Source organism: Mycobacterium zoologicum, assembly GCF_020181635.2.
GTDB classification, from domain to species: domain Bacteria; phylum Actinomycetota; class Actinomycetes; order Mycobacteriales; family Mycobacteriaceae; genus Mycobacterium; species Mycobacterium zoologicum.
In genome coordinates this window covers 1-56,526 of record NZ_JAYJJS010000003.1, presented here as the reverse complement: position 1 = coordinate 56,526, position 56,526 = coordinate 1, and the positions used below count along the sequence as shown (strand labels likewise).

55 protein-coding genes and 1 tRNA gene (1 of these 56 only partly in view) are annotated in these 56,526 nt (G+C 68.1%); 22 read left to right on the top strand and 34 right to left on the bottom strand.

What is annotated here, in order from left to right; genetic code table 11:
- The 11 genes from K6T84_RS03170 to K6T84_RS03120 all read right to left on the bottom strand — a co-directional run.
- Positions 1–969, bottom strand: the 5' portion of a protein-coding gene (locus K6T84_RS03170) for an aromatic ring-hydroxylating dioxygenase subunit alpha (protein WP_225400741.1). 261 nt of this gene lie to the left of the window's left edge; only the first 969 of its 1,230 coding nucleotides appear in the window; its start codon is at positions 967–969; its stop codon lies off the left edge, out of view.
- Positions 966–1,724 (bottom strand): SDR family NAD(P)-dependent oxidoreductase, encoded by a 759-nt coding sequence (locus tag K6T84_RS03165; protein WP_225400742.1) that lies wholly within the window; start codon positions 1,722–1,724, stop codon positions 966–968. The genes K6T84_RS03170 and K6T84_RS03165 overlap by 4 nt, the downstream gene beginning before the upstream one ends.
- Before the next feature lie 86 nt (positions 1,725–1,810).
- A complete protein-coding gene (locus K6T84_RS03160; protein ID WP_225400743.1) occupies positions 1,811–2,263 on the bottom strand; it encodes a MarR family winged helix-turn-helix transcriptional regulator in 453 nt (150 codons plus the stop codon).
- A 14-nt stretch (positions 2,264–2,277) separates the two neighbouring features.
- Positions 2,278–3,525 carry a metal-dependent hydrolase family protein gene (locus tag K6T84_RS03155; protein WP_225400744.1) on the bottom strand — a complete coding sequence of 416 codons (1,248 nt, stop codon included), beginning with the start codon at positions 3,523–3,525 and terminating at the stop codon, positions 2,278–2,280.
- Positions 3,526–3,533: 8 nt separating this feature from the next.
- The gene (locus tag K6T84_RS03150) at positions 3,534–3,854 is read right to left on the bottom strand and encodes a hypothetical protein (protein ID WP_224865989.1); all 321 of its coding nucleotides are present in this window, start codon (positions 3,852–3,854) and stop codon (positions 3,534–3,536) included.
- 15 nt (positions 3,855–3,869) lie between these two features.
- Positions 3,870–5,135, bottom strand: coding sequence for an aromatic ring-hydroxylating oxygenase subunit alpha (locus K6T84_RS03145; protein ID WP_225400745.1), 1,266 nt, complete (start codon positions 5,133–5,135; stop codon positions 3,870–3,872).
- Positions 5,136–5,252: 117 nt separating this feature from the next.
- Positions 5,253–6,770 carry an amidophosphoribosyltransferase gene (gene purF, locus K6T84_RS03140; protein WP_225400746.1) on the bottom strand — a complete coding sequence of 506 codons (1,518 nt, stop codon included), beginning with the start codon at positions 6,768–6,770 and terminating at the stop codon, positions 5,253–5,255.
- A 51-nt stretch (positions 6,771–6,821) separates the two neighbouring features.
- Complete coding sequence (locus tag K6T84_RS03135) at positions 6,822–7,202, bottom strand: sterol carrier family protein (RefSeq protein ID WP_224862811.1); 381 nt, start codon at positions 7,200–7,202, stop codon at positions 6,822–6,824.
- On the bottom strand, positions 7,199–8,923 hold the full coding sequence (locus tag K6T84_RS03130; protein WP_225400747.1) for an alpha/beta hydrolase: 1,725 nt from the start codon (positions 8,921–8,923) through the stop codon (positions 7,199–7,201). Before K6T84_RS03130 ends, K6T84_RS03135 begins: the two co-directional genes overlap by 4 nt.
- 10 nt (positions 8,924–8,933) lie before the next feature.
- Positions 8,934–11,228, bottom strand: a complete 2,295-nt coding sequence (purL, locus tag K6T84_RS03125) for a phosphoribosylformylglycinamidine synthase subunit PurL (RefSeq protein WP_225400748.1) — start codon at positions 11,226–11,228, stop codon at positions 8,934–8,936.
- Positions 11,229–11,293: 65 nt separating this feature from the next.
- Entirely contained in the window at positions 11,294–12,556 is a 1,263-nt protein-coding gene (locus K6T84_RS03120; protein WP_224862814.1) for a M18 family aminopeptidase, read from the bottom strand.
- A gap of 51 nt (positions 12,557–12,607) precedes the next feature.
- Here K6T84_RS03120 and K6T84_RS03115 point away from each other — a divergent pair, with 51 nt between their 5' ends.
- Both K6T84_RS03115 and K6T84_RS03110 read left to right on the top strand, forming a co-directional pair.
- Complete coding sequence (locus tag K6T84_RS03115) at positions 12,608–13,630, top strand: Dyp-type peroxidase (RefSeq protein ID WP_225400749.1); 1,023 nt, start codon at positions 12,608–12,610, stop codon at positions 13,628–13,630.
- The gene (locus K6T84_RS03110) at positions 13,630–14,427 is read left to right on the top strand and encodes a family 1 encapsulin nanocompartment shell protein (RefSeq protein WP_225400750.1); all 798 of its coding nucleotides are present in this window, start codon (positions 13,630–13,632) and stop codon (positions 14,425–14,427) included. The genes K6T84_RS03115 and K6T84_RS03110 overlap by 1 nt, the downstream gene beginning before the upstream one ends.
- A 1-nt stretch (position 14,428) precedes the next feature.
- Here K6T84_RS03110 and purQ read toward each other — a convergent pair whose 3' ends face one another.
- Together purQ and purS are read right to left on the bottom strand one after the other, a co-directional pair.
- A complete protein-coding gene (gene purQ, locus K6T84_RS03105; RefSeq protein WP_225400751.1) occupies positions 14,429–15,103 on the bottom strand; it encodes a phosphoribosylformylglycinamidine synthase subunit PurQ in 675 nt (224 codons plus the stop codon).
- On the bottom strand, positions 15,100–15,339 hold the full coding sequence (gene purS, locus K6T84_RS03100; protein WP_225400752.1) for a phosphoribosylformylglycinamidine synthase subunit PurS: 240 nt from the start codon (positions 15,337–15,339) through the stop codon (positions 15,100–15,102). Before purS ends, purQ begins: the two co-directional genes overlap by 4 nt.
- An 85-nt stretch (positions 15,340–15,424) precedes the next feature.
- Between purS and K6T84_RS03095 the strand changes: the two genes are divergently transcribed.
- Positions 15,425–16,063, top strand: a complete 639-nt coding sequence (locus K6T84_RS03095) for an MBL fold metallo-hydrolase (RefSeq protein WP_225400753.1) — start codon at positions 15,425–15,427, stop codon at positions 16,061–16,063.
- A 97-nt stretch (positions 16,064–16,160) separates the two neighbouring features.
- Here K6T84_RS03095 and K6T84_RS03090 read toward each other — a convergent pair whose 3' ends face one another.
- The 6 genes from K6T84_RS03090 to K6T84_RS03065 all read right to left on the bottom strand — a co-directional run bounded on the left by K6T84_RS03090 (position 16,161) and on the right by K6T84_RS03065 (position 23,454).
- Positions 16,161–17,816, bottom strand: coding sequence for an FAD-binding dehydrogenase (locus K6T84_RS03090; RefSeq protein WP_225400754.1), 1,656 nt, complete (start codon positions 17,814–17,816; stop codon positions 16,161–16,163).
- Between the two features lie 19 nt (positions 17,817–17,835).
- Complete coding sequence (locus K6T84_RS03085; RefSeq protein WP_225400755.1) at positions 17,836–18,549, bottom strand: DUF2334 domain-containing protein; 714 nt, start codon at positions 18,547–18,549, stop codon at positions 17,836–17,838.
- Positions 18,550–18,610: 61 nt separating this feature from the next.
- Positions 18,611–19,957 (bottom strand): DUF2254 domain-containing protein, encoded by a 1,347-nt coding sequence (locus tag K6T84_RS03080; protein ID WP_224862822.1) that lies wholly within the window; start codon positions 19,955–19,957, stop codon positions 18,611–18,613.
- Entirely contained in the window at positions 19,957–20,445 is a 489-nt protein-coding gene (locus tag K6T84_RS03075; RefSeq protein ID WP_224862823.1) for a glutathione peroxidase, read from the bottom strand. Before K6T84_RS03075 ends, K6T84_RS03080 begins: the two co-directional genes overlap by 1 nt.
- Positions 20,446–20,455: 10 nt before the next feature.
- A complete protein-coding gene (locus K6T84_RS03070) occupies positions 20,456–22,561 on the bottom strand; it encodes a S9 family peptidase (RefSeq protein ID WP_225400756.1) in 2,106 nt (701 codons plus the stop codon).
- A complete protein-coding gene (locus tag K6T84_RS03065) occupies positions 22,558–23,454 on the bottom strand; it encodes a phosphoribosylaminoimidazolesuccinocarboxamide synthase (RefSeq protein ID WP_225400757.1) in 897 nt (298 codons plus the stop codon). The genes K6T84_RS03070 and K6T84_RS03065 overlap by 4 nt, the downstream gene beginning before the upstream one ends.
- A gap of 52 nt (positions 23,455–23,506) precedes the next feature.
- Between K6T84_RS03065 and K6T84_RS03060 the strand changes: the two genes are divergently transcribed.
- The 4 genes from K6T84_RS03060 to K6T84_RS03045 all read left to right on the top strand — a co-directional run bounded on the left by K6T84_RS03060 (position 23,507) and on the right by K6T84_RS03045 (position 27,225).
- Positions 23,507–24,145 carry a hypothetical protein gene (locus K6T84_RS03060; RefSeq protein ID WP_225400758.1) on the top strand — a complete coding sequence of 213 codons (639 nt, stop codon included), beginning with the start codon at positions 23,507–23,509 and terminating at the stop codon, positions 24,143–24,145.
- Positions 24,146–24,154: 9 nt separating this feature from the next.
- On the top strand, positions 24,155–24,541 hold the full coding sequence (locus K6T84_RS03055; protein ID WP_224862827.1) for a DUF6394 family protein: 387 nt from the start codon (positions 24,155–24,157) through the stop codon (positions 24,539–24,541).
- A 23-nt stretch (positions 24,542–24,564) separates the two neighbouring features.
- Complete coding sequence (locus tag K6T84_RS03050; RefSeq protein ID WP_225400759.1) at positions 24,565–26,304, top strand: NAD-binding protein; 1,740 nt, start codon at positions 24,565–24,567, stop codon at positions 26,302–26,304.
- 63 nt (positions 26,305–26,367) lie between these two features.
- Positions 26,368–27,225, top strand: a complete 858-nt coding sequence (locus tag K6T84_RS03045; protein ID WP_225400760.1) for a DUF559 domain-containing protein — start codon at positions 26,368–26,370, stop codon at positions 27,223–27,225.
- 7 nt (positions 27,226–27,232) lie between these two features.
- Here K6T84_RS03045 and K6T84_RS03040 read toward each other — a convergent pair whose 3' ends face one another.
- The 5 genes from K6T84_RS03040 to K6T84_RS03020 form a co-directional block, all read right to left on the bottom strand.
- Entirely contained in the window at positions 27,233–28,468 is a 1,236-nt protein-coding gene (locus K6T84_RS03040) for a cytochrome P450 (RefSeq protein WP_225400761.1), read from the bottom strand.
- A 2-nt stretch (positions 28,469–28,470) separates the two neighbouring features.
- Positions 28,471–29,889 (bottom strand): adenylosuccinate lyase, encoded by a 1,419-nt coding sequence (gene purB / locus K6T84_RS03035; RefSeq protein WP_225400762.1) that lies wholly within the window; start codon positions 29,887–29,889, stop codon positions 28,471–28,473.
- A gap of 11 nt (positions 29,890–29,900) precedes the next feature.
- The gene (gene pntB / locus K6T84_RS03030) at positions 29,901–31,322 is read right to left on the bottom strand and encodes a Re/Si-specific NAD(P)(+) transhydrogenase subunit beta (protein WP_224862837.1); all 1,422 of its coding nucleotides are present in this window, start codon (positions 31,320–31,322) and stop codon (positions 29,901–29,903) included.
- A gap of 32 nt (positions 31,323–31,354) precedes the next feature.
- Positions 31,355–32,878, bottom strand: coding sequence for a Re/Si-specific NAD(P)(+) transhydrogenase subunit alpha (locus tag K6T84_RS03025; RefSeq protein ID WP_224862839.1), 1,524 nt, complete (start codon positions 32,876–32,878; stop codon positions 31,355–31,357).
- Between the two features lie 115 nt (positions 32,879–32,993).
- The gene (locus tag K6T84_RS03020) at positions 32,994–33,611 is read right to left on the bottom strand and encodes a TetR/AcrR family transcriptional regulator (RefSeq protein WP_224865990.1); all 618 of its coding nucleotides are present in this window, start codon (positions 33,609–33,611) and stop codon (positions 32,994–32,996) included.
- Between the two features lie 80 nt (positions 33,612–33,691).
- Here K6T84_RS03020 and K6T84_RS03015 point away from each other — a divergent pair, with 80 nt between their 5' ends.
- Positions 33,692–34,516 carry an alpha/beta hydrolase-fold protein gene (locus K6T84_RS03015; RefSeq protein WP_224862841.1) on the top strand — a complete coding sequence of 275 codons (825 nt, stop codon included), beginning with the start codon at positions 33,692–33,694 and terminating at the stop codon, positions 34,514–34,516.
- Positions 34,517–34,781: 265 nt separating this feature from the next.
- Entirely contained in the window at positions 34,782–36,485 is a 1,704-nt protein-coding gene (locus K6T84_RS03010) for an autotransporter outer membrane beta-barrel domain-containing protein (RefSeq protein WP_224862843.1), read from the top strand.
- A gap of 18 nt (positions 36,486–36,503) precedes the next feature.
- Here K6T84_RS03010 and K6T84_RS03005 read toward each other — a convergent pair whose 3' ends face one another.
- The 7 genes from K6T84_RS03005 to K6T84_RS02975 all read right to left on the bottom strand — a co-directional run bounded on the left by K6T84_RS03005 (position 36,504) and on the right by K6T84_RS02975 (position 42,845).
- Positions 36,504–37,085, bottom strand: a complete 582-nt coding sequence (locus tag K6T84_RS03005; RefSeq protein ID WP_225400763.1) for a hypothetical protein — start codon at positions 37,083–37,085, stop codon at positions 36,504–36,506.
- Between the two features lie 20 nt (positions 37,086–37,105).
- Entirely contained in the window at positions 37,106–38,374 is a 1,269-nt protein-coding gene (gene purD / locus K6T84_RS03000) for a phosphoribosylamine--glycine ligase (RefSeq protein ID WP_225400764.1), read from the bottom strand.
- Positions 38,375–38,451: 77 nt separating this feature from the next.
- Positions 38,452–39,321 carry an SDR family NAD(P)-dependent oxidoreductase gene (locus tag K6T84_RS02995; protein WP_224862849.1) on the bottom strand — a complete coding sequence of 290 codons (870 nt, stop codon included), beginning with the start codon at positions 39,319–39,321 and terminating at the stop codon, positions 38,452–38,454.
- Entirely contained in the window at positions 39,318–39,746 is a 429-nt protein-coding gene (locus tag K6T84_RS02990) for a carboxymuconolactone decarboxylase family protein (protein WP_224862851.1), read from the bottom strand. The genes K6T84_RS02995 and K6T84_RS02990 overlap by 4 nt, the downstream gene beginning before the upstream one ends.
- A gap of 10 nt (positions 39,747–39,756) precedes the next feature.
- The gene (locus K6T84_RS02985) at positions 39,757–40,617 is read right to left on the bottom strand and encodes an NAD(P)-dependent oxidoreductase (RefSeq protein WP_224862853.1); all 861 of its coding nucleotides are present in this window, start codon (positions 40,615–40,617) and stop codon (positions 39,757–39,759) included.
- Positions 40,614–41,366, bottom strand: coding sequence for an SDR family oxidoreductase (locus K6T84_RS02980; RefSeq protein ID WP_224862855.1), 753 nt, complete (start codon positions 41,364–41,366; stop codon positions 40,614–40,616). Before K6T84_RS02980 ends, K6T84_RS02985 begins: the two co-directional genes overlap by 4 nt.
- Positions 41,367–41,378: 12 nt before the next feature.
- Positions 41,379–42,845: an aldehyde dehydrogenase gene (locus K6T84_RS02975; protein WP_224862857.1), complete on the bottom strand. Its 1,467-nt coding sequence runs from the start codon at positions 42,843–42,845 to the stop codon at positions 41,379–41,381.
- 148 nt (positions 42,846–42,993) lie between these two features.
- Between K6T84_RS02975 and K6T84_RS02970 the strand changes: the two genes are divergently transcribed.
- The 10 genes from K6T84_RS02970 to K6T84_RS02925 all read left to right on the top strand — a co-directional run bounded on the left by K6T84_RS02970 (position 42,994) and on the right by K6T84_RS02925 (position 52,252).
- Positions 42,994–43,596 carry a TetR family transcriptional regulator gene (locus K6T84_RS02970; RefSeq protein WP_224862859.1) on the top strand — a complete coding sequence of 201 codons (603 nt, stop codon included), beginning with the start codon at positions 42,994–42,996 and terminating at the stop codon, positions 43,594–43,596.
- Positions 43,593–44,810: a cytochrome P450 gene (locus K6T84_RS02965; protein ID WP_225400765.1), complete on the top strand. Its 1,218-nt coding sequence runs from the start codon at positions 43,593–43,595 to the stop codon at positions 44,808–44,810. Before K6T84_RS02970 ends, K6T84_RS02965 begins: the two co-directional genes overlap by 4 nt.
- Complete coding sequence (locus tag K6T84_RS02960) at positions 44,811–45,635, top strand: SDR family oxidoreductase (RefSeq protein ID WP_225400766.1); 825 nt, start codon at positions 44,811–44,813, stop codon at positions 45,633–45,635.
- On the top strand, positions 45,632–46,987 hold the full coding sequence (gene cyp51, locus K6T84_RS02955; protein WP_225400767.1) for a lanosterol 14-alpha demethylase: 1,356 nt from the start codon (positions 45,632–45,634) through the stop codon (positions 46,985–46,987). The genes K6T84_RS02960 and cyp51 overlap by 4 nt, the downstream gene beginning before the upstream one ends.
- An 18-nt stretch (positions 46,988–47,005) precedes the next feature.
- The gene (gene fdx / locus K6T84_RS02950; protein WP_225400768.1) at positions 47,006–47,215 is read left to right on the top strand and encodes a ferredoxin Fdx; all 210 of its coding nucleotides are present in this window, start codon (positions 47,006–47,008) and stop codon (positions 47,213–47,215) included.
- 3 nt (positions 47,216–47,218) lie between these two features.
- On the top strand, positions 47,219–47,764 hold the full coding sequence (locus tag K6T84_RS02945; protein ID WP_224862868.1) for a nuclear transport factor 2-like protein: 546 nt from the start codon (positions 47,219–47,221) through the stop codon (positions 47,762–47,764).
- Between the two features lie 25 nt (positions 47,765–47,789).
- A complete protein-coding gene (locus K6T84_RS02940) occupies positions 47,790–48,872 on the top strand; it encodes an NAD(P)H-dependent amine dehydrogenase family protein (RefSeq protein ID WP_224862870.1) in 1,083 nt (360 codons plus the stop codon).
- 41 nt (positions 48,873–48,913) lie between these two features.
- Positions 48,914–49,654 (top strand): glucose 1-dehydrogenase, encoded by a 741-nt coding sequence (locus K6T84_RS02935; protein ID WP_224862872.1) that lies wholly within the window; start codon positions 48,914–48,916, stop codon positions 49,652–49,654.
- Positions 49,655–49,712: 58 nt separating this feature from the next.
- Positions 49,713–50,954, top strand: a complete 1,242-nt coding sequence (locus tag K6T84_RS02930; protein WP_224862874.1) for a cytochrome P450 — start codon at positions 49,713–49,715, stop codon at positions 50,952–50,954.
- Between the two features lie 170 nt (positions 50,955–51,124).
- Positions 51,125–52,252 (top strand): NDMA-dependent alcohol dehydrogenase, encoded by a 1,128-nt coding sequence (locus tag K6T84_RS02925; protein ID WP_224862876.1) that lies wholly within the window; start codon positions 51,125–51,127, stop codon positions 52,250–52,252.
- Positions 52,253–52,261: 9 nt separating this feature from the next.
- Here K6T84_RS02925 and K6T84_RS02920 read toward each other — a convergent pair whose 3' ends face one another.
- Positions 52,262–52,792 (bottom strand): YceI family protein, encoded by a 531-nt coding sequence (locus tag K6T84_RS02920; protein WP_225400769.1) that lies wholly within the window; start codon positions 52,790–52,792, stop codon positions 52,262–52,264.
- A gap of 112 nt (positions 52,793–52,904) precedes the next feature.
- On the opposite strand from K6T84_RS02920, the gene K6T84_RS02915 reads away from it, so the two are divergent.
- Positions 52,905–53,309, top strand: a complete 405-nt coding sequence (locus K6T84_RS02915) for an HIT family protein (RefSeq protein ID WP_224862880.1) — start codon at positions 52,905–52,907, stop codon at positions 53,307–53,309.
- 3 nt (positions 53,310–53,312) lie between these two features.
- Here the strand turns inward: K6T84_RS02915 and K6T84_RS02910 are convergent, their stop codons facing one another.
- Complete coding sequence (locus K6T84_RS02910) at positions 53,313–54,770, bottom strand: sensor histidine kinase (RefSeq protein ID WP_224865992.1); 1,458 nt, start codon at positions 54,768–54,770, stop codon at positions 53,313–53,315.
- A 13-nt stretch (positions 54,771–54,783) separates the two neighbouring features.
- Complete coding sequence (locus K6T84_RS02905; protein ID WP_224862882.1) at positions 54,784–55,503, bottom strand: response regulator transcription factor; 720 nt, start codon at positions 55,501–55,503, stop codon at positions 54,784–54,786.
- A gap of 108 nt (positions 55,504–55,611) precedes the next feature.
- Here K6T84_RS02905 and K6T84_RS02900 point away from each other — a divergent pair, with 108 nt between their 5' ends.
- Both K6T84_RS02900 and K6T84_RS02895 read left to right on the top strand, forming a co-directional pair.
- Positions 55,612–56,355, top strand: coding sequence for a hypothetical protein (locus K6T84_RS02900; protein WP_225400770.1), 744 nt, complete (start codon positions 55,612–55,614; stop codon positions 56,353–56,355).
- 31 nt (positions 56,356–56,386) lie between these two features.
- Positions 56,387–56,461, top strand: a tRNA-Thr gene (locus K6T84_RS02895).
- The last annotated feature ends 65 nt before the right edge of the window (positions 56,462–56,526 follow it).

The following is a 56,526-nucleotide window of genomic DNA, read 5'->3' as shown; positions in this document are numbered from 1 at the left end:
CCGGTGGGTGTTGTGCGAGGTGGGCCAGTACCGGTAGAGCAGGTACCAGCCGCCGTAGATGAGGATCTCGGTGTTGGGGAAGATCTGGAAGTTGCTGATCCCCCACGGTTCGATGCCGCCCGGATTCACCCCGGCCGGCAGCTCGCCGATGTCGGGCGTCTCCCACGGGCCGACCAGCCCGCTGCGGGTGGCCCGCTCGATGGGGTACATGTACTCCGGGGGCAGCAGCCATCGGCGTCGGCCGGCGGTCGAGACCAGTCGGTGCGGCCCGTCGAGTTGGAAATGGCCGCAGGTGAATCCGGCGTCGGGCACCCGGACTTGGGCCGGCACCTGTTGGGAATGCAATGCCGGAACGTGGTAGTACTCCTGAAACGCGTCGGCGAAGATCTTCCAGTTGCTGTTGTTGTGGGCCACCCAGTCGTAGCGTTCGGTCAGCTTCTCGAAGGGGTACCCGTCGAGGCCGGTGATCATCGGCCCGAGGAATTCGCGCAGCCCCTGCCGCGGTTCGGCCGCGAAGTTGATGAAGACGAAGCCGTTCCAGTCCTCGCAGTGCACCCCGATCAGGTCCGGGTCGGCGCCGTCGAAGCCGTGACTGCGGCGGCAGCGTTTGCAGCTGAACTCCTGACATTGCCCGGCGGTCTCGCGGTCCGGGAAATCGTGCCAGACCAGCTTCGTGGCGCACCGCGGGCAGACGTTGTGGAACGCGCGAATCCCCCCGTCGGTGCAGACCACGATGACCGATGCGTGGGCCGCTTCGATCTCCTTGGTGACATAACTGCCGTGGTCAGGTGTTTCCTCGACGCGGCCGATGTTGAGCCAGGCGCGCTTGAACACGGCTTCGCGCTCGAGTTCGAAGAACTCACGCGACGTGGAGTCGGCGAAGGAGACCGGGCCGGTTCCCAATTCATAGTGCTCGGTCCACGAGCCCTCGGCGGGCCGGCCGGATCGCTTCGAAGGTTGTTCTGTCACAACACCGCCCCTCCGTTGACACCGAGTACCTGACCGGTGATGAAACCGGCTTCCTCCGAGCACAAGAACCCGACTGCCGCGGCGATGTCCGCGCCGGTGCCCAGCCGCCCCATCGGGATGTTGGCCGCGATCTGCTCGTTCGGTGGCAGGTATCCGGCCGCTTGGCCCTGGTGCTGCATGGGCGTCTCGATGCCCGACGGCGGGATGTTGTTAACCGTGATGCCTTGGGTGGCGTATTCGCGAGCCAGCGATTTCGTCAGGGTGATGACCGCTCCCTTGGACGCGGCGTAGTGCGCGGCGAACGGCGATCCGCGCTGGGCACTGGACGAGGAGATCATCACGATGCGCCCCCACCCGGCGGCGACCATGTCCGGCAGCGCGGCCTGGCAGCAGTGAAACGTCCCGGTCAGGTTGACGTCGATGATCCGGGCCCAGTCCTCGGCAGTGATATCGGCGAAGGCGCAGTAGCCGAAGAGTCCGGCGCTGGTGACCAGCGCGGCGACCGGGCCGAGATCGCGGCGCACGTGCTCGAAGGCCTCGTCGACGGCGGCCCGATCGGTGACGTCGACCTCGACGCCCAGCGCGGTGCCGCCCCGGCTCCGCACGTCGTCGGCAACCCGCTGCGCGGCTTGGCCATTGACGTCGAGAACGGCGACGCAATAGCCGCGCCGGCCCAGTTCGTGGCAGGTGGCCTCGCCCATGCCCGAGCCTCCACCGGTGACCACGGCGATCCGCTGCGGCACCTCTGCGGTCATTGCATCCCCTTCGTCCTCGTCGAGGATATTATCAAGTACTTGTTATTGATCTCAAGTACTGGATGTCCGGGCCCGCCGGAACGGCGTCAGGGCTCCACGTGGTCGGCGAACAGGGTGTGCCCGGTGCCCTGCTCGACGACCCGGGCCAGCAGCGCTCGCAGCGTGTCCTGCTCCTGCGGGCTCAACACACCGAACACCTGCTCGTGGACGGTGATCGCGTCGGTGACGACCGCCGACGTCACCGCACGCCCCTCGTCGGTCAGATAGGCCCGCAGGATTCGGCCGTGGTGGGGATCAGGTTTGCGTTCCACCAGTCCGCGGCGCTCCAGCGCACTCAGGGCCAGTTGCACGCCCTGCGGAGTGATGAGCAGCCGACGTGCCAGTTCGGCGCCGGAAAGCCCCGGCTCTCCGGCGAGTTGGCGCAACAGACCGATCTGGGCGGTACTCACCCCGTGCTCGCTGATCGCCTCGTTGACGGTGGTCAGCGAATAGTAGAAGGCCTGCTTGAGCAGCCACAGGATGTTGTTGGTGAGATCCATGTCCCGCCTCCCGGTCAACTGCGTTTGTAGACTCGGCCGTCCTTCATGACGAATCGCACGTCACAGGTGGTACCGATGTCCCGGGTCGGGTCACCCGGTACGGCGATGATATCGGCGCAGTAGCCCGGCGCCAGGCGTCCGAGTTCATGGCCGGCGTCGATGAGATCGGCACTGACGACGGTGGCCGCCCGCAGCGCCTGCACCGGTGTCATACCGCGCTCCACCAGGGCGCACAACTCCTTGGCGTTCTGCCCGTGCGGGATCGCCGGCGCGTCGGTGCCGCACGCGATGCGCACCCCGGCCTCGATCGCCCTGGGCAACATGGCTTTGGCCCGCGGAAACACCTCGGCCGCCTTCTTGCGCAGCTCCGGAGCGATCCGGTCGACGGCCAGGGCGTCCGTCAGGTAGGTGGTGGAGACAAGGAAGGTGCCGTGGTCGACCATCATCGCCAGCGTCTCGTCGGTGGCCAGGAAACCGTGCTCGATGCAGTCGATGCCCGCGCGGATGCACGCCCGAATCGCGTTGTCGCCGATGGCATGTGCAGCCACCCGCACCCCGGCGCGATGCGCTTCGTCGGCGATTGCGGCCAGTTCGGCGTCGGAGTACTGCTGGGCGCCCGGGGCGGTGCTGTGCGACATCACTCCGCCGGAGGCCGACACCTTGATCAGCTTGGCGCCGTGCCGGATCTGGTAGCGCACGCAGGCGGTCACATCCGGCACCCCGTTGGCGATGCCCTCGGCGACCGACAGCGGCATCACGCCGGGCGCGAGCCGTTGGAAGACCGTCGGATCCAGGTGGCCGCCGTAGGGCGTGACGGCATGGCCGGCGGGGTAGATCCGCGGACCCGCGTGCCAGCCCTGATCGACGGCGCGCTGCAGTGCGACATCAAGCAGGTAACCGCCGGTCTTGACCATCAGCCCCAAGTTGCGGACGGTGGTGAAGCCGGCTTCCAGTGTGGTGCGTGCGTTGACCGCGGCCCGCAACGTGCGGTAGGCGGGGTCGTCCTGCACACCGTGCAGCGGCGTGGGAAGCCCTTCGGGACTTCCCGGCCCGCCGATGAGCAGGTTGAGCTCCATGTCCATCAGCCCGGGCAGCAGCGTGACGTCGCCGAGGTCGATGTCGTCAGACGAAACCGGAAGGGGCGCATCGGGGTTGACGGCGGTGATGCGGCCGTCCTCGATCACCACGACGGCGGGTGACCGCACCACACCGGCATCGATGTCGAGCCACCGATCGGCGCGCAGCACCGAGATCTGACTCACCTGGCGCCTCACGGGAACGGCTCGGCGATGCACTCGATGACGGCCCCGCCGGAGTCGGGAACGCGCGGCTGCTTCCAGGCTTCGGCCGGGAAGGCCACCGTGATCATGGAGTACAGCAAGTGCATCAGGTTCAGCACGTCCTCGGGCATGTCGTCGAGGCTGAACTTGTCGCAGTAGGCCAGCGCATCTTCGGCGCGCGCCGTGATGGCGTCGTAGAACGCCTGCATCTCCGACATCGAACTGCTCAGGCGCTTGGCGTAGCGCTCCGGTTCAGACGGCAGGCACCACTGGCCGAACGGCTCGAGGTCGGCGAATTCCTTTGGCAGCATGGCGGTCACGATCCGTCAGACCTCTGCCGTAGCGCGCTCGTGTTCGGCTATCCACGCGGCGGTCTCGGCGTGAAAGTGCCGGATCAGCACCTCTTGGTCGTTGAGCAGGAAGTTGTCCACCACGCCCGTGCCGATCATCGTGTGGGTGGCCTCCAAGGTGCTGGCGTCCTGCAGCCCGTACTCCTTGAACGACACCGCCGCCAGTTCCTGGGCGACCCGCTCGCGGGGAGTCCGCGGCTGCGGAAAGTACAGCGTGCCTTCGAAAATGTGCGAGTCGTGCGCGGTCGGCCAGTAGTGGTAGGTCAGATACCAGCCCTGGCCCCAGAACAGGATGGTGAAGTTGGGGAAGATCTGAAACGAGTCCAGTCCCCACGGAACGCATTTCGCGGGATTGAGGCCGGCTGGCATCGGGCCGATATCCGGCGGGTCCCACGGCCCGAAAAGCCCGCTCCGGCAGATGTCCTCGATCGGCTTGCGCATCTCCGACGCCATCTCCCAGGCCCGCACGCCCGAGGTGCTGACCAGGCGATGCGGGCCCTCGATCCGGTAGTGCGGCGCCTCGAAGCCGGCCTGTTCGGCCGCCACCCGAAAGGCCGTCGGCGTCTGGTTCCCGTGCAGTACCGGCGCGTGATAGAACTCCTGGAAGGCGTCCAAGAAGAGCTTCCAGTTGGAATTGACCGACGAGCGGTACTGCCACCGCGACGTCAGCTGCCCGAATGGGTAGCCCTCCAACGCCGTGACCATCGGCCCGAGGAATTCGCGCAGAGACTGCTCGGGAGTGGCGGAGAAGTTGACGAAGATGAACCCTTCCCAGACTTCACAGTGCACGGCGACCAACCCGTAGCGGCTCTTGTCCAAGTCGAAGAACTCTTCCTGCTGCGGGACAAAATCCAGATTGCCATCCAGGTCGTAGCGCCAGGCGTGGTACTTGCAGGTGAACTGGCGACAGTTCCCGCTCGCCTCCTCCAATGGCATGGTGTCCCACACCAACTTGTTCCCGCGGTGCCGACAGACATTGTGATAGGCCTTGATCTCGCCGGATCCGGTTCGCACCAGGATGATCGAGGTGTTGACCACCTTGAGTTCCCGGGTCAAGTAGCTGCCCTTCCGCGGAATCTGCTCTACCCGACCGACATTCAGCCAGGCACGCCGGAAGATCGCCGCGCGCTCCTTCTCGTAGACATCCGGGCTGACGGAATCGCGGTACGACACCGGTTCGGTACCGAGCTCGGGGTAGTGCTGGGTCCAACTACCCTCGGGCGGCTTCGGAAAACGCGCCACAACCACTCCTGTCCTCACGCCGGGTCACTGGCGCCGACGCTATCGAGCGGCACCTTTAGTGTCAAGTAGTTGACACTTGGGCGGGATGTCGGCTTCAGGACTCTCTGACGAACTGGGTCAGGACTGCGTCAGCGCGGGGTCGTTGTCGCTCTCCGCTTTGCGCGCGGTGTTGCTCAGCATCTGCTCGACGACGTTCTTGCCCAGGACGCTGTCGCCGGGCAACTCGATCGGATAGTTGCCGTCGAAGCAGGCGCTGCACAGCCGCGACTTGGGCTGCTCGGTGGCCGCGATCATGTCCTCCAGGCCGACGTAGCCCAGGCTGTCGGCGCCGATGGTGCGGCGCACCGCCTCGAGCATCTCCTCCTGGTCCTCGACGGCGTTGGCGATCAGCTCGGCGGGCGAGGCGAAGTCGATGCCGTAGAAACACGGCCAGCGCACCGGCGGCGAGGCGATCCGCACGTGCACCTCCACGGCGCCGGCCTCCCGCAGCATCCGCACCAGCGCCCGCTGCGTGTTGCCCCGCACGATCGAGTCGTCGACGACGATCAGCCGCTTGCCGCGGATGATCTCCTTGAGCGGATTGAGCTTGAGCCGGATGCCCAGCTGCCGGATGGTCTGCGACGGCTGGATGAAGGTCCGCCCGACGTAGGCGTTCTTGGTCAGGCCCTGCCCGTAGTCGATGCCGGACTCCTGGGCGTAGCCCACGGCGGCGGGTGTGCCCGACTCCGGAACCCCGATGACCAGGTCTGCCTCGACGGGATGCCGGCGAGCCAGCCGACGGCCGATCTCCACCCGGGTGGCGTGCACCGACCGCCCGCCGATGGTGCTGTCGGGCCGGGCCAGGTAGACGTACTCGAACACGCAGCCCTTGGGCGTCGGGTTGGCGAACCGGGTGGAGCGCACCCCGTCGGCGTCGATGGCCAACAGCTCACCGGGTTCGATGTCGCGGACGAACGAGGCGCCGACGATGTCGAGCGCGGCGGTCTCCGAGGCCACCACCCAGCCGCGATCGAGCCGCCCCAGCGACAGCGGCCGCACTCCCCACGGGTCGCGGGCCGCATACAGGGTGTTCTCGTCCATGAAGGTCAGGCAGAACGCGCCGCGTGCGGTCGGCAGCAGTTCCAGCGCGGCCTGCTCCAGGGTGGTGTCGGCCGCGCCGTGTGCCAGCAGGGCGCCGAGGATGTCGGAGTCGGTGGTGGCCACACCGGGCCGGCGGGTGTCGATCAGGCCCAGCTCGCGGGCGCGGCCGGCCAGTTCGGCGGTGTTGACCAGGTTGCCGTTGTGGCCCAGGGCCAGCCCGGTGCCCGCAGCGGTGTTGCGGAACACCGGCTGGGCGTTCTCCCAGGTGGTGTCGCCGGTGGTGGAGTAGCGGCAGTGCCCGACCGCCACATGGCCGGGCATGGCCGCCAGCGTCTGCTCATCGAACACCTGGCTGACCAGACCCAGGTCTTTGAAGACCAGCACCTGCGAGCCGTCGCCGACGGCGATACCGGCCGCTTCCTGGCCGCGGTGTTGCAGCGCATACAGGCCGTAATAAGTGAGCTTCGCTACTTCTTCACCGGGAGCCCATACACCGAATACACCGCATTCCTCGCGAGGCGAGTTCTCAAGATCTTCAACCTGCTGGTCAAGCACGTTTTGTCTGCTCCCGGGGGGCGGGTGAAGGTGACGGGGATCAGTCTACGGTCAAATCGCGTCAAGTTTGACCAACGGCAGCCATCCGGCGATCTCGGCGGCCCGCGAACCGGACATCCGCAGCTTCGCGGTCGCCGTCGCGTCGGTGGTGCGCAGCAACCCGGTCGCCAGCAGCAGCCAGGTGCGCGGGTCGGTCTCGACGACGTTCGGCGGGGTCCCGCGGGTATGTCGCGGCCCGGCGATGCACTGCACGGCCACGAACGGCGGCACCCGCACCTCGACGCTGGCCCCCGGAGCCAGCTCGGCCAGCGTCCGGGCGGTCAGGCGGACGGCCGCGGCCAACGCGGTGCGATCCGGCGCGGGCAGGTGCTCGTCGCGCAGCCAGCCGGCGAGTGCAAGCACGGCCTGACGCGTCTGCGCCGGGTCGATCACCGGCTCTGCTCTCGGTGCTGCTGCATTGCGGCCCGGATCCGCTCGGTCTCCCCCGGCGTCCAGCCGGACGGCGGCAGCACCGCCACCCAGCCGTCCAGAACGGCGTTCGAGTAGTTGTGACCGTGCCCGGCCGGCATCGACTCACCGTGCGCCAGGTCGGCACTGACCTGCCAGAACGTCACCATCGGATACCAGCGCATGGACGCGGTGCGGTCCTCACCGGGTGGCTCGGTCAGCCAGGCCGGCCGGGCGAACAGCAACTCCGGCGACCACCACACCACCGGGTCGGACGCGTGCTGCAGGAACAGCACCCGGGTTCCGGCCCACGGCGGCGCGGCGATGCGGGCGATCTCGGCAGGCTCGGTTCCCTGGGCGAATCGCACCGTGCGTCCGTTGTCGTAGCGCGGTCGCACCTCGGGGGTCCCCGGGTCACGCCGAGCCACCAGCGCTTGCCACAGTGAGCTGGCATGGGGCGGACCCACCCACAGCACCGCCTCGAATCCCTGTTCGGCGATGTCGGGCAGCCAATCGAACGCGGCCTGACCGGCCATCGCACCCAGGCTCTCGCCGTAGAGCACCAGCTTGGGGCGATGATCCGGTGACAACTCCCGCCAGCGGGCACCGATGGTGTCGATCAGCATCCGCCCGGAGTCCGCCGATTTCTGCCTGTCGGCCAGAAACGAGACCCAGCTCGGCAGGTAGGAGTACTGCACCCCGACCATGGCGGTGTCACCGTTGTAGACCATCTCCAGCGACCGTGCCGCGACCGGGTTGATCCAGCCGGTTCCGGTGGTCGGGACGATCACCAACACTTGGCGCTCAAAGGCTTTGGTGCGCTCCAGTTCGTCGAGCAGCAGCTCCATCCGGGCCTGATCGTCACCGGCGCTGTGCAAACCGGCGTACACCCGGATGGGTTCCTTGGCCGGCCGGCCGTTGACCTGTTGCAGTTCTTCGGCACGCGGCCCGCCGGCGACAAAGTTGCGTCCCTGGAAGCCAAGAGTGTCCCAGGGAACCAAAGATGCTGTGCTGCCTGATCTTTCCGGTTGCAGTGGTTGCGACACCCCGGTCTTGGTGGCAGAGTTCTGCGGCTCGGACAGCGCGTTGGCTCCGATGAAGAACCCGCGGATCAGCACGCCGTTGATCAAGGTCACCAGCAGCACGACCACGATCGCCGTCCCGATGAACATGGCGACTTCGCTGTGCAGGTGCCAGCGCTGGATCAGCCTGCGGGCCAGCAGCTTGATCGCATCGAACACCACCCGCACGGCGGCCACCGACAGAGCCGCCGTCCCGATCGCCACGATCAGGGTCCGTAGGTAGCCCGGCGTCTCGGGACCGTCGACACCCAGCAGTTCCGAGACCTGCCGTTGCCAGCCGGCGGCCGGGATTAGCATCAGCAGGCACGCGGCCGGTGAGACCACCACGACGGCCGCCTTCAGCGCGAACAGCACCCGGGACGACGGCGGCCACCAGCGGGCGCCGTGCAGCACGAAACGGTCCAGCGCCGCACCGACTCCCACGCCCAGGCCGTAGCCGAAAGCCGCGTTGAGCCCGCCGATCAGGCCCTGGAACAACCAGTCCCGCGGCAGCAGCGACGGGGTCAGCGACAGGCAGAAGAGCAGTGCCCCGAAGGCCACCCCGACGAATTTCAGCCGCAGCAGGCCCCACGCCCACACCAGCAGCGGATGTCTCCCCCTGGGTGCGACGGCGGTGGTCCCCATGCCGGTCCGGCTATCCGAACAGCCCCGGCAGCACCGACTCGGAGGTGGCGCGCAGCTCTGCCAGCGAGATGGAGAACCGGCCCTGCACCTCCACCTCTTGCGAGGCCTGGTCCACCACGCCGATGCGCTCGACGGGCAGTCCGCGCGCCTCGCACATGGACCGGAATCGACTCTCCTCGGTGCGCGGCACCGCGACCACCGCCCGGCCCGCCGACTCGGAGAACAGCCAGACGAACGGGTCGGCCGCTTCGGGCAGCAGTATGCGGCAACCTGTTTCGCCCGCGAGGGCCGATTCGATCACGGCCTGGATCAGACCGCCTTCGCTCAGGTCGTGGGCCGCGGAGACCAGGCCGTCCCGCGAGGCCGAACGCAGCACCTCGGCGAGCAGTTGCTCGCGCGCCAGGTCGACCATGGGCGGGAGGCCGCCGAGGTGATTGCCGGTCACCTGCGCCCAGATGGAGCCGTCGAACTCGTCGCGGGTGTCGCCCAGCAGCATCAGCGTCTCGCCCGGCTCGACGCCGAACGCGGTGGGCAGTCGCCGTTTCACGTCGTCGATCACGCCGAGCACCCCGACCACCGGGGTCGGGTGGATCGGTGTGGCGCCGGTCTGGTTGTAGAAGCTGACGTTGCCGCCGGTCACCGGAATCCCCAGTGCCGCACAGCCGTCCGCCAAACCACGAACCGCCTCGGCGAATTGCCACATCACCCCGGGGTCTTCCGGCGAGCCGAAGTTCAGGCAGTTGGTGACGGCGACGGGCGTGGCGCCGGTGACCGCCACATTGCGGTACGCCTCGGCCAGTGCCAGCTGCGCGCCGGTGTAGGGGTCCAGTTTGGTGTAGCGGCCCGAGGCGTCGGTGGAGACGGCGATACCGCGCCCGGATGCCTCGTCGATGCGCAGCATCCCGCCGTCGGCGTGCTCGGCGAGCACGGTGTTGCCCCGCACGTAGCGGTCGTACTGCTCGGTGATGAACGCCCGGCTGCACAGGTGCGGGCTGCCCAGCATCGCGAGCACGGTCGCGCGCAGTTCGTCGTCGGTGGTCGGCCGCGGCAGCTTGTCGCTGCGGTCGGCGTTGAGCGCGTCCTGGGTGTCCGGGCGCACGACGGACCGCTGGTAGATCGGACCTTCGTGGGCCACGGTGCGCGGCGGCACGTCGACGACGGTCTGACCGTGCCAGGTGATCTGCAGCCGGTCGCCATCGGTGACCTCGCCGATCACGGTGGCCAGCACATCCCATTTGCGGCACACCGCCATGAATGCGTCGACGTTCTCCGGGGTGACGACGGCGCACATGCGCTCCTGCGATTCGCTGGAGAGCACCTCGGCCGGGGTCATACCCTCGGCCCGCAATGGCACCTGCTCCAGTCGAATCGCCATACCGCCGTCGCCGGCAGACGCCAATTCGGATGTGGCGCAGGACAGTCCGGCGCCGCCCAAGTCCTGGATGCCGACCACCAGCTTGGCGGCGTAGAGCTCCAGGCAGCACTCGATGAGCACCTTCTCGGTGAACGGGTCGCCGACCTGCACCGCCGGCAGTTTCTTTCGCCCGGCGCCGGATTCGTCCCCGCCGAAGGTCTCCGATGCCAGCACCGACACCCCGCCGATGCCGTCCAGGCCGGTGCGCGCCCCGAACAGGATGATCTTGTTGCCGGTACCGGAGGCGAACGCCAGGTGCAGGTCTTCTTTCTTGAGCACGCCAACGCACAACGCATTCACCAGCGGGTTGCTCGCGTAGCACTCGTCGAAGATGGTCTCGCCGCCGATGTTGGGCAGGCCCAACGAGTTTCCGTAGCCGCCGATGCCGCGCACCACCCCGTCGACCACCCGGCGGGTGTCGGGGGCGTCGGCGGCACCGAAGCGCAGCTGGTCCATTACCGCGACCGGGCGAGCACCCATCGCCATGATGTCGCGCACGATGCCGCCCACTCCGGTGGCCGCACCCTGGTACGGCTCGACGTAGGAGGGGTGGTTGTGGGATTCGACCTTGAAGGTGACCGCCCAGCCGTCACCGATGTCGACCACGCCGGCGTTCTCGCCGATACCGGCCAGCATCGATGCCCGCATCTCTTCGGTGGTTGTCTCACCGAAGTAGCGCAGGTGCACCTTGGAGGACTTGTAGGAGCAGTGCTCGCTCCACATCACCGAGTACATGGCCAGCTCGGCGTCAGTGGGGCGGCGGCCCAGGATGTCGCGGATGCGCTGGTACTCGTCGTCCTTGAGACCCAACTCGGCGAACGGTTGCGGGTGATCAGGCGTTGCAGCGGCGTGCTCGACGGTGTCCAGCGCGGTCGGGGGCGTCACGGGCACAGTCTATGGCACCCGAATTCGGCGCGATTGTCGTCGCTGGGCGCAGACAATCGCGCCGAGATCGCTCAGTCCGGCGCCAGGAACGCGGTCAGTGCTGCCGCGTAGGCGGCGACGTCGCGCGCACCCATCAGCTCCCGCGCCGAATGCATGGCCAGCTGCGGGGCGCCGATGTCGACGGTGGGGATTCCGGTGCGCGCCGCGCTCATCGGGCCGATGGTCGACCCGCACGGCAGGTCGGCACGGTGCTCGTAGCGCTGCAGCGCAACCCCGGCCTGCGCGCAGGCCAGCGCGAACGTAGCGGCGGTGCGCCCGTCGGTGGCGTAGCGCAGGTTCGGCTGCACCTTGAGCACCGGACCGCCGTTGATCGCGATCTGATGGGCCGGCTCGTGGCGGTCCGGGTAGTTGGGGTGGGTGGCATGCGCCATGTCGGCCGAGGCCAGCGTGGAGCCGGCCAGCCGGCGCAGGAAGTCCTCCCGGTCCCCACCGGCGGCCAGCGTGATCCGTTCCAGCGCGGTGGCCAGCAGGTCCGATCCGGCACCGTGGTCCGAGGTCGACCCGACCTCCTCGTGGTCGAACAGCGCCAGCACCGGCACATACCGGCCGATTCCGGCCGCCAACAGCGCCTCCAGCCCGGCGTAGCAGCTGGCCTGGTTGTCCAGTCGCGGCGCGCTGACGAGCACCTCCCCGACACCGGTCACCCTCGACGGCGCCAAGTCGTGGGTCATCAGATCGAAGCCCAGCATGTCGCGGGGCTCCACGCCGGCGCGTTCGGCGACGTAGCCCAGGAAGTCCGGCGAACCGCCAGCACCCCACACCGCGTTGAGGTGGCGTTGCGGGTCCAGCGCGACGGCTTTGCGGTCGTCGGCGAGGTGGATGGCCAGTTGCGGCACCCGCAGAATCGGTTCGTCGATGCGGACCAGGTGGTGCTTGATGCCGGCACCGCTGCGTACGGACAGCCGCCCGCTGATGCCCAGGTCGCGGTCCAGCCAGGAGTTCAGCCAGGCACCGCCATAGGGCTCCAGCGCTACCATCTGCCAACCGGCCGCCTCGCGGGCGGGATGCTGCTTGACGCGCAGGTTCGGGCTGTCGGTGTGCGCGCCGATGATCCGGAACGGCGCCGGATCACCACCGTGCCGCGAGCTGTCCCAGGCCACCACCGAGCCGGCGCGGACCACGAAGTACCGCCCGGGCGCCTGCGGCCAGCGGTCGGATTCGGCCAGCTCGGTGTAGCCGGCGGCCGCCAGTCGCTGCGCGACGGTGACGCAGGCGTGAAACGGTGACGGTGAGGCGTCGATGAACTCGCATAACCCGATTGCGGTAGCGGCCATGTCCACCAGTGTTTCCTACCCGAGCCCGACGGGGACGCTAGGGTCAGTATCGTGCCGTCCGCTCAGCCTGTGACCGCTCCACTGACCTGCGCGGCCATTTTCCTGGTCGCAACCATCGATGAGGGCGGCGAGGCAGCCGTGCACGACGCGTTGCCGGAGCTGGCGGGTTTCGCCCGGGCGATCGGTTTCCGCGACTCGACCAAGCAGCTGTCGCTGGTGACCTCGATCGGCTCGGAGGCCTGGGACAGGTTGTTCAGCGGGCCCCGGCCGGCGCAGCTGCATCCGTTCGTGGAGCTGACCGGGCCGCGGCACACCGCGCCGGCCACCCCGGGGGATCTGTTGTTCCACATCAAGGGCGAGACCATGGACGTCTGCTTCGAGTTGGCGGGACGCATCGTCAAGGCGATGGCCGGGTCGATCACCGTGGTCGATGAGGTGCACGGCTTCCGATTCTTCGACAATCGCGACCTGCTCGGCTTTGTCGACGGCACCGAGAACCCGGTCGGCGACGAAGCGGTGGACGCCACCGCGGTGGGCGATGAGGACCCGGAGTTCGCCGGCGGGTCCTATGTGCATATTCAGAAGTACCTGCACGACATGGCCGCCTGGGAGGCGCTGGGCGTCACCGAGCAGGAGCGGGTGATCGGGCGCACCAAGGCCGATGACATCGAGTACGACGACGCGGTGAAGCCGGCCAACTCGCATGTCGCGTTGAACGTGATCACCGACGAGGACGGCAACGAACTGGACATCGTGCGGCACAACATGCCGTTCGGCACGGTGGGTTCCGGCGAGTCCGGGACGTACTACATCGCTTACGCGCGCAGCCCGGAGATCACCGAGCGGATGCTGCGCAACATGTTCTTCGGCGACCCGCCGGGCAACACTGACCGCATCCTGGATTTCTCCACCGCGATCACCGGCGGGATGTTCTTCACCCCCACCGCCGACTTCCTCGACGATCCGCCACCGCTGGCGGGATTGGCGGTCCCGGCCCGCACCGGGCCCGTCGAGTCCGCCGGTGACGGCGTTGACGGCTCACTGAACATAGGCAGCCTGAAAGGAATTTCGTAATGAACAACCTGTATCGCGATCTGGCCCCGGTCACCGAAGCGGCCTGGGCCGACATCGAGCAGGAGGCGGCCCGGACGTTCAAGCGGCACATCGCCGGCCGTCGCGTGGTCGACGTCAGCGAACCGGCCGGGCCGACGGCGGCCGCGGTGGGCACCGGCCGGCTGACCGATGTCGGTGCGCCGGCAGACGGCGTGGTCGCACACCTGCGTGACAGCAAACCCCTGGTGCGCCTGCGTGTTCCGTTCACCCTGTCGCGCGCGGAGATCGACGACGTCGAGCGCGGTTCGCAGGACCCGGACTGGGACCCGGTCAAGGAGGCGGCCAAGAAGCTGGCGTTCGCCGAGGACCGGATGATCTTCCAGGGTTATCCGGCCGCATCCGTCGACGGCATTCGCGACGCCAGCTCGAATCCGGCGCTGACGCTGCCCGACGACCCGCGTGACATCCCAGACGTGATCAGCCAGGCACTCTCGGCGCTGCGGCTGGCCGGGGTGGACGGCCCCTATTCGGTGCTGCTGTCGGCCGACGCCTACACCAAGGTCTCCGAGACCTCCGACCACGGCTATCCGATCCGCGAGCACCTGCACCGGCTGGTCGACGGCGACATCATCTGGGCGCCGGCGATCGACGGCGCATTCGTGCTGACCACCCGGGGCGGGGATTTCGATCTGCAGTTGGGCACCGACGTGTCGATCGGATATACCTCGCATGATGCCGACAGCGTGCAGCTCTACCTGCAGGAGACGCTCACGTTCCTGTGCTACACCGCCGAAGCCGCGGTCGCGCTGAACTGCTGACTCAGACTGAGAGCACCGCGTCCAGCGCGGAGTAGAACAGCCCCAGCCCGTCGTCGCTCGGCCCGGTCAGCGCCTCGATGGCGTGCTCGGGGTGCGGCATCAGGCCCACCACCCGGCCGTTGGCCGAGCTCACCCCGGCGATGTCACGCATCGAACCGTTGATGTTGTCCAGGTAGCGGAAGACCACCCGGCCCTCGCCCTCCAGCTCGTCGAGCACGGCTTCGGAAGCCACGTAGCGGCCCTCGCCGGATTTGAGCGGCACCAGGATGTCGGCGTCCGCGTCGAACCGGGAGGTCCACGCGGTGCCGGTGGCGGCCACCCGCAGCCAGACGTCGCGGCAGACGAAGTGCAGGCCGGCGTTGCGGGTCAGCACGCCCGGCAAAAGGCCCGCCTCGCACAGCACCTGGAAGCCGTTGCAGATGCCCAGCACCGGCATGCCCGCACCGGCCGCTTTGATGACCTCGCCCATCACCGGGGCGAACCGGGCGATGGCCCCGCAGCGCAGGTAGTCGCCGTAGGAGAAGCCGCCGGGTACGACGACGGCGTCGACCCCCTTGAGGTCGGCGTCGGCGTGCCAGAGGCTGACCGGCTCGGCCCCGACGAACTTCACCGCGCGGGCGGCGTCGACGTCGTCGAGGGTGCCGGGAAAGGTGATGACGCCGATGCGGGCGCTCACGAGGTCTCCCGACTGACGGTGAAGTCCTCGATCACGGTGTTGGCCAGCAGCGATTCGGCGATCTCGGCGAGCGCGGCGTCATCGATCGAATCGTCGACCTCGAGCTCGAAGCGCTTGCCCTGCCGCACGTCGGAGACCCCGCCGTGCCCGAGGCGGGAAAGCGCGCCGACGATCGCCTGGCCCTGCGGGTCGAGGATCTCGGCTTTGGGCATCACGTGCACAACCACCCGGGCCACGCGCGCTCCCTACTGTCGACGGGGAATCGGACGGCTCAACAATACCGATGCCCGTCCGCGCCGCCGGAGCGCACAATCTTTAGCTATGCGTCTGACCCACTTCGGCCATTCCTGCCTGCTCGCCGACTTCGGCGACACCACCGTGCTGTTCGACCCGGGCAACTTCTCGCACGGCTTCGAGGGCATCACCGGCCTGGCGGCCATCCTGATCACCCATCAGCACCCCGACCACGCCGATGTGGCGCGACTGCCGGCGCTGATCGAGGCCAACCCGGGTGCCGCGCTCTACGCAGACCCGCAGACCGCCGCCCAGCTGGGTGCGCCGTGGCAGGCGGTGCAGGTCGGGGACGCGTTCTCGGTCGGCTCGCTGCGGGTGCGCGGGGTGGGCGGGGTACATGCGGTGATCCACCCGGAGCTGCCGGTGATCGACAACATCTCCTACCTGATCGGAGACGACGGCCATCCGGCCCGGTTGATGCATCCCGGTGACGCGCTGTTCGTCCCCGGCGAGCCGGTGGACGTGCTGGCCACCCCGGCGGCGGCGCCGTGGATGAAGATCTCCGAGGCGGTCGACTACCTGCGCGCGGTGGCGCCTCGGGCCGCGGTGCCGATCCACCAAGGCATCATCGCGCCCGACGCGCGGGGCATCTATCACGGCCGGTTGGCCGAGATGGGCCGCACCGACTTCCAGGTGCTGCCGGCCGAAAGCGACGTCGGGTTCTGAGCCCGCCCCCTGTGCGCGAGCGTGCATGTTTGTGCCGCGACACGCCGGTCAGGACGTACAGCTGTGCACGCTCGCGGCCGATGCGGTCGGTCAGAACTCAGGCGATGTCGGCGGCCGCGGTACGCCCGGCGGCGCGACCGGAGAAGATGCAGCCACCCAGGAACGTGCCCTCCAGCGCCCGGTAGCCGTGCACCCCGCCGCCGCCGAAACCGGCCACCTCACCGGCGGCATAGAGCCCGTCGATCGGTTTGCCGTCACCGCCCAGCACTCGGGCGCCGAGGTCGGTCTCCAAGCCCCCCAGCGTCTTACGGGTCAGGATGTGCAACTTGACCGCGATCAGCGGGCCGGCCTTGGGATCGGTCAGCCGGTGCGGCGCCACCACCCGGCCCAGCCGGTCGCCCAGGTAGGCCCGGGCACCGCGGATGGCGGTGATCTGGCCGTCCTTGCTGAATCGGTTGGCCACCTCGCGATCGCGCGCGGTGACCTCCGCCTCGACCGTCGCATAATCCAGCGGCGCCACCTCGGGCAGGTCGTTCATCGCCGCGACCAGTTCGCGCAGTGAATCGGCCCGCACGAAGTCCACACCGCGCTCGACGAACGCCTGCACCGGCGGCGGCGGGCCCTTGCGTGCCCGCGACGCGATCAGCTGTTTCAGGCTGCGCCCGGTCAGATCCGGGTTCTGCTCCTGGCCGGACAACGCGAATTCCTTCTCGATGATCTTCGCGTTGAGCACGAACCAGGTGTAGTCGTACCCGGAGCGGGCGATGTGCTCGAGGGTGCCCAGGGTGTCGAAACCGGGATACAGCGGCCCGGGCAGTCTTGTGCCGGCGGCATCCAGCCACAGCGGCGACGGGCCCGGAATGATCCGGATGCCGTGGCCCGGCCAGATCGGGTCGTAGTTGGTGATGCCCTCGGTGTAGTGCCACATCCGGTCGCGGTTGATCACCCGGCCGCCGGCCGCCTCGGTGATCCCGATCATCCGGCCGTCGACGTGAGCCGGCACCCCCGCCAGCAGCTGCGACGGCACCCGGCCCATGCGTTCCGGCCAGTTCTGCCGCACCAGATCGAGGTTGCCGCCGATACCACCACTGGTCACCAGCACCGCAGACGCACGGAACTCGAACTCGCCCATCGTGTTCCGCGACGATGCGACTCCGCGCGGCGCGTCGCTGGGTTCCAGCACGGCGCCGCGCACCCCGGTCGCCCGGCCACCCTCGACAATCAATTCGTCCACCCGGTGGCGGTGCACGAAACGGACTTTCGGGTGCTCGCGCAGTCGGCTCGCGAACATCTCCACCAGGGCGGGGCCAGTCCCCCAGGTGATGTGGAACCTGGGCACCGAGTTGCCGTGCCCGATCGCGCCGTAGCCGCCGCGCTCGGCCCAGCCGACCAGTGGGAACACCTTCAGTCCGCGGGCGGCCAGCCAACTGCGCTTCTCGCCCGCGGCGAAGTCGACGTAGGCGTGCGCCCACTGCCGCGGCCAGTGATCTTCGGCCCGGTCGAAGCCGGCGGTGCCCAGCCAATCCTGCAGCGCCAGTTCGTGACTGTCGCGCACCCCAAGCCGGCGCTGCTCGGGGCTGTCGACGAAGAACAGGCCGCCGAAGGACCAGAACGCCTGCCCGCCCAGGTTCGCGCTGTTCTCCTGGTCGAGGATCAGCACCTGCCGGCCGCGATCGGCCAGTTCGCACGCCGCCACCAGGCCGGCCAGACCCGCACCGACGACGATCGCATCGGCATCCGCGCTACCGCTCATGGCGGTCAACCGTAACGGGTCAGGCACTGAGCCCGGTGGTCACCTCCGCCGGGGTCGTGGGCCAGCGGTAGCGCTCCGGCCGGCAGCCGTGCTCCAGGGCGGTGTCCACGGCGTCGAGCATGGCCGCGGCCACCCCCCGATCGCTGAGCTGGCGAGCACCGACCGACAGTCGCACTTTTCCGCCGCGCCGGGCGATGCGTTCGCTGGTCGTCACCACCATCCGGCACCACCAGGGCGCCTTCGGGAAACCGGCTCCGATGCCGACCACCCGGGACCGCTCGGTGCTGCCGGTCACCAGATCGGTCACCCCGTGCAGGCCGGCCAGTAACCGGAACCCGTTGCGGGGCAATGCAGTCACAGTCCCCGCAGACACCGTCCAGCCGGGCGCGGCGAACAGTCGGGTCCGCAGCCCCAGGTGTTCGAGCACCCGGTCGGCGCCGAGCAGCCGCAGGTTCGCCTCGTGGGCGGGCAGCGTGGCGAATTCGCCGCGGCGTTTCTTGGTGGCGGCCTCGTCGAAGCCGTGCAGCACGATCGCCGCGCCGCCGGCCCGCCGCTGCCGCAGCCAGTCGCTGGTGCCCGCGTCGCGGTCCAGCCGGTAGTCCGCGCCCAGCCGCGGCGCCACCAGCAATGACACCGGCACCCCGCGGGCGTCCAGCTGTGCGCAGAACGCCTCGGCGTCGGCGCAGCTGCGCGCCTCGATCCCGGAGACGGAGACGATCAGTTGTCCGGTCACGTCACCAGTGTGGCGACCGCAGGTGTCCGGCCGGTGACATCGAGGAAGACGTCAGACAGCGCTACGGGGTCAACCGACGACGGTTGCTGTGATCGGCCGGGTCGGTGCTGTTGGCGGCGATCGCACGCAGTCTCATCAGGTCCCGCGGATGCAGATCCGGCGTCTTGGCAAGGGATTCCAGCAGCAGATCGGCCTGCTCACGCAGCGCCGGAACATATTCATTCCGGTCTTCTTCCTGGACGCGGGCGATCAGCATCCGCAATACCCGCAGGATCGTAGCCGCCACCAGCGGTTGCCCGGGCGCGACCTGGCGCAGCTGATCGAAGCCGTGCGCGATGTACTCCTCGGCGTCAAGGACCCAGGGCCGCAGCAGAATCCGACCGTCCGGGCCGGCCACCGCCCGCAGCGGCGAAGGCATCACCAGCAGCCGGCGAAGCAGACTGCCCACTCGCAATGTCGCCTCCACCGCGGTGGTGGGGTCGTTGATGGCCGAACTCAGCGCGCGCAGCCCGATGTCGACCAGTTGACGGAACGCGAAGTCGATATCCTCCTGCATGGTGCGGCTGCCGCTGACCCCGATCGCCCGGGTCAGCTTCTGCCGCACCCGATCCGGATGAGCCGGCTCCGGCCAGATCGTGACCAGCGGTTGCCCCAGGTGGATGTACGCGCCGACTCGGGTGTCCAACCGGATGGTGGTGTCCGCCGGGATGGCGGCCAGCAGCCGCTTGGTGTCGACCCGGCTGACCCAGCCGTTGCCGGGCGAGGTCAGTCGCAGCGCATCCGGCGGGGCCTCCACGTCCGCGTCGGGGGCCGGCTGCTCGCCGGCCGCTGCGGCCGCCACGACATCGATCACCATCGAGCCCTCCGCCGCGATCTCGCGCACCACCTGGCCGACCTCGAGCCGATGCGCCAGGTGATCGACGTGGGCGATGATCGTGATGACGGTGGCGATGGTCAGCACGACCGCGACCGTGACCGTCACCGGCGGCGCGGGAGCCGGTGAGGAGCCGTCCAGATCCGGCAGGCTCAGCACGCAGTACACGAACGTCGCCACCAGCAGGCCGATCACCACCTGGCTGAGCCGGTCCCGGATGAACCAGCGCATCACCCGCGGCGATAGCTGTGAGCTGGCCAGCTGCAGGCTCACGATGGTCAGCGAGAAGATGACCCCCGCGGTGGTGATCGTGGCACCGGCGATGGTGGACAGCAGCGTGGTGGCCACGCCGCTGTCCATCTTCAGCAGCAGCCGCGGCGAATCACCGAGGCGTCGGTCCGCGGTACGGGACGCGACGGCCAGCAGCATGCCACCGCACACGATCAGCAGCGGCAGCAGAAACAGGCTCTCGCGGAACCGGTAGGCCAGCGCCAACGAGCGCACGCTCGGGAAGCGCTGCGAGCGGGTACGCATCAGCGCGGCACGACGGCCTCGATGGCGGCGATCACCTCCGGTGCGTCCGGCACCGTGGTGGGGCGGAACCGGTTGACCACGGCGCCGCCCGGGGCGAGCAGGAACTTCTCGAAGTTCCACTGCACGTCCCCGGCCGCGCCGTCGGCGTCGGCGGCCTTGGTCAGCTCCGCGTACAGCGGGTGCCGGGCATCGCCGTTGACGTCGGTCTTGGCCAGCAGCGGGAACGTCACGCCGTAGGTGGTGGAGCAGAAGGTCGCAATCTCCTCGGGGCTGCCGGGTTCCTGGCCCATGAACTGGTTGCAGGGCACACCGAGCACCGTCAGGCCGCGGCCGGCGTAGTCCTGCGCAAGCTGCTCCAGGGCCCCGTACTGCGGGGTGAGCCCGCACTTGGAGGCGACGTTGACGATCAGCACGGCCCGGTCGCTGTAGTCGGCCAGCGAGGTGGGCGTGCCGTCGAGGGTGGTCAGCGGGATATCGGCGAGGCTCATGGCCGCGACGTTACCCGCAACCCGCTGTCGACAGCAGCCAGGCGTAGTGGAATGCGGTGTCCTTCCAGCGCTCGTAACGCCCGGAGATGCCACCGTGGCCCGCTGTCATCTGGGTCTTCAGCAGCACCGGATTGCTGTCGGTCTTGGCGTGCCGCAGCGCCGCAACCCATTTCGCCGGTTCGACGTAGTAGACCCGGGTGTCGTGAAGGGAAGTGGTGGCCAGGATCGGCGGGTACCCGCGTTCGGTGACGTTCTCGTACGGCGAGTAGGACTTCATGTACCGGTAGACGTCGTGATCGTCCAACGGGTTTCCCCATTCGTCCCATTCGGTGACGGTCAGCGGCAGCGACGGGTCCAAGATGGTGGTGAGCGGGTCGACGAACGGGACCTGGGCCACCACCCCGGCGAACAGTTCCGGTGCCAGATTGGTGACCGCCCCCATCAGCAGCCCGCCTGCGCTGCCACCCATCGCCACCAGGCCCCGCGGTGCACAGACGCCCGAATCGATCAGGTGACGCCCCGCGGTGACGAAGTCGGTGAAGCTGTTCTTCTTCTCCAACAGCTTTCCGCCCTCGTACCACAGCCGGCCCATCTCGCCGCCGCCCCGGACATGCGCCACCGCGAACACCATGCCGCGGTCCAGCAGCGAGAGCCGGGCGATGGAGAAGTGCGGGTCTTCGCACATCTCATAGGCGCCGTAGCCGTAAATCAGTGTGGGCGCGGGCAGTTCGATACCCGCGCGGTGCACGACCGAAACCGGCACCCGTGTTCCGTCCTCGGCGTGAGCCCAGTCGCGGTATTCGACGTAGTCCGAACTGCGGTAGTCGCCTAGTACCGACTGCTCGCGCAGCAGCGTGCGCTGGCCGGTCGCCAGGTCGATGTCGTAGATGCGGACCGGGGTGATGAAGGAGGTCGCGCCCACCCGGAGTTTGGGGCTGTCCCAGTTCGGGTTGGCCCCCAGGCCCGCCGACGTCAGTTCGGTGTCGAAGGTGATGTCCTGCGGCGCTTGGTATTGGCCGCACGTGCCGATCGGCCACAGCTGAATGCGCGGCAACCCTTCGGCCCGGTAACCGATCACCAGGTGATTGGCGAACGCGTCCACCATGTCCAGCCGCACGTCGTCACGTCCGGCGATCAGGGTCTCACTTGCGGCCGGGTCGCTCACCGGGGCCTGCACCAGGGTGAAGTTGACCGCACCGTCGTTGTGCAACATGAGGAATCGATCCTGGCCGCCGACGACGGCGTGCTCCACGGAGTACTCGATGCCTTCCCGGCGGGGCAGCACCACGGTGAAATCGGCCGCCGGGTCGGCGGCGTCGGCGTAGCGCACCTCGGAGGTGATCGACGAACCGGCCGCGATCAACACGTAGGCGTCGCTGCGGGTGCGTCCCACCGACAGCCAGAACCGCTCATCGTCCTCGTGGTAGACCTGCTCGGCTTGCCCGCCCGCACCGATCCGGTAGCGCCACACGGTGTCCGGTCGCCAGGCCGCGTCGACGGTGATGTAGTAGACGGTGCTGTTGTCGGTCGCCCAGGTCACGCCCGCGCCGATCCCGGCGATCTCGTCGGCCAGCAGCTCACCGGTGGACAAATCCTTGAACCGCAACGTGTACCGCTCGTCTCCGACGACGTCGACGGAGTAGGCCAGGATATTGCCGTCCGGGCTGACGCCGGCCGCACCGAGCGCGAAGAAGTCATGGCCCTGCGCTTCGACATTCTGGTCGAGCAGCACCTGCTCGCCGGGAATCTCGGTGGCCTCGTCCAGAAGCGGCGGAGTCCAGTCGTCGGGATCGGTTACCGGACAGCGGCATTGGACGCCGTACTGCTTGCCTTCGAAAGTCCTCGCGTAATACCACCACTGACCGCGGCGCGCCGGAACCGACAGGTCGGTCTCCTTGGTTCGGGCCTTGATCTCATCGAAGATGGCATTCCGCAACGGTTCCAGGTGTGCGGTCGCGGCATCGGTGTAGGCGTTCTCGGCCTCCAGGTAGGCGATCACCTCGGGGTCGGCCTTGTCCCGCAGCCATTCGTAGGGGTCGACGAACACGTCGCCGTGGTGGGTGCGGGTGGTCTGGACCCGCTTGGCCGAAGGCGGGGTATGGGCTGTTCCGTTCATGCCCCGGGGCCGACCCAGTCGTCGAAGGACAGCCCCGAAATGCGTTCGTAGGCTTCGATGTAGCGTGAGCGGGTCGCGTCGATGACGTCCTGCGGCAACGCCGGCGGCGGCAGCTCGCCGGCCCGGTCCCAGCCCGACTCCGGACCGGTCAGCCAGTTGCGCACGAACTGCTTATCGAAGCTCTCCTGCACCACTCCGGCCCGATAGTGTTCGGCCGGCCAGTACCGCGACGAGTCGGGGGTGAACACCTCGTCGGCCAGGATCAGGTTGCCGTGCTCGTCGACACCGAACTCGAACTTGGTGTCGGCGATGATGATGCCCTTGGTCAGGGCGTGGTCGGCTGCTTGCACATAGGTCGCCATGGTTCGGTCGCGCAGCTGGCCGGCCCGCACCGGACCCACCAGGTCGATCACCTGCGCTAACGAGATGTTCTCGTCGTGTGCGCCGATCTCGGCCTTGGTGGCCGGGGTGAAGACCGGGTTGGCGAACTTGCTGGCCTCCACCAGCCCCGGCGGCAGCGGGATGCCGCAGAGCGAGCCGGTGCGCTGGTAGTCCAGCAGCCCGGAGCCGGTCAGGTAGCCGCGCGCCACGCACTCGACCGGCATCATCTCCAGTTGGCGGACCACCAGCGCCCGGCCGAGCACCTCGTCGGGAATGCGCGGGTCATCCGGTGGGCCGGCCAGATGGTTGGGCGCTTCGACGAGGTCGAAGAAGAAGACGCTCATCGCGGTCAGGATGCGGCCCTTGTCGGGGATCTGGCTGTCCAGGATGTAGTCGAACGCCGAGATTCGGTCGGTGGCGACGAACAGCAGATGCTTGTCGTCGATCCGGTACAGTTCGCGGACTTTGCCGCTGGCCAGGTGCTGGTACTCCGAGAGCGCGGGACGCGACATTGCGCCAGCCTATCCAGCGCGGGGCTTCGCCGGGTGTGTTGGGATCGGTTCCATGACATCCCGGCTGCTGCCCTACGCCACCTCCCCTGTCCGCCTGTTGGCCCAACTGTTCAGCGATGTCATCGTCGCGACGTGGACGTTCGTCTGGGTGCTGGTCGCGCTGGCCGTGCACGGGGCGGTCGCCACGATCGCCGGGGTGGGCCGGCAGTTCGAGCGGGGCGCCAATGGAGTGGCCGAGAGCCTGGTCTCGGCCGGGCACAGCGCGGATCGTATTCCGCTCGTGGGCGATGCGGTGAGCAAGCCGCTGACCGCGGCGGGCGAGGCGGCCGTGGATATCGCCGGCGCCGGCCACAACCTGGACACCACCGCCGGGTGGCTGGCCTACCTGCTGGCGGTGGCGGTCGCCGCACCGCCGATCCTGGCGGTGGCGATGCCGTGGCTGGCGTTGCGGCTGCGGTTCTTCCTGCGCAAGCGGGCGGTGCTGGCGCTGGCGGCCACACCGGCCGGCGCCGAGCTGCTGGCGCTGCGCGCGCTGGCGACCCGGCCGCACCGCGCACTGACCGCGGTCAGCCCCGACCCGGTCGGCGGGTGGCGGCATCAGAACCCCACCGTCATCGCCGGCCTCGCGGCCGTTGAGCTGGCCTCGGCCGGGTTGGCGCGACATCCCCGATCGACGACCGCAGCGGGCTAGGCTGCCGTTGTGAACCTCGAGAAGGTGGTTTTCGGTTTCTTTGTGTTGTTATCGGCGACATTGAATTTCGGCTTCTTCGTCGGCGACATCGGAGATCCGGTCATCCACAACCCCTGGGAGCTGTTCCTCGCCCTGATCGTCGCCTTCATCACCTCGATATTGAAGTTCGGTGACCGCACCCAGCTCGGCGCAGTCCACCTGGCGACCAGCCTGGTCGCGCTGCTGCAGCTCGTCTCCGCGGCCGGGATGTGGGTCTATTACACCCAGGTCTCGGTCTACGGCCTGGACCAGCACGCAACGGCGAGCGTGGTGTCGCTGTCGGGTGGGGCGCTGCTGGCCAACATCGTGTCCGTCACTCTGCTGGTGGTCGAAACGTCCTCGTTCAGGCGTCGCTAGTCGCCGATAGCAGCCCTCGACCGATGCCCAACCCCCTGCAGCTGTTCTCGTTCTGGACCCGGCGATCGACCAAGCCGCGGCCCAAGCCGATCCGGGTTCCGACGACGGACGAGACCACCGAAGTCATCTTCTTGTTCATGCGGCGCATGCGTGCGCCGTTCATCGTCGTCATCGCCAACTTCAGCATCTGCACCACCGGTCTGATGCTGATGCCCGGTGTCGACGCAGCGGGCAACCCCTATCGACTGACCCCCTTCGACGCCTTCTATCAGATGACGATCACCCTGACGACGGTCGGCTACAGCGAGGTTCCGCACGCCTTCAGCTACCCGCAGCGAATGTGGCTGTCGATCTCGATCTACCTGGTCGTGATCAGCTGGGCCTTCGCCGTCGGCGTGTTCTTCTCCCTCATCAACGACACCGCGTTTCAGGACGCCATTGCCGCACAACGCTTCCGGCGGCAGGTCCGGCGCATGGTCGAGCCCTTCGTCATCATCGCCGGCTACGGCCAGGCCGGCCGGGCCGTGGGCGCCGAACTCGACGAGCACGGACGCCGGTTCGTCGTCATCGACAAGCGGGAATCCCGGGTGGCCGCGGTGGTGTCGGCGCAACTGAGCTCCGACGTCCCGGCGATCGAGGGAGACTGCGCGATCCCGCCCGTGCTCGGCGTGGCCGGTCTGGCTCATCGCGACTGCGAGGGAGTCCTGGCCCTGACCGACGATGACGACGCAAACCTCGCGGTGGTGATGACCGTGGCACTGCTGCGGCCCGAAGTGCCGGTGTTCGCCCGCTGCACCGACCCGCAGATCCAGGCCCGTATCGAGCGATTCTCCCCGGCGGGTGCCATCAATCCCGGCGACCGATTCGGCGACTACCTCGCTCTGTCGATCCACCGTCCGATCAACCACCAGTTGTTGCGCTGGCTTATGGACAACGAGGAGGACCAGCTGCCACCGCTGCGGCGGGACCTGGCGCAGGGGCGCTGGGTGGTCTGCGCCGACGCCGATTTCGGCAGCGAGATGGTGCGCGACCTCATCGCCAGCGGCGTCGCCGTGGACATCGCCGATCCCGCCGGCGGTGAACTCGACGTCGCCGGCGCCATCGGATTCATCGCCGGGACCAGCAACGACACCACGAACATCGCCATCGCCGAACAGGCCCGGTTGGCCAACGCCGACGTCTACCTGGTGGTCCGTCAGCAGACCGACGCCAAGAAGGCCCTGCTCGACGCACTGCAGATCGATTCGGTGTACATCGCCACCGAACTCGTTGCCCGCGAGGTCCTGGCCCGCACGCTTACGCCGGTGTTCTGGAGCTTCGTCGAGCACGCCTTCGGGCGCGACGAGGCGTGGGCCACCGAGGTGCGCGACCACCTGCAGGAGCGCTGCGGGCGGCGCACTCCCAAACGTGACGTCATCGTCTTGTCCCCCACGCGCGCCCCGGCCATCGTCGACTGGTTGCAGCGGGGACACACCTTGACACTGGGCGATCTCATCCGCCGTCCCGACGATCGTGAGGTGGCCTTGCCGCTGGCCGCGCTGGTCCTGCTGCGCGACGGCACACCCACCTTCATGCCGGCCCCGGAGACCGAGTTGGCGCTGGGCGATCAGGTGCTGCTCGTGGGCAAACCCGACGGGCTGTCCCAGGTGCGGGAGATCTGCCACTACCCGAGCACGGTGGAGTACCTGGCTACCGGCCGCGACGTGCCTTTGACCTGGGTGTGGTCCCGTCTTACGCGATTTCGGCGCGATTCAGTGCGCTGAGCGACGATTATCGCGCCGAAATGGGGAGGGAACCGCCCCCGCCTCGGCGACGTCCATCCAGATGTGGACGACTATCTACGCCGGCACGACGGGGTCATCACCCGCGCGCAGGCCAACAGTTGCGGCCTCAGCGATGCGGCAATCGGCCGCCGCGTCAGATCCGGCCGCTGGCGGCGCGTCGGCCCCGGCGTGTACTTCGTCGACGACCGACCCTTCACCCCGTCGGCCCACATCCGGGCCACGGTGTGGAGTTACGGCGCGACAGCCGTTGCCAGTGGGTTGGCTGCAGCCTTCTGGCACGGTTTGCTCCCCGCAAGCCCGGAAACCATCGAGGTGACCGTGCCACGTAATTCGCACGGTCGCCGGCGCGGTCGAGCGCAGGTGCGACGGCGGGATCTGGCTTCGGCAGATGTCGTGGAACGCAACGGATTGCGGGTCACCGCGCTGCCGCTCACCGCACTGGAAGCTGCGGCCCGACGAGGCGGCGGCGCTGCGGTGATCGACTGCGCCGTGCAGCGCCACACTGACCTGCCGCAGTTGTGGCAGGCGCATCTACGAAACACCGGCCGCTACGGCGCAGTCCAGGCACGGCTGATGTTGCAGGCGGCCAAGGACGGCGGCCGATCCCACGCCGAACGCATGTTCCTGCAACTGCTTCGCGACGCCGGAATCGCCGGCTGGATCGCCAACCATCCGGTCGGCTCCTACCTGGTGGACGTAGCATTTCCTGCTGCAAAGGTTGCGGTCGAGATCGACGGGTACGCGTTCCACAGTAGCCATGCAGACTTCGCAAACGATCGGGTGCGCCAGAACCGGATCGCGTTACTCGGCTGGCAGGTGCTGCGTTTCACCTGGCGGGATTTGACCGAAAGCCCCGAGCGGGTCATCAGGGACGTCCTACGAGCGATTTCGGCGCGATAATCGCCGCTCAGCGCACAGAATCGCGCCCAAATCGCACGTACATGTGCCGTATCCCGGTGTGCCGGTTGCTGCGGCTCCACTCCACCGGAGCCACCACCTCGACGTCGCTGAACCTGCTGAGCAGCTCCTCGTAGAGCACCCGCAACTCCAGCCGGGCCAGGTGCGCGCCCAGGCAGAAGTGCGCGCCGTGGCCGAACCCGATGTGCGGGTTGGGTTTCCGGGTGATGTCGAATTCGCCGGCCCGGTCGAACACGGCGTCGTCGCGGTTGGCCGAGCCCTCCCACACCAGCACCTTGTCGCCGGGCTCGATCGTCTGACCGCCCAGCACGGCGCGCCGGGTGGCGGTGCGGCGTTTCGACGGCGCCGGCGACGTCCAGCGGATGATCTCCTCGATAGCGGTCGGCAGCAGGCCGAAATCGCCGTGCAGCAAACGCAATTGGTCCGGGTGCGCCGCCAGCGCCAGCAGCCCGCCGGCGATGGCGTTTCGGGTGGTTTCCGCGCCGGCGCTGAACAGCAGCTGGAAGAACAGGTACACCTCGAGATCGCTGAGCGCCGGATCGGTCGAGTTGGCCACCACCGACAGCATGTCGTCGGCCGGCTCGGCGCGCTTGGCGGCGATCAGCTCCTGACCGAAGGTGTAGACCCGGTTGCCGGCGTCCTCGATGGACAGCCGAGACACCACCGCCGCCCGCGAGCCGCGGAAGTCGAAGCTGGGCTCGATCGCCTCGAACAGCCAGTGCCGGTCGGCCTCGGGAACACCGAGCAGCAGACAGATCATCTGCATCGGCAGCTCGGCGGCGACCTCGACCAGGAAGTCGAACGGCGCGCCCGGTTCGACGGCGTCCAGCAGTGTCCGCGCCCGCTGCCGCAGGTCTTCTTCGACGCGGCGGATCATCCGCGGCGTCAGCCCGGAGCTGACCAGCCGGCGGACGTCGGTGTGCCGCGGCTCATCCATCATGTTCAGCAGCTGACCGGCGATCGGCAGGTCCTGCAGGATCGTGCCGCCGTACTGGCGGTCGCCGCCGGTCACCGACGAATACGTCTCCGCATCGCGCAGCACCGCAAGGGTTTCGGCGTGGGTGGCCACCGACCAGAAGCCTTCGCCGTCCGGGGTGTGTTCGGTCGGTTCGTGCCAGTACACCGGCGCGTCCCGGCGGTGCAGCACGAAGAGGTGATGGGGAAAGCCGTCGGCGAAGTTGTCCAGATCGGTAAAGTCGACGTCTGACAGCTCCCGAGTGCCCACGGTTACAGGATCGCGCCCGGGGTGTACGCGGCCGCCGCCGGATGCCGTCGCGCCAGCTCATCCACCGCCGCGGCCACCTGGTCGACCTGGTCGGCGGCCGCTCCGGTGAACGCCTGCCGGTCGGCGATGGCGGCCTCCAACCCGGCGCGGTCCAGCGGGAGCCGGTCGTCGGCGGCCAGCCGGTCCAGCAGGTCGGGCTCGGCGCCGCGTTCGCGCATCGCCAGCGCAACGGCCACCGCGTGCTCCTTGATGACCTCGTGGGCGGCCTCGCGGCCCATCCCGGCGCGCACCGCGGCGATCAGCACCTTGGTGGTGGCCAAAAACGGCAGGTAGCGGTCCAGTTCGCGGGTGATCACCGCCGGGTAGGCGCCGAACTCGTCGAGCACGGTCAAGAACGTCTCGATCTGCCCGTCCACGGCGAAGAACGCGTCCGGCAGCGCCACCCGGCGCACCACCGAGCAGAACACGTCGCCCTCGTTCCACTGGGCGCCGGCCAGTTCGGCGGCCATCGACGCGTAGCCGCGCAGCACCACCTGCAGGCCGTTGACGCGTTCGCAGCTGCGGGTGTTCATCTTGTGCGGCATCGCCGACGAGCCGACCTGGCCTTCGGCGAAGCCCTCGGTGACCAGTTCGTGGCCGGCCATCAGCCGGATGGTGTGGGCCAGTGAGGACGGGCCGGCTCCGAGCTGCACCAGCGCGGAGAGCACGTCGTGGTCCAGTGAGCGGGGATAGACCTGCCCGACGCTGGTCAGCACGGCGTCGAAGCCGAGGAACTCCGCGACGCGGCGTTCCAGCTCGGCCAGTTTGGTGGTGTCGCCGTCGAACAGGTCCAACATGTCCTGGGACGTGCCCATCGGGCCTTTGATGCCGCGCAGCGGGTAGCGGACGATGAGCTCGTCGATCCGCCGCAATGCGATGAGCAGTTCCTCGGCGGCGCTGGCGAACCGCTTGCCCAACGTGGTGGCCTGCGCGGCGACGTTGTGGCTGCGCCCGGCCATCACCAGATCGCGGTAGGCCGCCGCGTGGCGGACCAGACGAGCCGCTACCGCGATGCCGTGGTCATGCACCAGCTGCAGGGACTGGCGGATCTGCATCTGCTCGACGTTCTCGGTCAGATCCCGGCTGGTCATGCCCTTGTGGATGTGCTCATGGCCGGCGAGGGCATTGAACTCCTCGATGCGGGCCTTGACGTCGTGGCGGGTCACCCGCTCCCGGGCGGCGATCGAGTCCAGGTCGACCTGATCGAGCACCCGCTCGTAGTCGCCGAGCACGCGATCGGGCACCTGCACACCCAGTTCGGACTGGGCGCGCAGCACGGCCAGCCACAGCCGGCGTTCGGCGACGATCTTGGCCTGCGGCGACCAGATGTCGGTCATCGCGGCGCTGGCGTAACGGGTGGCCAGGACGTTGGGAATGCTCACGAGCAACAAGCCTAGAGCGCGTGCAGGATGTCCTCGACGCGGTCCTTGGCGTCGCCGAACAGCATGGCGGAGTTCTGCCGGAAGAACAGCGGGTTCTGCACGCCGGCGTAGCCCGACGCCATGGACCGCTTGAAGACGATCACGTTGTCGGCGTCCCACACCGTCAGCACCGGCATGCCCGCGATCGGGCTGGACGGGTCCTCGGCGGCAGCCGGGTTGACGGTGTCGTTGGCGCCGATCACCAGCACCACCGAGGTGCTGTCGAAATCGTCGTTGATCTCGTCCATCTCAAGCACGATGTCGTAGGGCACCTTGGCCTCGGCCAGCAGCACGTTCATGTGCCCCGGGAGCCGCCCGGCGACCGGGTGGATGCCGAAGCGCACGTTGACGCCGCGGTCACGCAGCTTGCGGGTGAGTTCGGCGACCCCGTACTGGGCCTGGGCCACGGCCATGCCGTAGCCGGGGGTGATGATGACCGAGTCGGCGCCACCGAGCAGCTCGGCGACACCTTCGGCGGTGATCTCGCGGTGCTCGCCGTAGTCCTTGTCCTCGGCGGGGCCGGCTTCGATCCCGAAGCCGCCGGCGATCACCGAGATGAACGAGCGGTTCATCGCCTTGCACATGATGTAGGACAGGTAGGCACCCGAGGAGCCCACCAGGGCACCGGTGATGATCAGCAGGTCGTTGGAGAGCAGGAAGCCCGAGGCCGCGGCCGCCCAGCCGGAGTAGCTGTTGAGCATCGAGACCACGACCGGCATGTCGCCGCCGCCGATCGAGGCCACCAGGTGCCAGCCCAGCGCCAGCGCCAGCAGGGTCACCAGGATCAGCAGCCACAGCTTGGGCTCGTGCACGAACCACACCGTCAGCGCGACGAACGCCACCAGCGCGCCGATGTTGAGGAAGTTCTTGCCGGGCAGCATCAGCGGGTTGGACTTCATCCGCCCCGACAGTTTGAGGTTGGCCACGATCGAGCCGGTGAAGGTGACCGCGCCGATGAACACCCCGATGAACACCTCGGCGGAGTGGATGCCCAACAGCCCCTGGTCGGCCAGTTCGCGGGCGGCCGGGCCGCACGGGCAGTGCTCGACGTGCAGGTAGCCGTTCCAGCCGACCAGTACCGCGGCCAGACCGACGAACGAGTGCAGCAGCGCGATCAGCTCGGGCATGCCGGTCATCTCGACGACCTTGGCGCGCCACAGCCCGATCGCGGCACCGACGACGGTGGCCCCGATCAGCAGGCCCAGGCCGACCGGCTCGATGTGCTGGTGCACGGCCAGTGCAATGGTCGCCGCCAGCGCCACGGCCATGCCGATGATGCCGAAGCTGTTGCCGGCCTTGGACGTCTCATGCTTGCTCAGCCCGGCCAGCGCCAGGATGAACAGCAGAGCCGCGATGATGTATGCCGCAGATGCCGCAGTCTGAACAGAAAACATTGGGGTTCCTACTCCAAATCCGGGGTGAGGCTCTAGCTGCGCGAGAACATGGCCAGCATGCGGCGGGTCACCGCGAAGCCACCGAAGATGTTGATGCTGGCCAGCAGGATCGCCGCCGTGGCAAGCGCCGTGATCGCCGGATCATGATGGCCGACCTGCAGCAGCGCGCCGACCACGATGATTCCCGAGATGGCGTTGGTGACGCTCATCAGCGGGGTGTGCAGCGCGTGGTGCACATGGCCGATCACGTAGTAGCCGATCACGATCGCCAGCGCGAACACGGTCAGGTGCACCTGCAGCGCCGCCGGGGCCAGCGCCACCAGGGCGAACAGCACCGCCGCTGCCGAGGCCACCAGGCCCAGCCGCCGCCCGGCCGACATCGGCGCCTTCGGCTGCGCGACGACCACCGGGGCTTCGGCGACCTTGGCCGGGGCGGCCGAGACCTGCACCGGCGGCGGCGGCCAGGTGGACTCGCCGTCGCGCACTACGGTCATGGACCGCTGGACCACGTCGTCGAAGTCCAGTACCAGCTGGCCGTCCTTACCGGGCGTCATCAGCTTCATCAGGTTGACCAGGTTGGTCCCGTAGAGCTGGGATGCCTGCGCGGCCAGCCGGCCGGCCAGGTCGGTGTAGCCGATGATCGTCACGCCGTTGTCGGTGACGACGGCCTGGTCTTTGACGGTGCCCTCGACGTTGCCGCCGTTGGCCGCGGCCATGTCCACGATCACGCTGCCGGAGCGCATCGAGGCGACCATCTCGGCGGTGATGATGCGCGGCGCCGGCTTACCGGGGATCAGCGCAGTGGTGATGATGATGTCGACGTCCTGGCACTGTGCGGCGTACAGCTGCGCCTCACGGGCCTTGTAGTCGTCGCCCATCTCTTTGGCGTAGCCGGTGGCCGACACCTCGGCTTCGGGGTCCTCGATGGACAGGTAGTCGCCGCCCAGCGAGCGGACCTGGTCGGCGACCTCCGGGCGCGGGTCGGTGGCCCGCACGATCGCGCCCAGGCTGCCGGCGGCGCCGATGGCGGCCAGCCCGGCGACCCCGGCGCCCACCACCAGAACCTTGGCCGGCGGCACCTTGCCCGCGGCGGTCACCTGGCCGGTGAAGAACCGGCCGAAGACGTGCGCGGCCTCCACCACGGCGCGGTAGCCGGCGATGTTGGCCATCGAGCTCAGTACGTCCAGGGACTGCGCGCGTGAGATGCGGGGCACGGCGTCCATCGACAGCGCCGTGATCGGCCGGCGAGCCAGATCCTCCACCCGCTCGGGGTGCAACGCCGGTGCCAGCAGGCTGATCAGAGTCGCACCCGGCTTCATGGCGTCGAGTTGCTCGGTCGAGGGAGCGTTGACCCCGAACACGATGTCGGCGGCGCGGGCGTCGCCGACGGTCGCACCAGCCTCGACGTAGGCGGCGTCGGCGAACGACGACGCCTCGCCGGCGCCGGCGTCCACCACGACGTCGTAGCCGAGCTTGGTCAGGGCAGCGACGGTCGCCGGGGTGGCCGACACGCGCGTCTCACCGGGCTGTGCCTCGGACAGGACTCCGATAATCACGTAGCTCTCCGCATTCGCTTCACTTCGCCGTTTCCCGGCGTCTTCATTCCCTGTGGTTACCGGCCGATAGCCAGGTGCCGACAAAGGGATCGCCGCAGCATACCGTGCGTACGTCTCAGGCCGACACCGCGCGTTGATCCACCGGGGCCAGCATGTCGATGACGTCGACCACCGCAGCGCGGGCGACCACCCTGGGACCCTGCTGGTCATCGACCAGCGCCGCCATCACCGCGCCGTCGACCATGCAGACCAGGTGATATGCCATGTCAACCCGGGTGATCCGGGCGGACCGCTCGATGGCTTCGACGACGGCGACGGAGCGCTGGTGCAGCACGCGACGCTGGATCTCACGCAACCCGGGCTGGCGGGCGCAGACGATGTAGCGCTCGTACCGGGCGATCAGCTGCTCGGCGACCAGCGGGTCGTCCTCGTCGCCCACCAACAGGTCGACCACCATGTCGGCGGTCGTTTCGGCAGTGCGCCGGCGCCTGGACAGTCCGGCGATGCGGGCCCGCAACTGGGCGACCTCCAGCATGCCGATGTGTTCGACGGCGCTGATGATCAGATCGTCCAGCGAAGAGAAGTAATAGGTGGTCGACGCCAGCGGCAGGCCGGCCCGCTGCGCCACCGCGCGATGTCGCACCGCCTCGAACCCACCCTCGGCCAGCAACTCGGCGGCAGCACTGACCAGTGCATACCGTCGCCGCTCCCCCTTGGGTGTGACCGCTGTCATCACGCCTAGAGATGCTGCCAGCACCGGTACCGCCGCATCATGGGTTTCCGCACTTTTTAGGACAAACGGCACCGACTGGCATGATGTCGGCCATGCCGGATTTGAGCCGACGGGCGGTGCTGCGCCTTGGAGCGACGGTGGGCGCGTTGGGGGCGGGTTCGTTGCTGGGGGCGCGACCGGCGCGGGCGACGCCCGCGCCGACCATGGTCACCGGTTCGTTCGACTCGGCAGCACGCGGCGGGATCACCACCAATTGGGCGATCGCCCGGCCGCCGGGCCAGACCGAGGCGCTGCGGCCGCTGATCGCGCTGCACGGCAAGGGCAGCGACGCCTCGACTGTGATGGCCGGCGGGGTGGAGCAGGGCCTGGCCGAGGCGGTTGACGCCGGGCTGCCGCCGTTCGCGGTGGTCGCAGTCGACGGCGGCGGAAGCTACTGGCACCGGCGGGCGTCCGGGGAGGACGCCGGCGCCATGGTGACCGACGAGCTGCTGCCGCTGCTGGCCGATCAGGGCCTGGACACCTCGCGGGTGGCGTTCCTGGGCTGGTCGATGGGCGGCTACGGCGCGCTTCTGCTGGGCGGCCGGCTGGGCCCGCGCCGGACCGCGGCGATCTGCGCGGTCAGTCCGGCGTTGTGGCTGTCGCCGGGCGCGTCGGCGCCGGGGGCGTTCGACGGCGCGAGCGACTTCGAGGCGAACTCGGTGTTCGGTATGCCGGCGCTGGGTTCCATCCCGATCCGGGTGGACTGCGGCGACAGCGACCCGTTCTATTCGGCCACCAAAGCGTTCATCGCGCAGCTGCCCCACCCGCCGGCCGGCGGCTTCTCCCCCGGCGGGCACGACGCGGGGTACTGGAGTTCCCAGATGCCCGCCGAATTGACCTGGATCGCTCCGCTGCTGACCGCCTGAACACGAACACGTCCCCATTGGGTGTCTCTCAGGAATTATCGCCAATTCGGCCGTCGGCCGTTCCATAAGCCGGTCATGACGTCCCGCATTTCTGCCGTGTTGTCGCTGAATATCCTCGTATTCTCCGGGATTTCGGAGTAATTTCTCCGGCTTGCGGTGCTGCAAATATCTTGTGTGACCAAGGCCACTCTGTCAGAATTTATCAGCGTACCCATAAGTAACCGACCTGTTGCTGAGCGAAAGCCGCACAGATTGGAAGGTTCTGATGACAAGTCGACGGATCCAGGCGGCCGCGGTTGCCGCGACCATAGGTGGCGGACTGCTGACCGCAGCGTTTCTGCAGGCCGCGGTGGCTGCCGCCGCACCCGGTACCGATGCCTTCACCATCGACGGCACCACTTTCGACCCCATCGATCTGTCCGGCGCCGCGGGTTTCAACCCGGTCCTTCCGATCAGCCTTGCCCCGCCGCTGATGAGCCTCGGTGGCGGGACGGTGAGCTTCTTCGGCAACATGCTTGACTTGTCGCCGCAGCGCTTCGATGTGTACAACGGCACCGAATCACTCGGCAGCATCGACACCAACGAAACCGTCACGAACCTGCTCGGTCTGCCCAACACCGAGTTCACCGTCACCGGCGTCACCGGCGATGCAGCCGGCCTCCCGGCGCTGGGGACGGTCTACGACGTGCTCAACCTGGGCGGCGGCTTCTACAACGTCTACACCGCCACCCCGGGCCAAGCCGGCAAAGTCACCGACACCCTGGTGACCCCGTTGGGCAACATGAACCTGGACGCATTGTTCGCCGGCGTCAATGCCGCCGTCCCGCTGCAGCCCGGCGACGCCTTCGCGGGTCTCCAAGTCGGTGACAGCAGCCTCGGCGAGGACGCCTTCACCATCGGCGGCACCACGTTCAACCCGTTCACGACGGACGGCGCCGAAGGCTTCAACCCCGTCGGCGCCCTCGGCGGCACACCGCCGCTACTGAACCTCGGCGGCGGCATACTGCTGGGATCGGTCGCCCTCGCACCGCAGGAGTTCGACGTCTACAGCGGCGTCGGGAGCAGCGCCACCCAGGTGGGCACCATCGACACCGGTGTGTCCGCGACGAGTCTGCTGGGCATGGCCAACACCCAGTTCACCGTTCTCAGCGCCACCCCTACCGGCGCGGATGCGTCGGGCCTGCCGGCGACCGGAACGGTCTATGACGTGTTCAACCTCGGCAACGGCTGGCAGAACGTCTACACCGCCACTCCAGATATCATCGCCGCCGACGGCACTGTCACTTCCGGCACTGTCACCGACACGCTGATGACACCGTTCGGCAATATGAACCTGGACTCGCTGTTCGGCGGTATCAACGCCGCCAACCCGCTGCACCCGGGCGACGCCTTCACCGGACTGCGCGTCGGCGACAGCACCATGCCCGACGCCTTCACCCTCGGCGGCTTCAACTTCGACCCGAAGCTGGCGGACGGCACCGAGGGTTTCAAAGACGTCCCCGCCCTACTCGGCATTGCCCCACTGCTGAGCCTCGCATCTGGGCAGATCCAGAAGTACGACACCATACCGCTCAACCTGAATATTCAAGACTTCGACGTCTCCAGCGGCAGCGGGTCAAGCACCGCCGACCTCGGCACCATCACCGCCGCAACGGGTGTGACGAACCTGCTCGGCCTGACGAACACCGAGTTCACCATCCAGACGGTCACCGCCGCCGATGGCGTCGAGGCCTCGCTACTCCCGGAGATCGGCACCGTCTACGACGTCTTCAACTTCGGCGGCGGCTGGCAGAACATCTACATCGCCACCCCCGGTGACGACGGCACCGTCACCGACACGTTTGTGACGCCGTTCGGCAACATCGATCTCAGTTCGCTGTTCGACTTCAACGCGGCGAACCCGCTCGATGCGGGCGCCGCATTCACCGGCCTCGACGACATGGCCAGCGCGCTGGCCTCCGCCTTCTGAGCAAGGCCGGGTCGGCAATCACTTGCAGAGGGCGCCGAGCGCGGCCATCCGGGAATCGAGGTCGTGCCCGATCTCCTCGTGCTCGGAATTCGATTGCCCGACAAGGTAGCTCACATTGAGATGTTCCAGCGCGCCGGCCATCGCGCGAGCGGCGTCGAGGACTTCACTCGGCGCGGCCGCGTCGGCATCGACCCGGCCGCGCACATAGGCGGCGCTGCCCACCAGAGCGAGCCGCGCATTGGCAGCCACCGCCAGCTGGGCCAGCGGGTTCTCCGGGTCGGGATTGACCAGGTGCATGTTCTTGGCCACGGCCTGACGCGCCAGCAGCGCAGCGGCGCACACGTCGAGCTTGGCGTCATTAGCGTCTCGCACAGTGGACTTCGCCGAGGAATTCGATCCCGGGTGCGACAACCCGACGACGGCTGCGGCGCCCAACGCTCCGGCGGCCAGTCCCGCCACCACCGCCGCGATCAGAAGCCGCCAGGCCGAAGTCGGTGAAGCCGGTTTCGGTGGAGCTGGTTTCGGTGGGGCTGACTTGGATACTGCTGACTTCGTGGTCTTGGCCGGCTCCGCGGAGTCCGGCAGCTCAGGGTCCGCCATCCCGCCATGTTACCTCCGGGTCAGAGCCGAATCCTGCCCTCGGTTGCCGCCAGTGCGATATCGGTACGGAAATGACTGCCGGGCAACCGGATCGAGTCCAACACCCGATAGGCATCCGTGCGCGCCGCTTCCAGGTCCGCCCCGGTGCCCACCACCGACAACACCCGGCCACCCGAGGACACCACCGCACCGTCCTCGCGAAGTGCGGTGCCCGCGTGCAACACCCCGTCGGCCTCGGCGCCGACGATCACATCGCCCACCCGAGGCCGGCCCGGGTAGTTCTCGGCGGCCAGCACCACCGTCACCGCGGCTCCGTCGCGCCAGCGCAGCGCGCCGAAGTCGCTGAGCCCACCGGTGGCGGCGGCGTACAGCAACTGCCCCAGCGGTGATTCCAGCAGTGCCAGCACCGCCTGGGTCTCCGGATCGCCGAAGCGGCAATTGAATTCGACGACCGCCGGACCGGTTGACGTCATCGCCAGTCCGGCATAGAGCAGGCCGGAAAATCGATTGCCCCGTCGAACCAGTTCAGCGGCAACAGGTTCCACAACATTGGCGACGATTCCCGCGGTCGCCTCCCGGGACAGCCATGGCAGCGGCGCGTAGGCGCCCATGCCGCCGGTGTTGGGGCCGCTGTCGCCGTCGCCGACGCGCTTGAAGTCCTGGGCGGGAAGCAGTGGCACCACAGTGTTGCCGTCGACCACGCAGAACAGTGACAGCTCCGGGCCATCCAGAAAGGACTCCAACAGCACCGGGTGTCCGTCGTCGAGCAGGCCGGCGGCATGTGCCCGCGCCGCGGAGCGGTCCGCGGTCACCACCACTCCCTTGCCGGCGGCCAGCCCGTCGTCCTTGACCACCCAGGCAGCCTCCCCCGCGTCCGGGCCGAATCGGGTCAGCGCGGCATCGAGGCCGGCGGGGTTGTCGACGATCTCGCTGCGGGCGGTGCGCACGCCCGCGGCTGCCATCACGTCCTTGGCGAAGGCCTTGGAACCTTCGATGCGGGCGGCGTCCTGGGACGGGCCGAAGCAGGCGATCCCGGCGGCGCGCACCGCGTCGGCCACGCCCAGCACCAGTGGCACCTCCGGTCCGATCACCACCAGGTCGGCCTCGACATCGCGGGCCAGCGTGGTCACGGCCGGTCCCGAGGTGATGTCCACGTCGCGCTGCTCGGCTATCGCGGCGGTACCCGCGTTGCCGGGTGCGATCACCAGGCGATCGACCTTGGGATCGCTGGCCAGGGCCACCAGCAAGGCGTGTTCCCGGGCGCCGGAACCGATCACCAGGACGTGCATGGGCAACTACTCCTCACTCGCCGTCATCGCGGCCGGACAACGGTTCCGAGCCTAGTTGAGACCGTGCCTTCGCTACCTCAGCCGCCCGCCACCATGGCGTGCAGCTCCGTGATCGACCACGGCGGCGTCCCCTGATGATCGCGGTAGCCCAGCACCGCGGGGGCCGCGCGGTCGAACCGGCCGACGAAGCCGCCCGATGCCAAGAACACCGATCCGGTCACGCCGGCGGCCAGGTCGCTGGCGAGGTAGGCGTAGAGCGGTGCGGCGTATTCGGCGGGCGCCGGATCCAGCGACGCGGCCATGGTGAACTCGTCCAGCAGGCCCCGGGCATGCAGGCCGCGGATGTGCTGCTCGTAGTCGGCGCCGGTGGACAGCCGGGTCTTGGCGCCCGGGCACACCACGTTGGCCCGCACCCCGTGCTCGGCGAGTTCGGCGGCGATCGCCTGCGTCAGCCCGTTGATCGCGGCCTTGCCGGCCGGATAGCCGGTGCCGCCGTAGTCGCCGAGGAAGGCCACCGAGCCGCTGTTGACGATCGACCCGCGGCGTTGCCGGGCCATCAGCGGCGCGGCGGCCCGACAGGTGTGAAAGACCGTGCCCAGGTGGGCGTCGAGCAGGTCGTGGAACTGCGCACCGGAGATCGACAGGATCGAGGACCCGGCCGGCTCGGCGACACCGGCACAGTTGATCAGGACGTCGACGCTGCCGTACTCCTCGCGACAGGCCTGCACCAGCGCCACCGCGGTCGCCTCCACATGGGCGGCCCCAGCCAGGCCGACGGCCCGGCCACCCGAACCGGTGATGACGGCGACGGTGTCGTCCACCGCGCCGTCGTCGCGGCCGTTGACCACCACCCCGGCACCGTGGGCCGCGAGCAGCTCGGCGACCGCCCGGCCGATGCCGCGACTGCCTCCGACGACAACGGCGCCCCGGGACGCGAACAGTGTCACGGCTCCTTGTTCATCCGCAGCGCGCCCTCGACATTGGCCTTCTTGTCTTCGGCCTTGCCGGCCGCGGCGGCCTTGCGCCGCCTGGCCACCACGACGTCGACCGCGCCATTGAGCGCCGACCCCAGCGGGAACCCCAGATAGTGGGTCAAGAAGACCGCCATCTCCTTGAGCTCGGTCTCGGTGAGCTCCCCATTGAGCAGTGCGGCATTGATCTGGATCTCGGCCAAGTCGCGGTTGCCGATCGCGGTCACCGCCGTCAGCGTCATGATCCGTTTGTCGCGCATCGACAATCCGGGTCGGGTCCATATGCTCCCGAACAGGTGATCCACGGTCAGATCGAAGTAGGGGTCGCCCTCGATGTTGGGCATCTCCCAGCCGTAGACCTCGTTCATCTTCTCCAGGCCGGCGCGGCGCTGTTCGTCCATCAGATCTCTCCTAGTCCTCGGAGTGCGGCACGCCCAGGCCGGCGGCGAGCTCGGCCAGCGCGATCTGCGCGAGCGGGAGATCGACCCCGGTGGCCTTGCCCAGTGCCAGTGCCAGACTCAGGTCCTTCTCCCCGAGTCCGCGGGTGTGGGTGAACGGGCCGCGCAGGAAGTGGTCCTGCGGCAGCGGCGCGGTGGAGTCCAGCAACATGATCGCGCCGGGTCCGCCGGTGAGCGCATCGGTGTGGCGCACCACCCGGCCCAGTGCCTGCAGGTCCAGCCCGGCCGCTTCGGCGAGCTTCATCGCCTCGCCGGCCGCGGCGTAGGCGGTGAAGGTCAACATGTTGCGCGCCAGCTTCATTCGGGTGCCGGCACCGGGCTCGCCGGCGTGGATCACCAGCGACGCCCAGCACTTGAACGCCGGTTTGATCTGCTCGTAGACCGCACGCTCGGCGCCGACCATGGTCGCCAGCTGCCCCTTCTGAGCGGCACCCGCGCCCCCACTGATCGGTGCGTCGATGACGTGAATGCCCTGCGGCTTGAGTTCCTCGGCCAGTTCGGCTGCCGTGGTGTCGGCGATCGTCGAGTGGATCGCGATCACGGTGCCCGGCTTGGCATCGGGCACCAGTTCGGCGACCACCTCGCGGACCTGGGCGTCGTCGAGCACCGTGATGCTGATGACGTCGGCGCTGGCCGCGACGTCGGCGACGCTACCGGCCTGGCGCGCCCCGGCCTCGGTCAGCGGGGTCATCGCCTCGGGGCGCACGTCGAACACCGTCACCCCACCCGGCCAGTCGACCAGCCGTTGCGCCATCGGCGCGCCCATGTTCCCCAGCCCGATGTAGCCCAGGCGAATCTCGTTGTCTGCGCTCATGACCGGATGATCTGTCCGCCGTCGACGTTGAAGATCTGTCCGGTGATCCACGACGCCTGATCCGACAGCAGGAACAGGCACATCGGAACCAGGTCCTCGGGCGTGCCCATCCGGGCCAGCGGCAGCTGCTGCACCATCTGCTTGACGATGGCCTGCGGGGTGGTGACCCGGTTGGCCTCGGTGTCGATGGGGCCGGGCGCGATCGCGTTGATCCGGATGTTGCGCCAGCCCAGCTCACGCGAGAGCTGCTGGGTCAGGCCGTTGATACCGACTTTGGCCAGACCGTAGAAGTTCGCGTAAACCCATGCCGCGGTGGAGGATTGGTTGACAATGGCACCGCCGCCGCGCTGCGCCATGTGTTCGTAGACGGCCCGGGTGCAGATCAGCGCACCGTCGAGGTTGACCCGCATGAACTTCTCGTAGTAGTCCCACGGCACGGTCAGCAGGCCGTCGAGCTTCATCCCGCCGAAGATCGCGGCATTGTTGACTAGGTAGTCGATCCCGCCGAACTCCGCCACCGCCTGATCGGCCATCGCCTTGGCCGACTCCGGGTCGGAGACGTCGACGCCGACCGCCAGCGCCTTGCCGCCGTCGGCCACGATCTGCTTGGCCACATTCTGCGCGCCCTCGACGTTGATGTCGGCGATCACCACCGCCGCGCCGCCGGCGGCCAGCGCCTCGGCGTAGGCCTGACCGATCCCGCCACCGGCGCCGGTGACGATCGCCACCTTGTCGTCGAATTGCCCCATCTCTATCTCCTCTTAGTTCGCTGCTGTTGCAATGGATTTGATCTCCAGGTATTCCTCGAACCCGGCGACACCCATCTCCCGGCCGTTGCCGGACTGCTTGTATCCGCCGAACGGCACGTCAGCGGAGTACCAGACTCCGCCGTTGACGTTGACGGTCCCGGCGCGCAGCCGGGCCGCGACCGCGGCCGCCCTGGTGTCGCCGCCGTAGACGGTGGCCGACAACCCGTAGGGCGAGTCGTTGGCGATGCGCACCGCGTCGTCGTCGCCGTCGTGGGCGATCACGGTCAGCACCGGGCCGAAGATCTCTTCGCGGGCCACCCGTGCGTCATTGGTCAGCCCGGCGATCACGGTGGGCTCGATGAAGAAGCCGACCGGCTGGTCGGCCGGACGCCCGCCGCCACAGGCGAAGCTGCCGCCTTCGGTGACAGCCAGGTCCAAATAGCTCTGCACGCGGTCACGCTGGCGCGCCGAAATCACCGGCCCGCATACGGTTCCGGACTTCTCCGGGTCACCGGGCTTGATCGAGCCCATGGTGCCGGCGGCGATGGCGACCGCCTCGTCATAGCGGGCCCGGGGCACCACCAGCCGGGTGGTGATCGCACAGCCCTGCCCGGCATGGATGCAGACGGAGAAGGCCGCCACCGAGCAGGCCGCGGCCAGGTCGGCGTCGTCGAGCACCAGGAAGGCGGACTTGCCACCCAACTCCAGGAACACCTTCTTGATGGTCGCTGCGGCATCGGCCATCACGGCACGCCCGGTGGCGGTCGAGCCGGTGAACGAAACCATGTCCACCCGAGGATCTTTCGCGAGCATGGCGCCCAATGCGTGGTCGGTGGAGGTGACGATGTTGACCACGCCCGGCGGGATGTCGGTGTGCTCGGCGATCAGCTCACCGAGCACCGCGGCCACCCACGGGGTGTCCGGGGCGGGCTTGAGCACCACGGTGTTGCCCGCCGCCAGTGCCGGCCCCAGCTTTGCCAGGTTGATCTGGTGCGGGAAGTTCCACGGGGTGATGGCGCCGACCACGCCGACCGCCTCTCGCACCACCGAGCGCCGGGTGGGGATGCCCATCGGTGCGGCCTGCCCGAGATCCTGTGTCCACTCGTAGCTTTCGCAGGTGTCCGCGGCGAACCCGAGGTCTTCGACCGGTCCCTCCAGCTGGGCGGCGGCGGTGAGCATGCGTGGCGCGCCCACCTCGGCGATGGTCACCTCGCGCAGCTCTTCCAGATTCTCGCGCAGCGCGTCACGCAGCTGCCGCACGCAACGCACCCGCAGCTCGGGGTTTCTCGACCAGTCGGTGTCGTCGAAGGCCCGCCGGGCGGCGTCGATGGCCCGGTCCATGTCGGCGGCGTCGGCGTTGGCCGCCTCACCGAGCACTTCCTCGGTGGCCGGGTTGACCGTAGCGAAGGCACCCGCACCGCCCGCGGCCAGTTTTCCGTCGATGAGCAGCCGGCTCATGCCGTCGGCCAGTAATGCCATCAGTCACTCCCAGAGAAATCGGACACTTGTCTGTTATTACCCGGTCGAACCCTAACCGCAGAATCCGCGATCCCGCAACCCCGACACCAAAAAACATGTTTGTCCTGCGGACTTGCCCATCAGGCCCATCATCGGCTAATTTGGACAGGTGTCCAGCGAACTGGTGGCGGCAGTCACATCGACCGATACTGCCCCGCGCAACCGGCGCCAGGAGGAGACCTTCCGCAAGGTGCTGGCCGCCGGCCTGGAGATGCTGCGCGAGAAGTCCTACGCGGACCTGACCGTGCGCGCGGTGGCCGCCCGAGCCAAAGTCGCCCCGGCGACCGCCTACACCTACTTCTCGTCGAAAAACCATCTGATCGCCGAGATCTACCTGGATCTGGTTCGCCAGGTCCCGTACTTCACCGACGTCAACGAACCGATGCCCAGCCGGGTCAATCAGGCGCTGCGGCACCTGGCCCTGGTGGTCGCCGACGAGCCCGAGGTGGCGGCGGCCTGCACGGCGGCGCTGCTCAGCGGCAGCGGTGATGCGGCGGTACGCACGGTGCGCGACCGGATCGGCGGCGAGATCCACCGCCGCATCACCTCGGCGATCGGCCCCGGCGCGGACCCGCAGACGGTCTCGGCCCTGGAGATGACCTTCTTCGGCGCCCTGGTCAACGCCGGCAGCGGCGCCTTCACCTACCCCCAGATCACCGATCGGCTGGCCTTCGTGGTCAGCCTGATCCTGGAATCAGGAGTATCCACATGAGCCTGCAGACAGCTCCACCGGTCCTCAATCCGTACGACTACGACTTCCACGAGGACCCGTTCCCGTACTACCGCCGGCTGCGCGACGAAGCCCGGGTGTATCACAACGAAGAGCTGAACTTCTGGGCGATCTCGCGTCACCAGGACGTCCTGCACGGGTTCCGCAACAGCGACGCGCTGTCCAACCGCGACGGGGTGTCACTGGACCCGGTCTCGCGTGGCCCGCACGCCCAGCTGGTGATGTCGTTCTTGGCCATGGACGATCCGGCGCACCTGCGCCTTCGCACCCTGGTGTCGCGCGGCTTCACCCCGCGCCGGATCCGCGAGCTCGAACCGCAGGTGATCCGGCTGGCACGTCAGCACCTGGACGCCGCGATCCAGCCCGGCTCGGACGGCACCTGTTCGCTGGACTTCATCAACGACTTCGCCGGCAAGCTGCCGATGGACGTCATCTCCGAACTGATGGGCGTGCCCGAGGCCGACCGGACCCGGATCCGGGAGCTGGCAGACGGGGTGCTGCACCGCGAAGACGGCGTGACCGACGTCCCGCAGTCGGCCATCCAGGCCTCGATGGATCTGATGACCTACTACAACGAGATGATCGCCGACTTCAAGAAGCATCCGGCCGACAACCTCACCTCGGCGCTGCTGGAGACCGAGGTCGACGGGGACCGGCTCGGCGACTCCGAGATCCTGGCCTTCCTGTTCCTGATGGTGATCGCCGGCAACGAGACCACCACCAAGCTGCTGGGCAGCGCCATCTACTGGGGCCACCGCAACCGCGACCAGCTGACGCCGCTGTATGCCGATCACTCCCGGATCCCGCTGTGGGTGGAGGAGACGCTGCGCTACGACACCCCCAGCCAGATCCTGGCGCGCACCGTCGCGCAGGACTACACACTGCACGGCACCACGATTCCCGCCGATTCGGTGGTGCTGCTGCTGCCGGGTTCGGGAAACCGCGACGAGCGGGTCTTCGACGAGCCCGACGCCTTCCGGATCGGCCGCGACATCGGTTCCAAGCTGCTCAGTTTCGGCAGCGGAGCGCACTTCTGCCTGGGCGCGCACCTGGCCCGGATGGAGGCCCGGGTGGCGCTCGAGGAGCTTTTCAACCGGATCAGCGACTACCAGGTCGACGAGGCCAACGCCGTGCGGGTGCACTCATCCAACGTGCGCGGTTTCGCCGATCTCCCGATCATCGTCAAGGAGGCATAGATGCCACGCTTCGACCCGCCCCCCGCCCGCCGGCCCGCGATCGTCGCGGGTGCGTCGTCGGGTATCGGCGCGGCTACCGCGCAAGAGCTTGCCCACCAGGGCTTTCCGGTGGCTCTCGGGGCCCGGCGCACCGAGAAGCTCACCGAGCTGGTCGACAAGATCCGCAGCGACGGCGGTGAAGCGGTGGCATTCAGCCTCGATGTCACCGACGCCGACTCGGTGAAATCGTTTGTGGCACAAAGTATCGATGCCCTGGGTGAGATCGAGTTGCTGGTCTCCGGCGCCGGCGACATGAACCCCGGCCGCATCCACGAGCTGTCCACCGAGGCATTCAACGACCAGATCCAGGTCCACCTGATCGGCGCCAACCGGCTGGCCACCGCGGTGCTGCCGGACATGGTCGCCCGCCGTCGCGGCGACGTGATCTTCGTCGGCTCGGACGTCGCGTTGCAGCAGCGCCCGCACATGGGCGCCTACGGCGCGGCCAAGGCGGCGCTGGTCGCGATGGTGCACAACCTGCGAATGGAGTTGGAGGGCACCGGAGTACGCGCCTCGATCGTTCACCCCGGACCGACCCTGACCGAGATGGGTTGGAAGCTGTCGGCCGAGCAGGTGGGCCCGATGTTGGAGGACTGGGCCAAATGGGGCCAGGCCCGGCACAACTACTTCCTTCGCCCGCAGGACCTGGCCCGTGCCATCGCGTTCGTCGCCCAGACCCCGCGCGGCGCCCACATCGTCGACCTGGAAGTACAGCCCGAGGCTCCGTTGAGCGACGCTGCCGCCGATCGTCAGCAGCTGCAACTGGGCGAGGAAGGAATGCCATGACCGTCACGACTGAAGTCCCCCGGGTCTCCGGAGGGGAGGCCGAACACGGCCACCTCGAAGAGTTCCGCACCGATCCGATCGGACTGATGCAGCGGGTCCGCGATGAGTGCGGCGACGTCGGCTGGTTCGACCTGGCCGGACGAAAGGTGGTGCTACTGACCGGCGCCGAAGCCAACGAGTTCTTCTTCCGGTCGACCGACGACGAGCTCGACCAGGCCAAGGCCTACCCCTTCATGACCCCGATCTTCGGTAACGGCGTGGTGTTCGACGCCCCGCCGGAGCGTCGCGCGGAGATGTTGCACAACACCGCCCTTCGCGGTGACCACATGAAGCGGCACGCCAGCACCATCGAGCACGAGGTGCGCCAGATGATCGAAGGCTGGGGCGAGAGCGGAGAGATCGATCTACTGGAGTTCTTCGCCGAGCTGACCATCTACACCTCCACAGCGTGTCTGGTCGGCAAGAAGTTCCGCGACGAACTCGACGGCCGCTTCGCCGAGGCCTACTACGACCTGGAGCGCGGCACCGACCCACTGTGCTACGTCGACCCGTACCTGCCGATCGAGAGCTTCCGGCGCCGCGACGCGGCCCGGGTCAAGCTGGTCGAGCTGGTGCAGGGCATCATGAACGGCCGAATCGCCAACCCGGAGACCGACAAACGGCGCCGGGACATGATCGACGTGATGATCTCGATCCCCGACGAGGACGGCAACCCGCGGTTCACCGCCGACGAGATCACCGGGATGATCATCTCGATCATGTTCGCCGGGCATCACACCAGCTCGGGCACCTCGTCGTGGACGATGATCGAACTGCTGCGCCATCCCGAGATCCGCGCGGAGGTGGTCAAAGAACTCGACGAACTCTACGCCGACGGCAGCGAGGTGAGTTTCAATGCGCTGCGCCAGATCCCGAACCTGGAGAACGTGCTCAAGGAGACTCTGCGGCTGCACCCGCCGCTGATCATCCTGATGCGGGTGTCCAATGGCGAGTTCGAGGTCTGCGGCTATCCGATCCATGAAGGCGACATGGTCGCGGCTTCGCCGGCGGTCTCCAATCGGATTGCCGAGTCCTTCCCGAACCCCGACGAGTTCATCCCGGAGCGCTACAACGAGCCGCGCGAGGAAGATGTCATACACCGGTGGAACTGGATTCCGTTCGGGGGCGGCCGGCACCGTTGTGTGGGCTCGGCGTTCGCCACCATGCAGATCAAGGCGATCTTCTCGATTCTGCTGCGCGAATATGAGTTCGAGATGGCGCAGCCGCCGGAGACCTACCGCAACGACCACTCCAAGATGGTGGTGCAGTTGGCCCGGCCGGCCAGGGTGCGCTACCGCCGCCGCACCGCATAGGGGCAGGAGGACACCAACATGGGTAAGTACGTCGTCAAGGCCGACCTGGACCTGTGCCAGGGCCACGCCATGTGCGAACTGGAGGCACCGGACTACTTCCGGGTGCCCAAGCACGGCAAGGTCGAGATCCTCGATGCCGAGCCGCCCGACGAAGACCGGCGCCAGATCGAGAACGCCGTGCGAGCCTGTCCCACCAGAGCTTTGTCCATTCACGAGAAAGAGGATTGAAAGATGCCTGCCTTCCCCCGAGACGAACTCGACGCCTGGGTCGAGCGCTGGCTACAGGCCAATCGTGACGCCGAAGCGGCCGGCGACTGGCGGCCACTGGCCGACTTCTATGCCGACGACGCCACCTACGGCTGGAACATCGGCCCCAAGGAAGACGTGATGTGCGTCGGGATCGATGAGATCCGCGACATCGCACTGGGATTGGAAATGGATGGCCTGGACAACTGGCAGTATCCGTACCAGAAGGTGCTCATCGACGACAAGCAGGGCGAGATCGTCGGATTCTGGAAACAGGTCGCCACTGACGCAGACGGGTCGCAGGCGGAGATCTACGGGATCGGCGGTAGCTGGTTTCGGCTGGATGACGAAGCCAAGATCTCCTGGCAGCGGGACTTCTTCGACTTCGGTCATGTCTCGGCGCTGTACATGGACCTGATGAAGGCCGGCAAGCTTTCGAAGGGCATGCAGAAGCGCATTGAGCGCAGCCTGGCCGGTGAGACGCTGCCCGGCTACTACCCACTGGGTAAGTCTCCGGCGCCGCTCTGGTAACGCACCACCCACTCCAGGAGGACTCGTGGCCATCCGCGTCGCCCTGATCGGCACCGGCAACGCCGGGCGCATCGCCCTGCGTGGGCTGATCACCAATCCCGCTTACGAACTCACCGGCGTATGGGTGTCGACGCCGGCCAAGGTGGGCCGCGATGCCGGCGAACTCGCCGGTGTCGACGTCCACACCGGCGTCGCCGCCACCGACGACTTCGCGGCGATCATCGGCGCCGGACCGGACGCCGTGGTCTACTGCGCGATGGGTGACACCCGGCTACCCGACGCGATCAAGGACGTCTGCCGGCTGCTGGCCGCCGGCATCAACGTCATCGGGACCGCCCCGGGGGTGTTGCAGTACCCCTGGGGTGTCATCCCGGACAAGTTCATCGCGCCCATCGAAGATGCTGCGCGGCAGGGTAATTCGAGCGTGTACGTCAACGGCGTCGATCCCGGTTTCATCACCGACCTGGTGCCGCTGGCCTTCGCCAGCACCTGCCAGAGCATCGAACAGATCCGCTGCCTGGAGATCGCCGACTACGCGACCTACGACGGCGCCGAGGTCATGTTCGACGTGATGGGCTTCGGCAGTTCACCCGACGACGTGCCGATGCTGCTGCAGCCCGGCATTCTGAGCATCGCGTGGGGCGCGACGATCCGGGAGCTGGCCGCCGGGTTGGGCGTGACCCTGGACGCCATCACCGACTCCAGCGAACGCGAGCCGGCGCCGGAGGCCTTCGATATCGCCGCCGGGCACATCCCCAAAGGCGGTGTCGCAGCACTCAAATTCGAGATCAACGGCATCGTTGACGGCCACCCACTGATCGTGGTGGAGCACGTCACCCGGCTGCGCAGCGACCTGCGGCCGGACTGGGCGCAGCCGGCACAGCCGGGCGGCTCCTACCGGGTGGAGATCACCGGCGAACCGTCCTATGCCGTCGACATCTGCCCGACCAGCCGGCACGGCGACCACAACTACGCCGCGATCGCCGCGGGAGTCGGTCGGGTCGTCAACGCGGTGCCCGCCGTCGTCGCGGCACCGGCGGGCATCGTCACCACCCTGGACCTGCCGCTCGTGGGCGCTCCCGCCGTCATCACGACGGCCCGCACCTGAGTCGCACCAGACAACCACCACCACGGAAAGGCGAAATGCGCATGGGACGTGTAGCCGAGAAGGTCGCTCTGATCAGCGGAGGAGCCCGCGGCATGGGCGCAGCCGACGCTCGAATGTTGGTCGCCGAGGGCGCCAAAGTGGTCATCGGCGATGTGCTCGACGAAGAGGGCGCCGCTCTGGCGGCAGAACTCGGTGATGCCGCGCGCTACGTGCATCTCGACGTCCGGGACCCGGATCAGTGGGCCGCCGCGGTCGGGGCCGCGGTCGAGACGTACGGGAAGCTCAACGTCTTGGTCAACAACGCTGGCACCGTCGCACTGGGACAGCTACGCAAATTCGATCTCGCCCAGTGGCACAACGTCATCGACGTCAACCTCAACGGCACATTCCTGGGTATGCGCGCCGCCATCGATTCGATGATCGCGGCCGGCGGCGGGTCGATCATCAATGTGTCCTCGATCGAGGGCCTGCGCGGGGCGCCGATGGTGCACCCCTACGTGGCGTCGAAATGGGCCGTGCGCGGACTGACGAAATCCGCCGCTCTGGAGCTCGCCCGCCACAACATTCGCGTCAATTCGCTGCACCCCGGTTTCATCCGCACCCCGATGACCGAGCATCTGCCCGAGGACATGGTCACGATCCCGCTCGGCCGGCCCGGGGAGGCCGACGAAGTCGCCACCTTCGTGGTGTTCCTGGCCAGTGACGAATCCTCTTACGCCACCGGCTCGGAGTTCGTCATGGACGGCGGGCTGGTCACCGACGTGCCTCACAAGACCGGATGATATTGCTGCCCATGACCGATGTGAATTTGCCGCCCTTGATAATCCGAGGAGTTCTTCGATGACATCAACTCAGTCCGGCTGTCCCTTCGGCGCCGGGTTCGACTTCACCGATCCCGATGTGCTGCTGGCAGGTATGCCGGTCGCCGAGTTCGCCCAGCTGCGCCGGACCGCCCCGGTGTGGTGGAACTCCCAGCCCACCGACGGAAACATCTTCGGCGACAACGGCTACTGGGTGATCAGCAAGCACCAGCACATCCGGGAGATCTCCCGCGACAGCGACGTCTGGTCCACCAACGTCAAGGGCGCGGTGATGCGGCTGCCCGAAGGCATCACCGCCGACCAGCTGGAGCTGACCAAGGCGCTGCTGATCAATCACGACCCGCCCGAGCACACCCGGCTGCGCAAGCTGGTGTCGCGGCTGTTCACCCCGCGGTCGGTGGCCGTGCTGGAGGAGAAGCTCGCGCACTCGGCCCGCGAGATCGTTTCCGCGGCAGCTGAAAAGGACAGCGGCAACTTCGTCGACGACATCGCGATGCAGCTGCCACTATTGGCGATCGCCGACCTGATCGGGGTGCCCGAATCCGACCGGGAGAAGCTGTTCACCTGGACCAACTCGATCATGAACACCGACGACCCGGACTTCGACGCCGATCCGGCCATGGCCAACGCCGAGTTGATGGGCTACGCCTACACCATGGCCGAGCAGCGCCGGAAGTGCCCGGCCGACGACATCGTCACCAAGCTGGTCCAGGCCGACCTCGACGGAGAATCGTTGGGCGAGACCGAATTCGCCTTCTTCGTGATCCTGCTGGCGGTGGCCGGCAACGAGACCACCCGTAACGCGATCACGCACGGCATCAACGCGTTCGCCGAGAACCCCGACCAGTGGGAGCTCTACAAGAGCCGTCGCCCCGAGACCGCTGTGGATGAGATCGTGCGCTGGGCGACCCCGGTGCACTGCTTCCAGCGCACCGCCAAGGTCGACACCGAGGTCGGCGGGGTGGCCATCGGGGCGGGTCAGCGCGCGGGCCTGTTCTACAGTTCGGCCAACTTCGACGAAGAGGTGTTCGACCGGCCGTTCAGCTTCGACATCCTGCGCGACCCCAACCCGCACCTGGCGTTCGGCGGGCAGGGCACGCACTATTGCATCGGGGCCAACCTCGCCCGCATGGAGATCCGGCTGATCTTCGACGAGATCGCCGGCCAACTACCCGACATCACCAAACTGGCGGAACCGCAACGCCTCCGGTCCGGGTGGATCAACGGGGTCAAAGACCTGCAGGTGGCCTATCACGGCTGACGCCGTCACACCGGCCGGGTTTGGCGGCCAATCAGACGGTTGGTTGAAGTGAGCCTTCCCCCGGGCTGTGACGGGCTATAGGCTTCGGATGAATGCAGTGGGCTGCGTCACGCTCCGGCCGGACCGGGGTCCTTCGCCAGCCGAATATTCGAAACGAAAGCAGGTAAACGGTGAAGACAAAGGGTGCGCTGCTCTGGGAGTTCAACAAGCCGTGGTCGGTCGAGGAGATCGAGATCGGTGACCCCCGCAAAGACGAGGTCAAGATCCAGCTGGAAGCTGCCGGGATGTGCCACTCCGACCACCACCTGATGACCGGTGGGATCCCGATGGCCGGCTTCCCGGTGCTCGGCGGGCATGAGGGCGCCGGCATCGTCACCGAGGTCGGCCCGGGCGTCGAGAACATCGCCGTCGGCGACCACGTGGTGCTGTCGTTCATCCCGTCCTGCGGCGAATGCCCTTCGTGTCAGGCCGGGATGCGCAATCTGTGCGACCTGGGCGCCGGACTGCTCAACGGCGTGGCGGTCAGCGACGGCACCTTCCGGGTCACGGCCAACGGCCAGGGCGTCTACCCGATGACGTTGCTGGGCACCTTCTCGCCGTACATGGTGGTGCACAAGACCTCGGTGGTGAAGATCGACCCGTCGATCCCGTTCGAGGTGGCCTGCCTGGTGGGCTGCGGCGTCACCACCGGCTACGGCTCGGCGGTCCGCAGCGCCAACATCCGCCCGGGTGAGGACGTCGCGATCGTCGGCGTCGGCGGCGTGGGCATGTCGGCCCTGCAGGGTGCGGTGGCCGCCGGTGCCCGCAACATCTTCGTCATCGACCCGGTGGACTGGAAGCGCGACCAGGCGCTGAAGTTCGGCGCCACCCACGTCTACCCGGAGATCTTCGCCGCGATGGGCGGCATGATGGAGGTCACCCAGGGCCTGATGGCCCGCAAGGTGATCGTCACCGTCGGCGAGGTGCACGGCGCCGACATCGACAACTACCTGGTCCTGACCGCCAAGGGCGGCACCTGCGTGCTCACCGCGATGGGCAGCGTGCTGGAGAACCAGGTCACGCTCAATCTGGCGATGCTGACGCTGCTGCAGAAGAACTTGCAGGGCACCATCTTCGGCGGCGGCAACCCGCAGTACGACATCCCGCAGCTGCTGTCGATGTACAAGGCCGGCAAGTTGAACCTGGACGACATGGTGACCCGCCAGTACAAGCTGGAGCAGATCAACGAGGGCTACCAGGACATGCTGGACGGCAAGAACATTCGCGGCATCATCCGCTACACGGACGCGGATAGGTAATTCGCCGGGTCAGGCGTGCCGGAACACCAGGCTGGCCCGCAGCTTGGTCTTGTTACCGACCATGCCCAGGAAATTGCCCTCCACCGCGAACTGTTTGCGGGTGACCGTCGCCTCGGTGGTCAGCCGGACGACGCCGTCGTCGAGCGGGGTGATGTCGACCCGCAGCGGCAACGGTCCGGTGATGCCCTTGACGGTCAGTTCGGCGTCCAGCGCAACAGCGTCGGCGCCGGCCGGCCGCCCGCCGTTGACCACCACGGTGATCTCGGGGTACCGCTCGCTGTCGAAGAAGTTCGACCGCCGCAGGTCGTGGTCGCGGGTGCCCAGGCCGGTCTCGACCGAGTCGGCCTTGATGACGATGCGCCCGGTCACGGACTCGGCGTCCTTGATCTCACCGCTGCCGGTGAAATCGGCGAACGAGCCGCGCACCTTCAGCGCGCCCCACATGGTGCCGTTCTCGAATCGGATGCTCGACTGGCCGGTATCGAGATTCCAGGCGCCAACCGCCTTGGGGTTGCTGAGAATTGTTGTGACAGTCGACATCTCATCTCCTCTACCTGATGCGTGGGGAACCCGCGATACCGGTACCGGCTCGAAGTCGATAATACGCAGCGGCGGCGTTTACGTCCGGTACTCGGCGCATATGCTGACACCCATGACCAGTGTTTTCACCAAGATCATCAACGGGGAACTGCCGGGCCGGTTCGTCTACGAGGACGATGACGTCGTCGCCTTCCTCACCATCGAGCCGATGACGCAGGGGCACACCCTGGTGGTGCCGCGCGCCGAGATCGACCAGTGGCAGGACATCGACAGCGCGGTGCTCAGCAAGGTGATGGCGGTCGCGCAGCGGATCGGCAAGGCGGTGTGCCGGGCCTTCGACACCGAGCGGGCCGGCATGATCATCGCCGGCCTGGAGGTCCCGCACCTGCACGTGCATGTCTTTCCCGCCCGCAGCCTGACCGACTTCGGCTTTGCCGGCGTGGACCGCAATCCGTCGCCGGAGTCGCTCGACGAGGCGCAAGAGAAGATCACCGCCGCCCTGGTCGAACTGCTCTGAGCCTCAGACGATCTCAGCAGGCCGCTCGGCCGGTGCGTCGGCCAGCCGTGGGATCGTGACCCGGAAAGTACAGCCCGCGCCGGGCGGGGAGATCACGGTGACGGTGCCGCCGTGCGCCCGGGTCAGCGAGTCGACGATCGACAACCCCAGGCCCGTCCCGCCGCTGGTGCGCGCCCGCGACGAATCGGTGCGATAGAAGCGTTCGAAGACTCGCTGCACGTCCTGCTCGCTCATCCCCGGCCCTTCGTCGACGACCTCGAGGACGGCGCCACCGCCCTCGGTGCCGACCCGCACGGTGATCGCAGCGGTGTCCGGGGTGTGCTGCAACGCGTTGGACAGCAGGTTGCTCAAGACCTGTCGCAACCGCGGCTCGTCGCCCAGCACCTCCGGGGTTCCCGGACCGTCGAACACCTCCAGTTCGACGCTGCGGCCCGGTGCGATCGCCCGGGCGTCGTGCACGGAGTCGGTGGCCAGCACCAGCAGGTCGACCCAGCGGCGTTCCAGTGGGCGCTGGGCGTCCATCCGGGCCAGCAGCAGCAGATCCTCGACGAGCAGCCCCATCCGGCGCGCTTCGCTCTCGATGCGCGACATCAGCATCTCGATATCACGGGCCGCGCCCTGGCGGTACAGCTCGGCGAAACCGCGGATGGTGGTCAACGGGGTGCGCAACTCATGACTGGCGTCGGTGATGAACCGGCGCATCCGCTCCTCGGAGACCCGAGCGTTGTCCGCCGACGCCGCCGAGGACGCCACGGCCTCCTGGATCTGCGCAAGCATGCCGTTGAGTGCCAGCGTGAGCCGCCCGACCTCGGTGCGCGGATCGCGTTCGGGGACCCGGCGGTCCAACTGGCCGGCGGCGATCGCGGCAGCGGTCTGCTCCACCTCCGTCAGCGGCCGCAGGCTGCGGGTCACCACCACATACCCGGCGATGCCCAGCACCGTTAGCACGCAGACGCCGATCGCCACCCGCGACCAGGCCAGGTACCGCAGCGTGGCCCGCGGATCGGACAGGTCGCGAGCCACCGTGATCAGCCGGCCGTTCTCGCCGTGCACAGACAGGGCCCGCCAGTGCACGCCCGACCCGTCGACCGAGCCGACCGTGACGGGCTCGGAACCGACGTCGTTGCCCGGCGGTAGCCGAGGCTCGGCATTGTGGTCGTTGATGACGGTCCAGACGCTGCCGTCGGGGTCCACATCACGGACGTAGAAGCTGGTCGGCGGCCGGCCGGGATTGGGGTCCCCGCCTGCGGCCACTGCAACTCGTGGACGCTGCTCGAGCGCCCAGCCGTGGGCGGCGTCGATCAGGGTTTCGTCGATCCGGCTGATCAACCGGTGACTGAGGATGGCGGTGACGGCGTAGCCCTGCGCCAGGAGCCCGACGGCCACCAGCGCAAGCGTGGCCGCGATCAGGCTGACCCGGAGCGGCAGAACCGAACTGAGAGATTTGACCCTGCCCACCATCGGCAGGTGCGATTCACCGAGGTTCGCGGAGCACATAACCCACACCACGCAGGGTGTGCAGCAGCCGCCGGTCACCGGTGTCGATCTTGCGGCGCAGATAGGAGACGTAGGACTCGACCACGTTGACGTCGCCGCCGAAGTCGTAGCGCCATACGTGGTCGAGGATCTTCGGCTTGCTCAGCACCGTCCCGGCGTTGATGACGAAATACCGCAGCAGGGTGAACTCGGTGGGCGACAACGACACGGGTTCGCCGGCCTTCCACACCTCGTGGGTGTCCTCGTCGAGTTCGATGTCGGCGAATGTCAGCCGGGAGTTGCGGGGCTCCCCGACGCCCTTGCCGGCCCGTCGCAGGATGACCCGCAGCCGGGCCACCACCTCCTCCAGGCTGAACGGCTTGGTCACGTAGTCGTCGCCGCCGAGAGTCAGTCCGGTGATCTTGTCCTGCAACGAATCCCGTGCGGTCAGAAACAGTGCCGGGGCGTCGATGCCATCGGCGCGCAGCCGGCGCAGCACACCGAACCCGTCCATGCCCGGCATCATCACGTCGAGGATCACCGCGTCGGGCCGGATCTCGCGCGCACGGTCCAGCGCCGCCGGACCGCTGGAGGCCGTGTAGACCTCGAAGCCCTGGAACTTCAGGCTGACCGACAGCAACTCGACGATGTTGGTTTCATCGTCGACGACGAGGATCCTGGCCTCCGGTGCGGCTTCTTGCGCAGCTATTGCTCCCATGACGTTAATTTGCTACCAGTCGGGTGAACAATGTCTGAACGCCAGCTGTGTGTTGGTTGTCAATCAATCCCGCTGATATGGCGGCCGGATCGCCCCTACACTGGCCGGATGGACCTGGCCAAGCAGTTGATCGCCCTGTCGACGGCCCCGGCACGCATCGGATTGTCGATCGCCGACGCCGGTCTCGGTGTCGCCGGCGCGGCGCTCGGACTGGTCCGGCAGTCGCTCGGGGAGCCGTCCAGCCAGGGTGCGGCCAACTCGATGGCGCACATGCTGGGCCTGGAGGAGACCGTCGCGCGGGCCAACCGGCTGGCCAAGTTGATGGACGACGACGCTCCCCTGGGCCGTGCGCTGGCACCCGATGGCCCGGTTGACCGATTGCTGGCGCCCGGCGGCCTGGTGGACCAGCTGACCGGGCCGGGCGGTCTGATCGATCGGCTCACCGCCGATGGCGGCGGCCTGCAGCGGGCGCTGCAGCCAGGGGGGCTGGTGGATCAGCTCACCGACGAGGACGGCCTGATCGAACGACTGCTGGCCGAGGACGGCCTGGCCGACCGGCTGCTGTCCGAAGGCGGGCTGATCGACAAACTCACCGCCCGCAACGGGCCCCTGGAGCAGCTCGCCGGTGTGGCCGACACCCTGGGCCGACTGGCCCCCGGCATGGAAGCCCTGGAGCCGGCGATCGACACCCTGCAAGAAGCCGTCATCGCGCTGACCATGGTGGTCAACCCGCTGAGCAACATCGCCGAGCGCATCCCGCTGCTGCCCCGGCGGTCGGGCCGGCGCCCGTCGTCCCGGGTCCGCTCGCAGCGGGTGATCGACGCCGACGCCCCGGGTGCCGACGGGGCCTGACCGCGCCCGTTAGGCTGGCAGCGCTAGACCCGCCTCCTTAGCTCAGTGGTAGAGCGTCGCTCTTGTAAAGCGGATGTCGTCGGTTCAATCCCGACAGGGGGCTCCATGTCCCGCGACTAGACGGTATGGGGGGCTGGGGCCTCACTCACATGTGAACGTGGGTTGCCGACA

What these genes read in the sequence shown, in the direction of transcription:
- K6T84_RS03110 (WP_225400750.1), top strand. Translation starts at nt 13,630, where the DNA reads ATGAACAACCTGTATCGCGATCTGGCCCCGGTCACCGAAGCGGCCTGG.
- K6T84_RS02900 (WP_225400770.1), top strand. Translation starts at nt 55,612, where the DNA reads ATGGACCTGGCCAAGCAGTTGATCGCCCTGTCGACGGCCCCGGCACGC.
- K6T84_RS02910 (WP_224865992.1), bottom strand. Translation starts at nt 54,770, where the DNA reads ATGGTGGGCAGGGTCAAATCTCTCAGTTCGGTTCTGCCGCTCCGGGTC.
- K6T84_RS03165 (WP_225400742.1), bottom strand. Translation starts at nt 1,724, where the DNA reads ATGACCGCAGAGGTGCCGCAGCGGATCGCCGTGGTCACCGGTGGAGGC.
- K6T84_RS02965 (WP_225400765.1), top strand. Translation starts at nt 43,593, where the DNA reads ATGAGCCTGCAGACAGCTCCACCGGTCCTCAATCCGTACGACTACGAC.
- cyp51 (WP_225400767.1), top strand. Translation starts at nt 45,632, where the DNA reads ATGACCGTCACGACTGAAGTCCCCCGGGTCTCCGGAGGGGAGGCCGAA.
- K6T84_RS03020 (WP_224865990.1), bottom strand. Translation starts at nt 33,611, where the DNA reads ATGACAGCGGTCACACCCAAGGGGGAGCGGCGACGGTATGCACTGGTC.
- K6T84_RS02905 (WP_224862882.1), bottom strand. Translation starts at nt 55,503, where the DNA reads ATGGGAGCAATAGCTGCGCAAGAAGCCGCACCGGAGGCCAGGATCCTC.
- K6T84_RS03090 (WP_225400754.1), bottom strand. Translation starts at nt 17,816, where the DNA reads ATGAGCGGTAGCGCGGATGCCGATGCGATCGTCGTCGGTGCGGGTCTG.
- K6T84_RS03075 (WP_224862823.1), bottom strand. Translation starts at nt 20,445, where the DNA reads ATGAGCCTCGCCGATATCCCGCTGACCACCCTCGACGGCACGCCCACC.
- K6T84_RS03130 (WP_225400747.1), bottom strand. Translation starts at nt 8,923, where the DNA reads ATGGGGACCACCGCCGTCGCACCCAGGGGGAGACATCCGCTGCTGGTG.
- K6T84_RS02975 (WP_224862857.1), bottom strand. Translation starts at nt 42,845, where the DNA reads ATGGCATTACTGGCCGACGGCATGAGCCGGCTGCTCATCGACGGAAAA.
- K6T84_RS03060 (WP_225400758.1), top strand. Translation starts at nt 23,507, where the DNA reads ATGACATCCCGGCTGCTGCCCTACGCCACCTCCCCTGTCCGCCTGTTG.
- K6T84_RS02990 (WP_224862851.1), bottom strand. Translation starts at nt 39,746, where the DNA reads ATGGACGAACAGCGCCGCGCCGGCCTGGAGAAGATGAACGAGGTCTAC.
- K6T84_RS03080 (WP_224862822.1), bottom strand. Translation starts at nt 19,957, where the DNA reads ATGCGTACCCGCTCGCAGCGCTTCCCGAGCGTGCGCTCGTTGGCGCTG.
- fdx (WP_225400768.1), top strand. Translation starts at nt 47,006, where the DNA reads ATGGGTAAGTACGTCGTCAAGGCCGACCTGGACCTGTGCCAGGGCCAC.
- K6T84_RS03005 (WP_225400763.1), bottom strand. Translation starts at nt 37,085, where the DNA reads ATGGCGGACCCTGAGCTGCCGGACTCCGCGGAGCCGGCCAAGACCACG.
- K6T84_RS02930 (WP_224862874.1), top strand. Translation starts at nt 49,713, where the DNA reads ATGACATCAACTCAGTCCGGCTGTCCCTTCGGCGCCGGGTTCGACTTC.
- K6T84_RS03065 (WP_225400757.1), bottom strand. Translation starts at nt 23,454, where the DNA reads ATGTCGCGTCCCGCGCTCTCGGAGTACCAGCACCTGGCCAGCGGCAAA.
- K6T84_RS03095 (WP_225400753.1), top strand. Translation starts at nt 15,425, where the DNA reads ATGCGTCTGACCCACTTCGGCCATTCCTGCCTGCTCGCCGACTTCGGC.
- purD (WP_225400764.1), bottom strand. Translation starts at nt 38,374, where the DNA reads ATGCACGTCCTGGTGATCGGTTCCGGCGCCCGGGAACACGCCTTGCTG.
- K6T84_RS02915 (WP_224862880.1), top strand. Translation starts at nt 52,905, where the DNA reads ATGACCAGTGTTTTCACCAAGATCATCAACGGGGAACTGCCGGGCCGG.
- K6T84_RS03150 (WP_224865989.1), bottom strand. Translation starts at nt 3,854, where the DNA reads ATGCTGCCAAAGGAATTCGCCGACCTCGAGCCGTTCGGCCAGTGGTGC.
- K6T84_RS02985 (WP_224862853.1), bottom strand. Translation starts at nt 40,617, where the DNA reads ATGAGCGCAGACAACGAGATTCGCCTGGGCTACATCGGGCTGGGGAAC.
- K6T84_RS03120 (WP_224862814.1), bottom strand. Translation starts at nt 12,556, where the DNA reads ATGGCCGCTACCGCAATCGGGTTATGCGAGTTCATCGACGCCTCACCG.
- K6T84_RS03015 (WP_224862841.1), top strand. Translation starts at nt 33,692, where the DNA reads ATGATGTCGGCCATGCCGGATTTGAGCCGACGGGCGGTGCTGCGCCTT.
- K6T84_RS03050 (WP_225400759.1), top strand. Translation starts at nt 24,565, where the DNA reads ATGCCCAACCCCCTGCAGCTGTTCTCGTTCTGGACCCGGCGATCGACC.
- K6T84_RS02960 (WP_225400766.1), top strand. Translation starts at nt 44,811, where the DNA reads ATGCCACGCTTCGACCCGCCCCCCGCCCGCCGGCCCGCGATCGTCGCG.
- K6T84_RS02920 (WP_225400769.1), bottom strand. Translation starts at nt 52,792, where the DNA reads ATGTCGACTGTCACAACAATTCTCAGCAACCCCAAGGCGGTTGGCGCC.
- K6T84_RS03160 (WP_225400743.1), bottom strand. Translation starts at nt 2,263, where the DNA reads ATGGATCTCACCAACAACATCCTGTGGCTGCTCAAGCAGGCCTTCTAC.
- K6T84_RS03070 (WP_225400756.1), bottom strand. Translation starts at nt 22,561, where the DNA reads ATGAACGGAACAGCCCATACCCCGCCTTCGGCCAAGCGGGTCCAGACC.
- K6T84_RS03010 (WP_224862843.1), top strand. Translation starts at nt 34,782, where the DNA reads ATGACAAGTCGACGGATCCAGGCGGCCGCGGTTGCCGCGACCATAGGT.
- K6T84_RS02935 (WP_224862872.1), top strand. Translation starts at nt 48,914, where the DNA reads ATGGGACGTGTAGCCGAGAAGGTCGCTCTGATCAGCGGAGGAGCCCGC.
- K6T84_RS02945 (WP_224862868.1), top strand. Translation starts at nt 47,219, where the DNA reads ATGCCTGCCTTCCCCCGAGACGAACTCGACGCCTGGGTCGAGCGCTGG.
- pntB (WP_224862837.1), bottom strand. Translation starts at nt 31,322, where the DNA reads ATGTTTTCTGTTCAGACTGCGGCATCTGCGGCATACATCATCGCGGCT.
- K6T84_RS02980 (WP_224862855.1), bottom strand. Translation starts at nt 41,366, where the DNA reads ATGGGGCAATTCGACGACAAGGTGGCGATCGTCACCGGCGCCGGTGGC.